Raw genomic sequence first — 57671 nt, forward strand, 5'->3', positions numbered from 1 at the left:
CGCCGATGGTACTGCAGGGGGGACCCTGTGGGAGAGTAGGACGCCGCCGAACAATTATTGTGGGAATGCCTCGCACCTTCTGGTGCGGGGCATTTCTGCGTTCACTTCCCTGTTCTTTTCCGTGTTCCCTCCGTACCCCTCGGATGGTGCTGAGCACGTCTGATCATCGTGTATGCTTTATCTCGTTGCTGCGCCCCAATAGCTCAGTCGGTAGAGCGTCTCCATGGTAAGGAGAAGGTCTACGGTTCGATTCCGTATTGGGGCTCAAGTAAAAGGAAAGGCCCCCGCCACTCGGCGGGGGCCTTTCTCGTATGTGTTGTCAGCCGACGCGTTGTCAGCCGACGTGGGGCTCCGGGACGCGCATCGCCAGGATGGCCATGTCGTCGGAGGCCGGCTCGGCGGCGAAGCGTTCCACCGCGCGCAGTACGCGGGAGGCGACCGCGCCGGCCGTCAGGCCCGTACAGGTCGTCAGGACGTCGGCCAGGCCGTCGTCGCCCAGCATGCGTGTGCCCTCCCTGCGCTCCGTGACGCCGTCGGTGACGCACAGGAGGACGTCTCCGGGGTCCAGGGTGACCATCTGCTCGTACAGCTCCAGGTCCTCCATGACGCCGAGCAGCGGCTGCGGTTCGGCGGCCGGTTCGACCGTGCCGTCCTGGCGCAGGCGCAGAGGGAGCGGATGGCCGGCGCACACCACCTTGAGGACCGCGCTGCCGTCCTCCTGGGGCCACAACTCGCCGTACAGCAGCGTGAGGAAGCGGCTGCGGGCGCCCTCGTCGAGGATCGCCGCGTTCAGCCGTTCAAGGACCGCGGGGCCGCCGAAGCCCTCGCGGGCCAGCAGACGCAGGGCGTGCCGGGCCAGGCCGGTGACGGCCGCGGCTTCCGGGCCCGTACCGCAGACGTCTCCGATGGCGAAGCCATAGGCGCCGTCCCGGATCGGGAACAGGTCGTAGAAGTCGCCGCCCACCTCGTTGCCTTCGCCCGCCGCGCGGTAGATGACCTCGACCTCGACCCCGGGGACCTGAGGCAGTCCCGGCGGCAGCAGGCTGCGCTGGAGGGCCTGGCTGATGGCCGTACGTTCCGAGTAGAGGCGGGCGTTGTCGAGGGCGAGTGCCGCTCGGCGCGACAGGTCTTCGGCGAGTTCCAGGATCTCCTGGCGGAAATGGTCGTCCGAGGGCTTGCCGAGGGTCAGCATGCCGATGACGCGGTTACGGGCGACCAGCGGCAGCACGACGGTCTCGCCGCCGACCGCCGCCGCTGTCGCCAGCGTGGTGCCGATGCCGGAGGAAACCGGGCTCGAACTTCTTCCCAACTCCCGCATGGAGGTGCGCAGAGCGGCCTGATGGGCGGCGTCCGCCGGGGCGGTCCAGATGCGGGCACCCGGTGTGGGGACCGGGTCCGGTGGGTCGATCTTGGAGAGAAGGGCCTTGAGCCCGTCGATGCGGTCCTCGTCCTCGTGCAGCACATAGGAGAGGTACGGGTCCGACGACTGGTCGGCGATCGTATAGACGGCGCACCAGGTGGCCAGGGTGGGGACGGTCATCTGTGCCATCAGGGCCAGTGTCTGATCGCGGTCCAGTGTGCCGGCGAGCAGATCGGAGGCCTCCACGAGGAAGGAGAGTGAGCCGCGGCGCAGGCGTTCGAGTTCGCCGAGACGGGCCGATTCGACGGCCAGGGCGATACGGTCCGCGGCGAACTGGAGGCGCAGCGCCTCCTCGTTGGAGTAGCGGGCCGCTCCTTCGGCGGCGACACCCAGGGAGCCGGTGAGTCTGCCCTCGACCTTGAGCGGGACGGTCACGACGGAGCGCATGCCGGTGTCGTTGAGCAGCGGGACGGCCCCGGGGACCGCCGTGAGGTCATCGTGGACGGCGGGCATCCTGGCGGAGCCGTAGCGGCCCGTACCGGCCTCCACGGGGACGCGGGCGAAGCGCTGGCGGGCGGAGGGGAGGCCGGTGGAGGCCCGTACCTCCAACTCCGTCTCGTCGTCCGTGGCGAGGAGGAGGAACGCGGAGTCGCCGTCGAGCATGTCGCGGGCGCGCTCCACCGTGCGCTGGAGGAGTCCGTCGAGATCGTCGGGGGCGGGGGAGCCGATGAAGACCTCGAAGGGGTCCGCGCTGCGGCTCTCGGAGCCCGTGTCGGTCACGGGGGCGCGCAACGGGGTCTGGATGACGGCGCGTTCGTCGTCGCGTACGAGGAGGCAGACCGTGGACGGCTCGCCGTGCGTGTCGCGCACCCGCAAATGGGAGGCGTAGACGGGGATGACCCGGCCGTCGGCGCCGCGGATGCCGTAACTGCCCTCCCAGCGGGAGAGTTGGAGTGCCTCGATGATGCCGGTGCCGATACCGGGGGTGTGCGGCCAGGCGGCGATGTCGGTGAGGGGCTTGCCGGTGACCTGCTCGGCGGCGTACCCGAACAGGTGCTCCGCGTCCTCGTTCCAGTTGACGACCGTGCCGCCGCGGTCGATCTGGACGACGGCCACCCGTACGCGTTCGTCGGCGACGGGGAGCAGGCTCGTGGGGAGGACGGGTCCGGCCGAGCGGGTGCCCACCTGGCGCTGGGGCAGGTCGAGCTGGAACCAGACCTGTTTGAACGTCGGGGTGTACTCGACGCCCCAGCGTGAGGCCAGGGCGGCGCAGAGCAGCAGGCCCCGGCCGTTCTCGCGGTCCGGGCTGCCGAACGACTGGCCGGTGCCCTGTATGGGGACCTCGCGCTCGGGGTAGCGGTCGGCCACTTCGACCCGGACGCCGTCCTCTGTACGGAGGCAGAGCACATCGGCGGAGGTGCCGGCGTGGATCACGGCGTTGGTGACGAGTTCACTGGTGAGGACGACGGCGTCATCGACGACATCGGAGTAACCCCACCCCTGGAGCGTGTCACGGACAAAGGCGCGGGCAGTCGCGACGGACCGCCCGACAGGGTCGAAGCTGGCAGCCGCCCGCGCGGTGATCACAGAACTCCTCGTACGCGTATCGACGCCCGGCTCCGCCATGATCGGCCCCGCCCCTCCAAGTGCCCGGTGGTAGTACCTTCGCCACACCGCCCCCGCCGGGCGGACCGGGACGGTTGGACAGCCGGATGCCAGGTTACTTACCTTCGCTGTCCGAGCGGATGCCGGTCACCGCTGTTTCCACCCTGCGGGGGCGGGGACGCTATGCGAAGCTGCCGAACTGTTATGGCCTGGTTCGGCCATGGTGAAACACTGGGCAGGCTTTCGGAGACAGCTCGGGCAGTACGGTCAACCCCTGCGGGAGGGACACGGTGGAGTCTGGCACGGCGGCGCGTGGCAATGGCACGCGCGCGAAAGGCGGACGGTCCCGAAGCAACGGGACCATCGAGGTGGACGCGGCGGAGCTGAACAGACTGCTGACGGCCTTGGTGGCGATGCGGGACGGCAACTTCCGTAAGCGCCTGACCGTCTCCGGTGACGATGTGATGGCGGAGATCGCCGCCGTCTTCAATGAGGTCGCCGACCGTAATCTCCATCTCACGGGTGAGCTGGCCCGCGTACGGCGCATGGTCGGACGTGAGGGGAAGCTCACGGAGCGGCTGGAGACCGGGGCGTGTGAGGGCTCCTGGGCTGCCGCGATCGACGCGTCGAACGCGCTGGTGGACGATCTGGCGCGGCCCGTCTCCGAGGTGGGCCGGGTGCTCTCCGCGGTCGCCGAGGGCGATCTGGAACAGCGTATGGAGATGCGCTCGCACTCCTCCGACGGCGCGGAGCGGCCGTTGCGCGGCGAGTTCCTGAAGGTGGCCCGTACGGTCAACAATCTGGTCGACCAGCTCTCGGCGTTCACCGATGAGGTGACGCGGGTGGCGCTGGAGGTCGGTACCGAGGGCAAGCTCGGCGGCCAGGCCAAAGTGCGAGGTATGTCCGGATCGTGGAAGGACCTCACGGATTCGGTCAACACGATGGCGTATCGATTGACCGCTCAGGTACGTGACATTGCTCTCGTCACGACGGCGGTCGCCAAGGGCGATCTGTCGCGCAAGGTCACCGTTCATGTGGCCGGCGAGATGCTCCAGCTGAAGAACACCGTCAACACCATGGTGGACCAGCTGTCGTCCTTCTCCTCCGAGGTCACGCGCGTGGCCAGGGAAGTGGGTACGGAGGGCGAGCTGGGCGGTCAGGCGACCGTGCCCGGGGTGGCCGGCGTGTGGAAGGACCTCACCGATTCGGTGAACACGATGGCCGGCAACCTGACCAACCAGGTGCGGGGCATCGCGGAGGTCACCACGGCCGTCGCCAATGGCGATCTGTCGCAGAAGGTCACGGTGAGCGCGCGCGGCGAGGTGGCCCAGCTCGCCGAGACGATCAACCAGATGACGGAGACGCTGCGTACCTTCGCGGACGAAGTGACCCGTGTGGCGAGCGAGGTCGGCGCCGAGGGGCTGCTCGGCGGCCAGGCGCAGGTCCCCGGCGCGGCCGGGACCTGGAAGGACCTGACGGACTCGGTCAACAGCGTCTTCCGCAATCTGACCTCTCAGGTGCGGGACATCGCGCAGGTGACGACGGCGGTCGCGAACGGCGATCTGTCGCAGAAGGTCACCGTCGATGTCGCGGGCGAGATGCTGGAGCTCAAGAACACCGTCAACACGATGGTGGGGCAGCTGAAGTCGTTCGGTTCCGAGGTCACGCGAGTCGCGCGGGAGGTCGGCGTCGAGGGCCGGCTCGGCGGCCAGGCCGAGGTGCCGGGCGCGGCCGGGACGTGGAAGGACCTCACCGATTCGGTGAACACGGCCTTCCGTAACCTGACCGGCCAGGTGCGGGACATCGCACAGGTGACCACCGCGGTCGCCAATGGTGATCTGACCCAGAAGGTCACGGTCGATGTGGCCGGCGAGATGCTGGAGCTGAAGAACACCGTCAACACGATGGTGGCGCAGCTGTCCTCGTTCGCGGACCAGGTCACGGTGATGGCGCGGGATGTGGGTACGGAGGGCCGGCTCGGCGGCCAGGCGCGGGTGGACGGCGTCAGCGGTACATGGAAGGAACTCACCGACTCCGTCAACTTCATGGCCGGGAATCTCACCGATCAGGTGCGCCAGATCGCGCAGGTGACCACGGCCGTGGCGCGCGGTGATCTGTCGCAGAAGATCGATGTGGACGCCCGGGGCGAGATCCTGGAGCTGAAGAACACGATCAACACCATGGTCGACCAGCTCTCGGCCTTCGCGGACCAGGTGACCAGGGTCGCGCGTGAGGTCGGTACGGACGGCCGGCTGGGCGGTCAGGCGCAGGTGCCCGGCGTCGCCGGTGTCTGGCGGGATCTGACCGACTCCGTGAACGGCATGGCCGGGAACCTCACGGCGCAGGTCAGGAATATCGCGGGCGTCGCCACGGCGGTGGCGCGCGGTGATCTGTCGCAGAAGATCGACGTGGACGCGCGCGGCGAGATCCTGGAGCTGAAGAACACCCTGAACACGATGGTGGACCAGCTCTCCAACTTCGCCGAGCAGGTCACCAGGGTGGCCCGTGAGGTGGGCACCGAGGGCATTCTCGGCGGCCAGGCCGAGGTCCAGGGCGTCTCCGGCACCTGGAAGGACCTCACCCAGTCCGTCAACTTCATGGCGAACAACCTGACGTCGCAGGTCCGCAATATCGCCGAGGTCACCACGGCGGTCGCCAAGGGCGATCTGTCGAAGAAGATCACCGTCGATGCCAGGGGTGAGATCCTCGATCTGGTCACGACCGTCAACACGATGGTCGACCAGCTGCTGAACTTCGCCGACGAGGTGACGCGCGTCGCCCGTGAGGTGGGTACGGAAGGCATCCTCGGCGGTCAGGCCAGGGTCCGGGGAGTCACCGGAATCTGGAAGGACCTCAGCGACAACGTCAACACCATGGCCAACAACCTCACCAGTCAGGTGCGCAATATCTCGCGGGTCTCCTCCGCGGTCGCCAATGGTGATCTGACGAAGAAGGTGACGGTCGAGGCGCGCGGCGAGGTCGCCGAACTCGCCGACACCGTCAACACGATGGTGACGACGCTGTCCTCCTTCGCGGACGAGGTGACGCGTGTCGCCCGCGAGGTGGGCACCGAGGGTGAACTGGGCGGCCAGGCCAGGGTTCCGGGCGTGTCCGGTACGTGGAAGGACCTCACCGAGTCCGTGAACTCGATGGCGTCCAATCTGACCGGCCAGGTGCGCCAGATCGCGACGGTCACCACCGCCATCGCCAAGGGCGATCTCACCAAGAAGATCGACATCGATGCCCGCGGTGAGATCCTGAAGTTGAAGAACACCATCAATACGATGGTCGACCAGCTCTCCTCGTTCGCCGACCAGGTGACCCGGGTGGCCCGCGAGGTGGGTACGGACGGGCAGTTGGGCGGCCAGGCCCGGGTGCGGGATGTCGACGGCACCTGGCGCGACCTCACCGAATCGGTGAACGAGATGGCCGGCAACCTGACCCGTCAGGTGCGGGCGATCGCTGCCGTCGCCACCGCGGTGACCCGCGGCGATCTCAACCTCAAGATCGATGTCGACGCGGCGGGCGAGATCCAGGTCCTCCAGGACAACATCAATACGATGATCGCCAATCTGCGGGACACCACCCTCGCCAATGAGGAACAGGACTGGCTCAAGGGCAACCTCGCCCGTATCTCCGGTCTGATGCAGGGCCGCCGCGATCTCGACGACGTGGCCTCGCTGATCATGAGCGAGCTGACCCCGGTGGTCTCGGCGCAGCACGGCGCGTTCTTCCTGGCGATGCAGACCGGCGCGGTGCCGCAGGTCGGTACGGACACCGGCAGGGATGCCTCGTACGAGCTGTGCATGCGCGGCAGTTACGGCTACTCGGCGGGGTCGATGCCGACGTCCTTCCGGCCGGGCGAGACGCTCATCGGGACGGCCGCCGAGGAGAAGCGCACCATCCAGGTCAATGTGCCGCCGGGCTATCTGAAGATCTCGTCCGGGCTCGGGGAGGCGGCGCCCGCGCATGTGATCGTGCTGCCGGTGCTCTTCGAGGGGAAGGTCCTCGGTGTGATCGAGCTGGCGTCGTTCCAGCCGTTCACCCATATCCAGCGGGACTTCCTCAACCAGATCGCCGAGATGATCGCGACGAGCGTCAACACCATCAGCGTCAACTCCAAGACGGAGGTGCTGCTGAAGCAGTCGCAGGAGCTGACCGAGCAGCTGCGGGAGCGCTCCGCCGAACTGGAGAACCGGCAGAAGGCCCTCCAGGAGTCCAACGCGGAGCTGGAGGAGAAGGCCGAACTGCTGGCGCAGCAGAACCGCGACATCGAGGTGAAGAACACCGAGATCGAAGAGGCCAGGCAGGTGCTGGAGGAGCGGGCCGAGCAGCTCGCCGTCTCGATGCGCTACAAGTCGGAGTTCCTGGCGAACATGTCGCACGAGCTGCGCACGCCGCTCAACTCGCTGCTCATCCTCGCCAAACTGCTCGCGGACAACGCGGAGTCGAACCTCTCGCCGAAGCAGGTGGAGTTCGCGGAGACGATCCATGGCGCGGGTTCGGATCTGCTCCAGCTGATCAACGACATCCTCGATCTGTCGAAGGTCGAGGCGGGCAAGATGGATGTCAGCCCGACCCGTATCGCGCTGGTCCAGCTCGTCGACTATGTGGAGGCGACCTTCCGGCCGCTCACGGCGGAGAAGGGGCTCGACTTCTCCGTACGGGTCTCGCCGGAGCTGCCCGCGACGCTGCACACGGACGAACAGCGGCTGCTCCAGGTGCTGCGCAATCTGCTGTCCAACGCGGTGAAGTTCACCGACAGCGGGGCGGTGGAGCTGGTGATCCGGCCGGCCGGTACGGATGTGCCGGACGCCATCAGGGAGCAGCTCCTTGAGGCGGGTTCGCTGCGCGACGCGGACGGCGATCTCATCGCGTTCTCGGTCACCGACACCGGGATCGGGATCGCGGCGAGCAAGATGCGTGTCATCTTCGAGGCGTTCAAGCAGGCGGACGGTACGACCAGTAGGAAGTACGGCGGTACGGGTCTCGGACTGTCCATCAGCCGGGAGATCGCCCGGCTGCTCGGCGGTGAGATCCACGCGGCGAGCGAGCCGGGCCGTGGTTCCACCTTCACGCTCTATCTGCCGCTCCACCCCAGCGAGCTGCCACCGCAGGGTTATCCGCAGCTGACGCCCGCGGGGATGCAGCAGCTGACCTCCGCGAGTCTCCCTCCGCACGGACGTCAGGCGGACGACAGCGCGGCCGAGGCGACGGGGCAGACGCGGGGTCGGCTGGAGGCGTCGTCGCCGCCCGCGGAACTGCCCGGTCCTGCCGCGCTGTTCAGGCGCCGCCGCAAGAGCGCGGGCGCCGGACAGCAGGGCGCGCAGCCGCAGGGCGGGGCCCCGGGGGCCTCGGACGGTCCGGCGGCCGGGTCGCGCGGGCTGGAGTCCTGGGGCTCGGGTGTGGCCGGCGCGGGGCGTCAGGAGGCGCCGCGGGAGAGCCGTACCTTCTCGTTCGACAACGAGAAGGTGCTGATCGTCGATGACGACATCCGCAATGTCTTCGCCCTCACCAGCGTGCTGGAGCAGCACGGACTGTCGGTGCTGTACGCGGAGAACGGCCGCGAGGGCATCGAAGTCCTGGAGCAGCACGACGATGTGACAGTCGTTCTGATGGACATCATGATGCCGGAGATGGACGGTTACGCCACGACAACGGCGATCCGCAGGATGCCGCAGTTCGCCGGGCTGCCGATCATCGCGCTCACGGCGAAGGCGATGAAGGGCGACCGGGAGAAGGCCATTGACTCCGGTGCGTCCGACTATGTCACCAAGCCGGTCGACCCTGATCACCTGTTGTCGGTAATGGAGCAGTGGATGCGCGACAAGTGATCGGTGGGTGCACGAATCGGTGTGATGTGCTGACGGACTATGCCCGGTGGCGTGTGAGGCGCCGTGATTCGGGGAACCTTCTGGACTCGCGCCGCGTTTCCGCTTCGAGCACAGTGACATAACGGTGACAGGGTGTGGCGACAGGCGGGGTGCGGCTACCATGACCGGCACAAGGACGGACGGCGTAAAGGAGTCGTCCCCTGGGGCGGCGCCCGGTGTTTCGCCGAGCTCCGCGAGCAGGGGGCGCCCCATGCCGGGGCGAGGAGGGCGGGCGGCCATGGTGCAGAAGGCCAAGATCCTCCTGGTCGATGACCGGCCGGAGAATCTGCTGGCGCTGGAGGCGATCCTCTCCGCGCTCGATCAGACGCTGGTGCGGGCATCGTCAGGGGAGGAAGCGCTCAAAGCGCTGCTGACGGACGACTTCGCGGTCATTCTGCTGGATGTCCAGATGCCGGGGATGGATGGTTTCGAGACCGCCGCGCACATCAAGCGGCGGGAGCGTACGCGCGATATCCCGATCATCTTCCTGACGGCCATCAACCATGGCCCGCATCACACCTTCCGCGGGTACGCGGCGGGTGCGGTGGACTACATCTCGAAGCCGTTCGACCCCTGGGTGCTGCGCGCCAAGGTCTCGGTCTTCGTCGAGCTGTATATGAAGAACTGTCAGCTCAAGGAGCAGGCCGAGCTGCTCAGACTCCAGCTTGCCGGGGCGGGCGAGGTCAGGGAGCCGGCCGGGCTGCTAGCCGAACTGTCCGCGCGGCTCGCGGCAGTTGAGGAGCAGGCCGAAGCGCTCTCCAAACAGCTGGACGACGATTCGGCGGACGCCTCGGCCGTGGCCACCGCCGCCCATCTGGAGCGCAAACTCACCGGTCTGCGGCGGGCGCTCGACGCGCTGGAGCCGGGGACGGGCAGCGGTTCGCCGCCGCTTCCCTCGCCGAACTGACCGAGCGGCCACGTCAGTTTCCCGCCGAGGTGCGGGCGACACGAACGGGTGAAGCGGTGGGCACACGTGTCCCCGGCCGTTCACACCGGTAACCTCACCATCATGGCCTCCAGTACGTCCGGCAAGGGTTCCCAGGGCACGGCGGGCACCGCAAAGCCGCGGGCCGGCCGTACGACCGGTGCCGCGAAGGCGGCGCCCGCCAAGAAGACCGCGGCGAAGAAGTCCGCGCCCGCCAAGAAGGCACCGGTCAAGAAGGCGCCCGCGAAGAAGGCCGCCGCCAAGGCGGCACCCAAACCCGCGCCGAGTCCCACCGGCGGTGTGTACCGGCTCGTCCGCGCCGTCTGGCTCGGAGCGGCGCACGGCGTCGGCGCGATGTTCCGCGGCATAGGGCGCGGCGCGAAGGGGCTCGACCCGGCCCATCGCAAGGACGGGCTGGCCCTGTTGCTGCTCGGCCTCGCCCTCATCGTCGCCGCCGGCACCTGGTCGAATCTGCGCGGTCCCGTGGGCGACCTGGTCGAGATGCTCATCACCGGAGCCTTCGGCCGGCTCGATCTGCTGGTGCCGATACTGCTGGGCGCCATCGCCGTACGGCTGATCCTCTATCCCGAGAAGCCCGAGGCCAACGGACGGATCGTCATCGGACTGTCGGCGCTCGTGATCGGGGTGCTCGGGCTGGTCCATGTCGCCTGCGGCGCCCCGGGGCGCGGCGCGGGCACGGAAGCGATACAGGACGCCGGCGGGCTGATCGGCTGGGCCGCCTCCACACCGCTGATCTTCACCACGGGCGAGGTCCTCGCCGTACCGCTGCTTCTGCTGCTCACCATCTTCGGTCTGCTCGTCGTCACCGCCACCCCCGTCAACGCGATCCCGCAGCGGCTGCGGCTGCTCGGCACCAAGCTCGGGATCATCCAGCCCGACCGTGACCCGGAGCGATTCGACGACTTCGACGACGACGAACGGTATGACGACGACGAGCGGTACGACGAGCAGTGGCGCGAGGCGCTGCCCTCCGGTGGACGCCGTCCTGGCACGCGCCGGCGCGGGAGCCCCGCGGAGTACGACCCCGACCGGGCCGAGGTCGAGGCGCTCTCCAAGCGGCGCCGGCCACGCCGGGCCTCCGTACAGCCGTCCATGGACCGCCCCATGGACGCCGTGGATGTGGCCGCGGCCGCCGCGGCGGCACTGGACGGTGCTGTGCTGAACGGGATGCCGCCCTCGCCGATCGTCGCGGATCTCACCCAGAGCGTGTCCGTGGAGCGTGGGCGGAAGCCGGGGCAGCCGCCCGGAGAGCGGCAGGAGCCGCTGGAAGAGCCGGCCGAGGACGCGGCGGAGCGCTCCGTACCCGGCTCCGTACCGCTGCCGACCGCGCGCGAGGCCGAGCGGCCGCGCGCGGGCACCGCCGGCGTCGCGGATCTGACCAAGCCGCCGCCCGAGCGGGACAAGCCGCTGCCGCCGCGCGCCGAACAGCTCCAGCTCCGCGGGGACATCACCTACTCACTGCCCTCGCTCGACCTGCTGGAGCGCGGCGGCCCCGGCAAGACGCGCAGCGCCGCCAATGACGCGGTCGTCGCCTCGCTCAGCAATGTCTTCATGGAGTTCAAGGTCGACGCGGCCGTCACCGGCTTCACCCGGGGCCCGACGGTCACGCGGTACGAGGTGGAGTTGGGCCCGGCCGTGAAGGTCGAGCGGATCACCGCGCTCACCAAGAACATCGCGTACGCCGTGGCCAGTCCCGACGTACGGATCATCTCCCCGATCCCGGGCAAGTCCGCGGTCGGCATCGAGATCCCGAACACCGACCGCGAGATGGTCAACCTCGGTGACGTCCTGCGGCTCGCGGACGCGGCCGAGGACGACCATCCGATGCTCGTCGCGCTCGGCAAGGACGTCGAGGGCGGCTATGTGATGGCCAACCTCGCGAAGATGCCGCACGTACTGGTCGCGGGCGCGACCGGTTCCGGAAAGTCGTCCTGCATCAACTGCCTGATCACGTCGGTGATGGTCCGGGCGACCCCGGAGGACGTCCGGATGGTCCTTGTCGACCCCAAGCGGGTCGAGCTGACCGCGTACGAGGGCATTCCGCATCTGATCACGCCGATCATCACCAACCCCAAGCGGGCGGCCGAGGCGCTCCAGTGGGTCGTACGGGAGATGGATCTGCGCTACGACGACCTCGCGGCGTACGGCTACCGGCATATCGATGACTTCAACAAGGCCGTGCGCGACGGCAAGGCCCGGGCGCCGGAGGGCAGCGAGCGTGAGCTGTCGCCGTATCCGTATCTGCTGGTGATCGTGGACGAGCTGGCGGACCTGATGATGGTCGCGCCGCGTGACGTCGAGGACTCGATCGTCCGGATCACCCAGTTGGCCCGTGCCGCCGGAATCCATCTCGTGCTCGCCACCCAGCGTCCCTCGGTCGATGTCGTCACCGGCCTGATCAAGGCGAACGTGCCCTCACGGCTCGCGTTCGCCACGTCCTCCCTGGCGGACAGCCGGGTCATCCTCGATCAGCCGGGCGCGGAGAAGCTGATCGGCAAGGGCGACGGCCTCTTCCTGCCGATGGGGGCGAACAAGCCGACCCGTATGCAGGGCGCCTTCGTCACCGAGGATGAGGTCGCGGCGATCGTCCAGCACTGCAAGGATCAGATGGCACCAGTCTTCCGGGACGATGTCGTGGTCGGGACGGCGAAGAAGAAAGAGATCGACGAGGACATCGGCGACGATCTCGACCTTCTCTGCCAGGCCGCCGAACTGGTGGTCTCCACACAATTCGGTTCGACCTCGATGCTCCAGCGGAAGCTGCGGGTCGGCTTCGCCAAGGCCGGCCGGCTGATGGACCTGATGGAATCGAGGAACATCGTCGGCCCGAGCGAGGGCTCCAAGGCCCGCGATGTCCTGGTCAAGGCCGACGAACTCGATGGAGTGCTCGCCGTGATCTGCGGGGAGTCTCCCTCGTAGGGAAACGGGATCCCGCGACAAATCGAGGGCAACCGTTTCCCGTGCGCATACGTCAAGTTGGAGAGAGGAAGAGCGTCATGTTCCTCCACTACGCCGTCCGGCCATTCTGATGGCGTACAAAGTGCATCCGCCCGGTTGCCCCACCCTTTCGTACCACCCATAGACTGAACGTCCAGCAGGTGGCTACACGCTCGAAAGGCGCCCCCGTGTCCATCGGCAAATCCCCCGACGGCAAGTCCCCAGATTCCCCAGACGGCAACGTTCCCGACGATCACGTCGACCGCCAGGTCGAGGACCAGATCCCCGACGGCGCCGATTCCGACACCAACTCCCCTGCGGTGGAACGGCCTTCGATCGGCCAGGTGCTGCTGCGGGCCCGTATCGCCGCGGATCTGACGGTCGACGAGGTCAGCGGCGCCACGCGGGTGCGCATCCCCATCGTGCACGCGATCGAGGAGGACGACTTCTCGCGCTGCGGCGGCGATGTCTACGCCCGCGGGCACATCCGTATGATCGCTCGCGCGGTCGGGCTCGATCCGGCGCCGCTGATCGAGCAGTTCGACTCCGAGCACGGCGGGCGGCCGGTGCCCACGCCCGCGGCGCCGCTGTTCGAGGCCGAGCGGATCCGGCCGGAGCGCCCCCGTCCCAACTGGACCGCGGCCATGGTCGCTGCGATCGTGGCGGTGGTCGGCTTCGTCGGCTTCACGGCGTTCGACGGCGGGGACGACAGCGCGAAGGCCAAGCAGGTCGCCGAGGGGGCGAAGCCCTCGAAGAGCGCCAAGCCGAGCCCCACGAAGTCGGCCGACCCCAAGCCCGAGCCGTCGGACAGCGCCATCGCCGCCGCCCCGCTCGACAAGGTCACGGTGAAGCTGTCGGCCATAGACGACAAGAGCTGGATCTCCGCCAAATCGTCCAACGGCAAGCTGCTGTTCGACGGAACGTTGAAGAAGGGCGATTCCAAGACCTTCCAGGACGACGAGCAGATCGATCTGATCCTCGGAAACGCGGGCGCGATCGAGCTCTACGTGAACGGAAAGAAGGTCGAGGACGAGTTCGAGCCGGGCCAAGTTGAGCGACTCTCGTACACCCAGGGCGACCCCGAGGCCGGCTGAGCAACCCTGCACGGCGGGGGCGGGGCCAGGACAAAGTAGTCTTGAGCCCATGCCCGAACGCCGTACCGTCGCCCTTGTCACTCTTGGCTGCGCCCGTAACGAGGTGGACTCGGAGGAGCTTGCAGGCCGCTTGGCAGCGGACGGCTGGGAGCTCGTCGAGGACGCCTCGGGGGCGGATGTCGCCGTCGTCAACACCTGCGGATTCGTCGAGGCCGCGAAGAAGGATTCCGTCGACGCCCTGCTGGAAGCCAACGATCTCAAGGATCAGGGCAGAACCCAGGCCGTCGTCGCCGTCGGCTGCATGGCCGAGCGGTACGGCAAGGAGCTGGCGGAAGCCCTCCCCGAGGCCGACGGCGTGCTCGGATTCGACGACTACGCCGATATCTCCGACCGGCTCCAGACCATCCTCAACGGCGGGATCCACGCCTCGCACACGCCCCGTGACCGGCGCAAGCTGCTGCCGCTCAGCCCGGTCGAGCGCCAGGGCGCCGAGGTGGCGCTGCCCGGCCACGCGCAGTCCCCGGCCGAGGTGGCGCCGGCCCCCGAAGACCTGCCGGAAGGGGTCGCTCCGGCCTCCGGGCCGCGCGCGCCCTTGCGGCGGCGGCTGGACCGGAGCCCCGTCGCCTCCGTGAAGCTCGCCTCCGGCTGCGACCGGCGCTGCTCCTTCTGCGCCATTCCCTCGTTCCGCGGCTCCTTCATCTCCCGGCGCCCCTCCGATGTGCTGGGCGAGACGCGCTGGCTGGCCGAGCAGGGTGTCAAGGAGGTCATGCTCGTCTCCGAGAACAACACCTCGTACGGCAAGGACCTCGGCGACATCCGGCTGCTGGAGACGCTGCTGCCGGAGCTGGCGGCCGTCGACGGGATCGAACGGGTACGGGTCAGCTACCTCCAGCCCGCCGAGATGCGGCCGGGGCTGATCGACGTGCTGACCTCGACGCCCAAGGTCGCGCCGTACTTCGATCTGTCCTTCCAGCACTCCGCGCCGGGTGTGCTGCGCGCGATGCGGCGCTTCGGGGACACCGACCGCTTCCTGGAACTGCTGGAGACCATCCGGGGCAAGGCGCCGCAGGCCGGTGTGCGCTCCAACTTCATCGTCGGTTTCCCCGGCGAGAGCGAGGCTGACTTCGCCGAGCTGGAGCGCTTCCTGACCGGGGCGCGACTCGACGCCATCGGCGTCTTCGGTTACTCCGACGAGGACGGTACGGAGGCCGCAACGTACGACGACAAGCTGGACGGCGACGTGATCGCCGAGCGGCTGGCGCACCTCTCCCGGCTGGCGGAGGAGCTGACCTCCCAGCGGGCCGAGGAGCGGCTCGGCGAGAGCCTCGAAGTGCTCGTCGAGTCGATCGACCCGGAGGGCGGGAACGGGGAGGCGGCGGTGGGCCGCGCGGCGCACCAGGCTCCGGAGACGGACGGCCAGGTGATCTTCACTTCAAGCGAGGGCCTGCGCCCCGGTCTTATGGTCGAGGCCAAGGTGGTCGGTACCGAGGGCGTGGATCTGGTGGCCGAGTATCACGACCTTCCGGGGGACGGCTCCCGGACCCCGGGCGAGGAGGCTGCCAGATGACCGGAGTCCCGGCGTCCGCGGCGGGCGGCGGCGCGACACCGGTGTCCGGTGGCAACGGCTCGAAGCAGGCACCCGGCGGCAAGCTGGGGGCCGCGGCGGTCAATCAGGCCAGTCTGTGGAACATCGCCAATATCCTCACGATGGTGCGGCTGGTGCTAGTGCCCGGCTTCGTACTGCTGCTGCTCCAGGACGGCGGTTTCGACCCCGTCTGGCGGGCCTGGGCCTGGGCCGCCTTCGCCGTCGCCATGATCACGGATGTCTTCGACGGCCATCTGGCGCGGACGTACAACCTGGTCACCGACTTCGGGAAGATCGCCGATCCGATAGCGGACAAGGCGATCATGGGAGCGGCGCTGATCTGTCTCTCGGCGCTGGGCGATCTGCCGTGGTGGGTGACGGGGGTCATCCTTTTCCGTGAACTCGGGATCACGCTGATGCGGTTCTGGGTGATCAGGCACGGGGTCATTCCCGCCAGCCGCGGCGGCAAGATGAAGACGCTGGCGCAGGGCGTGGCCGTGGGGATGTACGTACTCGCGCTGACCGGGCCGCTGGCCACGCTGCGGTTCTGGGTGATGGCCGTGGCCGTCGCGCTGACCGTGATCACGGGACTGGACTACGTACGGCAGGCGGTCGTCCTGCGGCGCCAGGGGCTGGCCGCGGAGCATGCGGCGGCGGAGTCCGCGCGGTGAGTGCCGAGGGGGCCGCGGCGGCGGGAGCCGGGGCTGTGTCGGGTGGTGGCGCGGAGGTGCGCTCGGCTGCAGACCGGGCGGCCCGGGTGCTGGAGATCCTGGCCGAGCGCGGCGGGACGCTGGCCGTCGCGGAATCCCTCACCGGCGGTCTGGTGGCCGCGGAGCTGACGGCGGTCCCCGGTGCCTCCCGGACCTTCCGCGGGTCCGTCACGGCCTACGCGACGGACCTCAAACGGGATGTTCTGGGCGTCGACGGGACCCTTCTGGAGGAGCGGGGCGCCGTGGACCCCGAGGTGGCGCTCCAGATGGCGGCCGGAGTGCGCCGCGCGCTCGGGGCCGGCTGGGGTGCGGCGACCACCGGGGTCGCGGGTCCCGATCCGCAGGACGGCTGGCCTGTCGGCACCGTGTACGTGGCGGTGGTGGGACCGGAAGGTGTGCGGAAAGTGGCCGCGCCGCGGTTGAACGGCGGCCGGGCGGACATCCGTAAAGAGAGTGTACGGAGCGTGCTCGGTCTGCTCCTCAGCGAACTTTCCGGGAACGGGCGGGCACAGGATACGGAACAGAACGGGGGGAATTGATGTTTGCAGCCCTGAGTGAACACGACATCGCTCCCCGCACGGCCGCGGCACTAGGCGGTACGGTGGGGCGTGAAGGATGCGGCTACGCGGTCCGAGGAGGGAGCCACCGATGATTCTGCTCCGTCGCCTGCTTGGTGACGTGCTGCGTCGGCAGCGCCAGCGCCAGGGCCGTACTCTGCGCGAAGTCTCCTCGTCCGCCCGGGTCTCGCTCGGTTATCTCTCCGAGGTGGAACGGGGGCAGAAGGAGGCTTCCTCCGAGCTGCTCTCGGCGATCTGCGACGCGCTTGACGTACGGATGTCAGAGCTCATGCGTGAAGTGAGCGACGAGCTGTCGTTGGCCGAGCTGGCCGCGTCGGCGGCGGCGAACGAGCCGGTGCCCGCGGCAGTACGTCCAATGCTCAATTCCGTCTCTGTGACGTCGGTGGCCGGAGTGCCGACGGAGCGGGTGACGATCAAGGCGCCTGCGGAGGCGGTGGACGTCGTCGCCGCCTGACAAAGCTTTGAAGCTTTGACCTGAGCCCTGGCCGGCAGTAATGCCGACCAGGGCTTTCGTCTTTCCCAAATGCCCGTTTTATTGCAGTTGTGCCATGGTGGAAGGTGCGTGCGCACCGAACTGTGAACGAAGAACTGTGAGCGGAATGGGAGGACATGCATGTCTGTCGTGAAGAGTGCCTTGCCCGAGGAGGATCTGAAGCTGGTCGGTGAGGCGCTGCAAGGCGCCCTCGTGGACCTGGTGGATCTTTCGCTGGTTGCCAAGCAGGTCCACTGGAACATCGTCGGGCCGCGCTTCCGCTCCGTACATCTGCAGCTCGACGAGGTCGTCTCCACGGCCAGGAAGCACTCGGACACCGTTGCCGAGCGGGCCTCCGCGGTCGGGGTGACACCGGACGGGCGGGCCGCGACGGTGGCCGCCACGAGCGCGATCCGAACGGTGCCCAACGGCTGGATCACGGACGTGGATGCCATCCGGACCCTGGTGGACGCGCTCGGCGCGGTGATCGAGCGGATGCGTGAACGCGTCGAGGTGACGGACAAACCGGACCCGGTGACGCAGGACGTACTGATCCAGGTGACCGCCGACCTGGAGAAGCACGCCTGGATGTTCCAGGCGGAGAGCGCCTGACCGGGCCGGAACGCCTGACCGGGCCGGAGCCCCGGTCGAAGGGCGAGGGGCCGGCCGCGCCCCTGCCGCATTGTCGCTGCGGCAGGGGCGCGACCGGGGGTAGGCGCGCACGCCGGGGAGTGCATCCGATGCGCTCTCGCGGCGGGTGATCGTGGCTGACTAGGGTCTTTTGGTTGGATCAGGCCGGCTCAGGGAGCGCCCGCCGCGGGAGCGGCTGATGTCAGCGTTGGTGCCGTGGATCGCAAGGCGGAGGAGGGAGCCATGGCGAGGCGATGGATCCTGCTGCCGGCGCTCGCTCTGGGCGGGGTGTGGTGGTGGGCCGTACTGCGCATCGTGCTGGTGCCCGAGAACACCGGAGTGGTGGAAGGGGTGGTGGCGGCAGGTGGCTGGGGGCTGAGCCTGCTGCCGGTGCACGTCGCGTCGGCGCGGCAGCGTCGTCCCCGGCTGTGACGTGTTGTCAGCTGACGCGCCAACGTGTCCGCGGGTCTCGACTGGTCCGTCAACTCGTGCGTCAACTGGTGGCGTTCGGCTGGCAGAGCGGGCACCAGTAGGTGGGCCGGCCGTCCTGTTCGGCCGTACGGACCGAGGTGCCGCAGCGGGGGCAGGGGCGGCCCGGGCGGCCGTAGACATACAAACGCCGGGAGCCGCCCGGACGGTTCCGGTTCGCTTCGAGCAGCTTCTTCGCCGCGGTCACCAGACGCTCGGGCGCGGGGAGTTCGCCGACGGGGAGCCAGGGGTTCGCGCGAACGAGGAAGCAGGTCTCGGACTTGAAGATATTGCCGACTCCGGCGAGGTTGCGCTGATCGAGCAGCGCCTCCCCGATCGGCCGCGCGGGGTCGGACAGCAGGTTGCGCAGGGCCGTGGCCGCGTCCCAGTCGGGGCCGAGCAGATCGGGGCCGAGATGCCCCACCACGCGCTCCTCGTCGCTGGTACGCAGCAGTTCGAGGACGGGCAGGCGATAGCCCACGGCGGTGCGCTCGGCGGTGCCGAGGATGGCCCGGATCTGGTGCGCCGCACCGCCGCTCCAGCGCTCACCGGGGGCGTAGACCTTCCAGGAGCCGTCCATGCGCAGATGCGAGTGGAGGGTGAGGCCACCCTCGATACGGGTGAGCAGATGTTTGCCGCGCGGTATGACATCGAGGACGGTCCGGCCGGTGAGATCGGCGGTCGCGAACCGGGGCACCCGCAGGTCCGAGCGGATCAGCCGGTGCCCCGCGAGCGCGGTGTGCAGGCGCTGGGCGGTCTGCCAGACGGTGTCTCCCTCGGGCATGGTTTCAGACTCGCACGTTCAGGCCCGCAGGCGCAGGCCCCGGGGGGTGGCGTGGAAGCCCGCGGACTCCAGCGCGCGCCCGAGGGGGGACGTCAGGGCCGGGGTGCCGTTCGTACGCTCCACCGTGACCGTACCGAGCGCCCCCGCGCGGGCCGCGCTCGCCAGCGCTTCCGCGGCGGCCCGGAGCGAGGGGTCCTCCGGGTCGGTGGGCCAGGACAGCAGCGTCTTGCCGCCCCGTTCCATGTAGAGGGTCAGCTCGCCGTCGACGAGAACGACGAGGGAGCCGGCCTTGCGGCCCGGTTTGTGGCCGGCGCCGTCCGGGGGATCCGGCCAGGGAAGCGCGGCCCCATAGGCGTTGGCGGGGTCGGCGGCGGCCAGCACCACGGCGCGCGGCGAGGGGTGCGCGTCGGCGCGGTCACGGGCCGTCGCCGCGGCGCGCAGCCGGTCGACGGCGCCGTCCATCGCGAACTGGGCCGCGCCCAGGCCCTCCACGACATAGCCGCGACGGGCCTGGCCGCTGTCCTCGAAGGCGGACAGGACGCGGTACACCGCCGAGAAGCCGCCCGCGACCCCTTCGGCCGCGACCGCGCCCCGGGTCACCACGCCATGGCGGTCGAGGAGGGTACGGGCCAGCGCGTGGGCGCGGTGCGTGGGCTCCGGCTCCTGGGCGGGCAGCAGCGACCAGCGGCCACTGACGGTGGGTGGGCCCGTACGGGAGGCGGGGCGGGCCGCGGCCGTGAGCGTGCCGTACCGTCCCCGCGGCACCGGGCGCCGCGCGCGGTGCGCCGTGGAGCCCGCCGTACGCCCCGAGCCGAGCAGCGAGCGCATCGGCGCCAGGGTGTCGTTCGTGAGCCGGCCCGACCAGGCCAGATCCCATACCGCGTCGGCCAGTTGAGGGTCCGTCACATCCGGGTGGGTGGTGGCCCGGACCTGGTCGGTGATCTGCCGGAAGAACAGGCCGTAGCCGCCCGAGAGCGTGGTCAGGACGGAATCGTGGAGGGCGGTCAGCTCCAGGGGGTGCGGGGGCGGGAGCAACAGGGGTGCGGCGTCGGCGAGATAGAGCGAGACCCAGCCGTCCTTGCCGGGCAAGGCGCCGGCTCCGGCCCACAGGACCTCGCCCGTGGTGGTCAGTTCGTCCAGGAGCGCGGGGGTGTAGCCGGAGACCCGGGACGGCAGGATCAGCTTCTCCAGCGCCGACGCGGGAACGGGAGCACCCTGCAACTGCTCCACGGCACGGGCGAGTCCGTCGATTCCGCGCAGGCTGTTGCCGTTCAGATGCTGCCACTGCGGGAGGAAGGCGGCGAGCGCGGCCGGCGCCACCGGCTCCAGCTCCTGGCGCAGCGCCGCAAGGGAGCGGCGGCGCAGCCGACGCAGGACCGTGGCGTCGCACCACTCCTGGCCGATGCCGGAAGGATGGAACTCGCCCTGTACGACCCGGGAGTTCGCGGCGAGCCGCTGGAGTGCGCCGTCCGTGACCGCCGGGCCGAGGCCGAAGCGCTCTGCCGCCGCGTTCGAGGTGAACGGGCCGTGCGTACGGGCGTAGCGGGCGAGGAGATCGCCGAGAGGGTCCTTCACCGGCTCCGTGAACGCCTCGGGGACACCGACCGGCAGTGCGGTGCCCAGGGCGTCCCGCAGCCGGCCCGCGTCCTCGATCGCCGCCCAGTGGTCGGCTCCGCCGATCCTGACCCTGATGGCGCGGCGGGCGGCGGCGAGATCCTCCGCCCAGGATGTCCGCGCGCCGCGCTCGGCCAACTCCGCGTCCGTGAGCGGGCCGAGGACGCGCAGCAGATCGGCGACGCCTTCCAGGTCCTTGACGCGGCGGTCCTCGGTGAGCCATTGGAGTTCCCGTTCCAGCTCGGTGAGGACCTCCGGGTCGAGCAGCTCACGCAGCTCGGCCTGACCCAGCAGCTCGGCCAGCAGCCGGGAGTCCAGGGAGAGCGCGGCGGCCCTCCGCTCCGCGAGGGGGGAGTCGCCCTCGTACAGGAACTGCGCCACATAGCCGAAGAGCAGCGACCGGGCGAAGGGGGAGGGCTCGGGGGTGGTGACCTCGATCAACCGGACCCGACGGGACTCGATGTCGCCCATGAGTTCCGAGAGGCCCGGGACATCGAAGACATCCTGGAGGCACTCCCGGACCGCCTCCAGCACGATCGGGAACGAGCCGAACTCGCTCGCCACCTGGAGGAGTTGGGAGGCGCGCTGGCGTTGCTGCCACAGCGGGGTGCGTTTGCCCGGGCTCCGGCGGGGGAGCAGCAGCGCCCGGGCGGCGCACTCCCGGAACCGGGAGGCGAACAGCGCGGAGCCGCCCACCTGGTCGGTGACGATCCCGCGGATCTCGCCGCCGTCGAAGGCGACATCCGCGGCGCCGATGGGCGCCTGTTCGCTGTCGAAAGCCGTGCTGAGACGGTCCGGCTCGTCATCCAGGAGGTCCAGGCCCATCAGATCGGCGTCGGGGAGCCGCAGCACGATGCCGTCGTCGGCGTGCATGACCTGCGCGTCCATGCCGTACCGCTCGGCGAGCCGGGCACCGAGGGCCAGCGCCCACGGCGCGTGCACCTGCGCGCCGAACGGGGAGTGGATCACCACGCGCCAGTCGCCCAGCTCGTCGCGGAAGCGCTCGACAAGGATCGTCCGGTCGTCGGGGACATGACCGCAGGCGCGGCGCTGCTCGTCCAGATACGACAGCACATTGCCGGCGGCCCAGGCATCGAGGCCCGCGGTCAGCAGCCGCAGCCGGGCGTCCTCCTCGGAGAGGGCGCCCACCTCACGCAGAAACGCGCCCACCGCGCGGCCCAGCTCCAGCGGTCGGCCCAGTTGGTCGCCCTTCCAGAACGGCAGCCGCCCCGGGGTGCCGGGGGCCGGGGTGACCAGGACCCGGTCACGGGTGATGTCCTCGATCCGCCAGGAGGTCGTGCCCAGGGTGAAGACATCGCCCACCCGGGACTCGTACACCATCTCCTCGTCCAGCTCCCCGACCCGGCCGCCGCCCTTCTTCGGGTCGGCTCCGGCGAGGAAGACACCGAAGAGCCCCCGGTCGGGGATCGTGCCCCCGGAGGTGACGGCGAGCCGCTGCGCGCCCGGACGGCCCGTGACCGTACCGGCCACGCGGTCCCACACCACGCGTGGACGCAGCTCCGCGAAGGCGTCGGAGGGATAGCGCCCGGCGAGCATGTCCAGCACGGCCGTGAACGCCGACTCGGGCAGCGACGCGAACGGCGCGGCGCGGCGGGTCAGGGCGAGCAGATCGTCGGCCTGTCTGGTGTCCAGCGCGACCATGGCGACCAGCTGCTGGGCCAGCACGTCGAGGGGATTCGCGGGGATGCGCAGGGCCTCGATGGCGCCGGTGCGCATCCGCTCGGTGACCACGGCGGCCTGGACGAGATCGCCGCGGTACTTGGGAAAGACGACGCCCGTGGACACCGCGCCCACCTGGTGTCCCGCGCGGCCGACCCGCTGGAGGCCCGAGGCGACCGAGGGCGGCGACTCGACCTGGATCACCAGATCCACCGCGCCCATGTCGATGCCCAGCTCCAGACTGGACGTGGCCACGACGGCGGGCAGCCGGCCCGCCTTCAGGTCCTCCTCCACCTGGGCCCGCTGCTCCTTGGAGACCGAGCCGTGATGCGCGCGGGCCAGCAGGGCGGGCGCGCCCCTGGCCGCGCCCGACTGCCCCATCAGCTCGGCCGGGGAGTGGTCCTCGGGCATCGCCCCGTCGGGGCCGGGCGCGTCCGGAACCGAGCCCGTGGCCCGTTCGTACGCGATCTCGTTCAGCCGGTTGCACAACCGCTCCGCCAGCCGGCGGGAGTTGGCGAAGACGATCGTGGAGCGGTGCGCCTGGACGAGATCGGCGATCCGCTCTTCCACATGCGGCCAGATCGACGGCTTGTCCGCGCTGTCCGTCTCCGAGGCGGGGGAGCCGCCCAGCTCGCCCAGATCCTCGACCGGCACGACCACGGAGAGATCGAACTCCTTGCCGGAGCGCGGCTGGACGATCTCCACCCTGCGCTGCGGCGACAGATAGCGCGCCACCTCCTCCACCGGACGCACCGTCGCCGACAGACCGATCCGGCGGGCGGGGCGTGGCAGCAGCTCGTCGAGCCGCTCCAGGGACAGGGCGAGATGGGCGCCCCGCTTCGTCCCCGCGACGGCGTGCACCTCGTCCAGGATCACCGTCTCGATCCCGGCGAGCGCGTCCCGGGCCGAGGACGTGAGCATCAGGAACAGCGACTCGGGGGTGGTGATCAGGATGTCCGGCGGCTTCGTGGCGATCGACCGGCGCTCGGCGGCCGGGGTGTCACCGGAGCGGATGCCGACCCGGACCTCCGGCTCCGGCAGCCCGCGCCGCACGGATTCCTGCCGGATTCCCGTGAGCGGACTGCGCAGATTGCGCTCCACATCGACGGCGAGCGCCTTGAGCGGCGATACGTACAGCACTCGGCAGCGCTTCCTCGCCTCGGCGGGCGGCGGCTGCGAAGCCAGCTGGTCCAGGGCGGCGAGAAAGGCGGCCAGCGTCTTGCCCGAGCCGGTCGGGGCCACGACCAGCACGTCCGAGCCCTCCTGGATGGCACGCCAGGCCCCCTCCTGCGCCGCGGTGGGCGCGGAGAAAGCCCCCGTGAACCAGCCGCGGGTCGCGGGGGAGAAGGAGTCGAGCGCGGAGCGTGCCATGCCCCCCATCGTGCACCCCGCCACTGACAATCGCCCGGACCTGGGCAAACGCCCCGGGGACCGGCGGCGCAGAATGGACACATGGCACCGCGGGAGCAGGCACGGCACTGGCGCTATTCCGAGCTGCCGGGCGTCGATCTGCTGCGTGCGCGCTACATAGACAAGACGTTTCTGCGGCATACCCACGAGACCTTCGTCATCGCCGCGATCACGGACGGCGTCGAGGTCTTCCACCACGGCGACGGCGATCAGTACGCCGGTCCCGGCTCGCTCGCGCTGATCAACCCCGAGACCCCGCACACCGGCCACGCCCAGGGGCCCGAGGGCTGGCAGTACGGGGCCGTCTACCCGGCCGTTGACGTCATCGCGTCCATCGCCGCGGAGACCACCATGATCCGCGGTACCCCCGGCTTCGTCGCGCCCGTGGTGGACGATCCGTACACCACGCACCTCGTTCACCAGGTGCTGCGGGCCGCCGACGAGGGCAACGCGCTCGCCGCCGACACGCTGCTGAGGGTCGCGGTGACCCGGCTGCTGCGGCTGAACGGCGGGCCGCTCCGGGAGCGCCAGGTGCGGGGTGCCGGGGCCCGGATCGCGGCACGTGCGCGTGCCGTGCTGGAGGAGCGAATGGCCGACCCGCCGTCCCTGGAGCGGCTCGCGGCGGACCTCGGCAGCAGCCCCTTCGCGCTGCTGCGGGCCTTCAGGAACACCTACGGGCTGCCGCCGCACACCTGGCTCACGGACGCGCGGGTGCGCCGGGCCCGGCGGCTGCTGGACGGCGGTACGACTCCGGCCGAGGCGGCCGTGGCCGTCGGGTTCACCGACCAGCCCCATCTGAATCGCCAGTTCACCCGGATCGTCGGGGTGCCGCCCGGTGCGTACCGGAGGGAGCGGACAGCCGACTCCGGGGGGTGAGCCCGCTTTTGGGCGCGGCGCGGGCTTTCGGCGAGGCATGAGGCGCGGGGCGGGAGCTGGGGAGCGCGGGGCGCAAGAACGTACAAGACCTGTCCCGCCCACCCCGGGTAGCGTCCCTGACGTGGCAGAACAGACAGCGTCCGCGTCCGCGGACATACCGGCGCACGGTTCCGCCCGGCGCGCCCCGGAGCCCGGCTCCGCCCCCGAGCCCAAGTCCGACTCGGCCGTCGTGCGCGACGCCCTGGGCGTCGGCATCGCCGTCGGGCTCTCCGGCTTCGCCTTCGGCGTCACCTCGGCCGGCGCGGGCCTCACCGTCCTTCAGACCTGCGCGCTCAGCCTGCTGGTCTTCACCGGCGCCTCGCAGTTCGCGCTGGTCGGCGCACTGGCGGCGGGCGGCAATCCGCTCACCGCCGCGGCGGGCGCGTTCTTCCTCGGCGTACGCAACGCCTTCTACGGGCTCAGGCTGTCCCAGCTGCTGCGGCTGCCGGGGCCCGTACGCCCGTTCGCCGCCCAGTGGGTGATCGACGAGACCACCGCCGTCGCGCTCGCCCAGCCCACCCGGCGCGGCGCCCGCATCGGCTTCACCGTCACCGGCGTCACGCTCTACGTCCTGTGGAACCTCACCACCCTGGGCGGGGCGCTGGGCGCCGAAGCCCTTGGCGACACCAGCGCCTGGGGACTCGACGCGGCGGGACCTGCCGTCTTCCTCGCCCTGCTCGCACCGATGCTCCGTACGGCCACCGAGCGGGCGGTCGCGGGCATCGCCGTCGTCCTGGGGCTCGGTTTCCTGCCCGTGCTGCCCGCCGGTGTCCCGGTGCTCGTGGCGGCGCTGGCCGCACCCGCTGTCGTCTGGCTCGAAGGCCGCAGGCTCGGCGCTCGTCGGAAGGGAACGGACCGTTGAACATCTGGATCGCGATCGGCGCGACCGCCGTCGGCTGCTACCTCGTCAAACTTCTGGGCCTGCTCGTGCCCGCGGGCGCGCTGGAGCGCCCCCTCGTCCAGCGGCTGGCGGCCCTGCTGCCCGTGGCCCTGCTCGCCGCGCTGACCGCTCAGCAGACCTTCAGCGCGAACGGCGCACTCGTGCTGGACGCCCGGGGCGCGGGGCTCGCAGCGGCGGCTCTGGCGCTGGTGCTGCGGGCCCCGTTCCTGGTGGTCGTGGCGGCGGCGGTGGTCGTCACGGCGGGGGTGCGTGCACTCGGCGGCTGAAGGGCAGACGGGGCGGCTGAAGCCCGGCAGGTCCTGACGGGCTCGTCAGGACCTGAGGCCGTCAGCTGATGGCACGGCCGTGGGCGCGCAGTGTCCGCAGCGCCTCGATGGTCACGATCGGCCGGCACTCCAGCGCCGTACCTGGTGCCCATTCTGGCCAGCTGATCGGCCAGCCACCGTCCTCCCGCTGAAGGCCGGCCAGATGGTCGAGCGACCGTTCCATCTCCTGGTCCGTGAACCACGCACGGGCCAGTGACTCGGGCACGCGCGCGTAGTCGTGCGGGAAGTGATGCTCGCCCGGCGCGTACCCCGGTGGTACGGGGTACTCCGCGCGGCGCGCCGGATCCAGCACCGCCAGCCCGCGCGCCCGTACGAGCCGGCCGAGGCGGTCCGCCGCCGCCTCGGCCCGAGCCCGGTCGGGGACGCCGTCCAGGAAGGCCACCGCCGCCTCGATCTCGTACGGATGTGACTCCTCCAGCCCCTCGATAGCCGCCCAGCAGAAGTCGGTGGCGCGGAAGAGCCAGGGGTGCCAGACCTCGTTGCGGTGCAGCAGCCCGACCACCGGGCCGGTCGGCAGCAAGTCGCCCGGCGGATCGTCGACGACCGGGAGGAAGGGCGCGTACGGATAGCCGCGCAGGGAGGGGTGGACCGCGGGCAGCGCTCCCTCGGCGGTGGACACCGCCGTGAGATAGCGGCAGATCCGCTCGACCCGCAGTCCGTCACAGCGGCCGATGGAGTCGAGTACGCGCAGGGCGTGCGACGTATGCAGTGGCTGGCTCACGGGGCCGCGCAGATCGGGTTCGAGGCCGTGACCGTACCCGCCGTCCTCCTCGCGGTACGCGGTGAGGGCCGCCTCGACGGCCTCGGCGCCGTGGCTCCGACCGGTCACTCCGTCCAGGAAGTGATAGGCGAACCGTCGTTGTTCGAGCACCCGGGCCGTGAGCCAGATGAAGTGCTCGGCCCGGGAGAGGGGCGACGAGGGAGACGCGGAGGACTCGGAGGATGCTGCGGTGCCGGCCATGTTCCGACCGTAGGGCGGAAACGGGTCTGAGCATGGGGGACCGGCCGGGCCCCACTCTCAGGGGCGCGATACTGGTGGCATGCGGTTGACGATTTTCTGGGAGCGCATGGCGGACCACTTCGGGGCGGCCTACGCCGACTCCTTCGCCCGTGACCATGTGATGGCGGAGCTGGGCGGTCGTACGGTGCACGAGGCGCTGGAGGCCGGCTGGGAGGCGAAGGACGTCTGGCGCGGGGTCTGCGTCGCCATGGGGATTCCGCCCGAGAAGCGTTGACGCGCGGGCCGGAGGCCGCCTCAGGGGCCCGGGGCGGCGCGGAGCCCTCGGGGGCGATGTGATTTCGTCCGGCCATGGGGTCGGTTGTCGTAGCGGTAGGCGACACTTGCCCAGTGGCACCGACCGACAACTCCGCACCGGACCTCCAACCGCCGATCCCTCCGCCGGATCCCGCACCGGACACGCCCCCCGAGGCGTCTTCGACGGCTCCTTCGGCGGTCCCTCCGCTGACGGCTCCCGCGGGCTCTTCCACGAGCTCCCCGGGCGCGCCGGTGTCCCCTGCGGGCAGTGACGACGAGCGGCGCCAGATGCCCCGCTGGCTGCCGCGCGCCATGGTCCTCGCACTGGCGCTCATAGCCTGCTTCCAGCTCGGCAGCTGGGCGTTCCACCAGCTCATCGGCCTGCTGATCAACATGCTGATCGCGTTCTTCCTGGCGCTGGCTGTGGAGCCCGCCGTGAGCCGGATGGCGGACCGCGGAATGCGGCGTGGACTCGCCACTTTCCTGGTCTTCTTCGCGGTCCTGATCGTCAGTGCCGGCTTTGTGGTGATGCTCGGCTCCATGCTGGCGAGCCAGATCATCGAAATGGTCGATTCCTTCCCCCAGTACCTCGACTCGGTGATCAACTGGATCAACGACACCTTCCGCACGGAGCTGTCCCGGGTCGCCGTCCAGGACAGCCTGCTGCACTCCGACTGGCTCCAGCGCTATGTGCAGAACAGCGCGACGGGCGTCCTGGACATCTCCACCACCGTGCTGGGCGGGCTGTTCCGGCTGCTGACGATCTTCCTGTTCTCGTTCTACTTCGCGGCCGACGGGCCCCGGCTGCGGCGCGCGCTCTGCTCCGTACTCCCGCCGGCCCGGCAGTCCGAAGTGCTGCGCGCCTGGGAGATCGCCGTCGTCAAGACCGGTGGCTATCTCTACTCACGCGGGCTGATGGCCCTCATCTCCGGTGCCGCGCATTACGTCCTGCTGGAGATCCTGCGGGTGCCGTACGCTCCGGCGCTGGCGATCTGGGTGGGGCTCGTCTCCCAGTTCATCCCGACGATCGGCACCTATCTGGCGGGCGCCCTGCCGATGCTGATCGCCTTCACCGTGGACCCCTGGTACGCGGTCTGGGTGCTCGGATTCGTCGTGTTCTACCAGCAGTTCGAGAACTACATGCTCCAGCCCAAGCTGACCGCCAAGACCGTCGACATCCACCCGGCGGTGGCCTTCGGGTCGGTCATCGCGGGTACGGCGCTGCTGGGCGCGGTCGGCGCGCTGATAGCGATCCCGGCGGTCGCCACGCTCCAGGCGTTCCTCGGGGCGTATGTGAAGCGGTACGACGTGATGGACGATCCGCGCGTGCACGGCCGCAGAACGCGTGACAGCGTGCCACTGCTGCGCCAGATACGCCGCGTACTGGGCACGGACACACGCACGGACCCACACACAGAGACGCGGACAGACACGAGCACGCGCACAGACACGGACACGCGCACGGACGACGACCAGCCGCCGCAGCCGTAGGAGGACAGCGGACGACCGCCGCGTCCAGCAAGGTCAGAGATAGGACGGTCCGGTCACCCGGTGCCGGAAAGTGCGCCATAGCCATGCCTGTACGGCGACCAGCAGCGGGGTGATCACCAGCACCACGGGCACGAGCAGCGCGAGGGTCGCCCCGTCCGCGGCCGACTCGTACAGCGGTAGCAGGCGCCCGGCGAGCAGGGGCAGCGCCGCCATCAGTACGGCGGTCAGCGCGAGCGACTGCGCGGGACGCGTACGCCCCATCAGCTGCCGGGCCCGTTCGTAGGGCGCCCCGGTCAGTCGTACGGCGGCGAAGCCCAGCCCGTGTACGGCGAAACACGCGGCCACCGCGAGGGCCGTGAGCACGGCCGCCGGGCCCGGCGCCGGTGTCCCGGGACTTCCGGAGAACAGCGCCGTGAGCAGCCGTCCCCAGGACAGCGCGACCGCCCAGCTCCCGCACACCACCGCGCCGTCGCACAGCGCGCGCCATACGGACGAGCCGCCGGGCGCGCGCCCGCGCAGCCACAGGCCCGAGTCCCGTACGACCCACCCGATGAGCAGCGGTACGACCACCACGAACTGGCCGCTCAGCAACTCCCCCTCCAACTCGGGGAAGCAGCCGATGAGCACTCCTGCGGTGGCCACCAGCCAAACCTCGTTGCCGAGGAAGAAGGGGGCGAAGGACGCGATGACGATCCGTCGTTCGGCCTCGTCGCGGCCGAGATACGGCAGCATCATGCCGGTCCCGATGTCCGCGCCGCCGAGGACGAAGTAGCCGGCGACGAAGAAGCCGAGCAGGACGATGGCAAGGGTCTCCACAGCGGCTCCTCAGTAGCGCGTGGCGGGCAGGGGGTCGGCCGGGCCGGGCTCGTCCCCGTCCGTACGGTCGTCACGTGCGGCGCGTTCGTCATGGCCGAGCCCGGACTCCACGGGACCGCGCCGGGCATGGCGCCAGAGCAGCCGCGCGTTGACGACAGCCAGCAGAACGAAGAGCGTGGTGAAGGCGATCAGCGAGGTACGCATCGCCGTGGGGGACACCTCCGAGACCGCGTCCCGCGTCCGCAGCACCCCGTACACCACCCAGGGCTGCCGGCCCGCCTCCCGGAAGACCCAGCCGCTGATCATCGCGAGATAGGGCAGCGGTACGGACGCCATCAGCACCACATGCCAGAGCCGGAAGCGGAAGACCACTTTCCGGAAGCAGCCGAGCACCGTACCTGCCACGCAGAGGTACATCATCAGCGCGAAGGCGATCAGCATCACCAGCGCGCCGCCGCGCGTCCACGCCTCCGAGGGCACATAGTTCCCGGGCCCGAACCGGGCGGCCAAGTCCGTCTGCAGCTGGGCGATTTCGGCCGTCTTCTGCTGGAACACGGCCGATTTCATGGGTTGCAGATCGGCGAGCGACGCCAGCTGAACACCGCCGAACCCCGCGGTCACCACCAGCGCCGGAAGGGAGACGAACACCCCGATCCGCAGACTGCGCCCGAAGAACTCCCACTCCGGCGTGCGCCGGAAGAGGTGGTACGCGCTGACGCCCGCCATGAAGAAACCGGCGGTCAGCAACGACCCGGCCAGGATGTGCCCGAAGGCGAGCAGTGCGCTCGGGTTGGTCAGCAGGGCGCCCACATCGTCGAGGACCGCCCGACCGTCCTCCATCCGGTGCCCCACCGGATGGTTGAGGAAGCCGTTGGCGACCAGGATCCAGTACGCCGACAGATAGGCCGTCAGCGTGACCACCCAGATCAGCGCCAGATGGACCCACTTACCGAACCGGTTCCAACCGAAGATCCACAGCCCTAGGAAGGTGGACTCGACGAAGAAGGCGACGATCGTCTCGACGGCGAGCGAGGCGCCGAGGACATTGCCCACGTCGTGGGTGAGCCCGCTCCAGCTCAGTCCGAACTGGAACTCCATCACGATGCCGGTGACGATCCCGACGGCGTAATTGATGACGTACAGCTGACCCCAGAAGCGCACCATCCGCGCCTGCAGCGGACGTCCGCTGATCGTGGCCCGTGTCTGGACGCACGCGACGATCGTCGCCAGGCCCAGCGTCAGGGTGACGAACAGGAAGTGCCCGCCCGCGGTGAGGGCGAACTGGAGCCGTGCGAGATCGAGGGTTTCGGCTGATACGGAACCGCTCGCGCCGGTGAGGAGATCTGCCACGCCCGACAGCTTGGGCGTACGGCTCGCGGCGCCGCGTCAGCCCCCGGGGGACACCCGGCGTACCCCAGGAGTCGCGGGTGAACCGGGCGGCATACGCCGAAAGTCGCGGGCCCGGCTATCCGCTTATCCGGCTACTCGTCCGCGGGCCGTCACAGTGGTTACGCCAGCCAGCCCGGGGTGATCATGCCCGACTCGTACGCGAGGATCACCAACTGCGCCCTGTCCCGCACCGACAGCTTGGTCATGATCCGGCTGACATGGGTCTTCGCGGTGGCCGGCGAGAGCACCAGCCGCTGCGCGATCTCCTGATTGGACAGCCCCGCCCCGACCAGGCCCATCACCTCGATCTCCCGCTCGGTCAGGGCGTTCAGCCGGGGGCTCGGGTCGGGCCGCTTGCCTCGGCCCGCGAACTCGGCGATCAGCCGGCGCGTGACGGCCGGGGCGATCAGCGCGTCGCCGCGCGCCACCACCCGTACGCCGTGCAGCAGTTCCATCGGCTCGGTGTCCTTGACGAGGAAGCCGGAGGCGCCGGCGCGCAGCGCCCCGTAGACGTAGTCGTCGATGTCGAAGGTGGTGAGGATGACGACCCGTACGCCGTCCAGGCGCGGGTCGCCGAGGATACGGCGGGTGGCCTCCAGACCGTCGAGTCCCGGCATCCGGATGTCCATCAGCACCACATCGGGGCGCAACTCCCGTGCGAGGGCGATCGCCTGCTCGCCGTCGGACGCCTCGCCCACCACCTCCATGTCGTCCTCGGAGTCGAGGATGGAGCGGAAGCCGGCCCGTACGAGCGTCTGGTCGTCGGCGAGCACCACGCGGATCATTCAGTCCCCTTCACTTCAGTGACAGCTTCAGCTCAGTGACGGCTTCAGCGGCAGCCGGGCCTCCACCCGGAAGCCGTCGGCCGTGTTCCCGGCGGTCAGTTCGCCGCCGAACGCCTTCGCGCGCTCGGCCATGCCGCGGATGCCGCTGCCCGAGAGGCCCGGCCTGGAGCACGCTCCCGTCAGCGCGTGCGGGCGCAGTGCGGCCCCCTCGTCCGCGCCCTGACCGTCGTCGTCGATCCGCAACCGTATGTCCGTGTCGCCGTACGCGATGGTCACCAGCGCGCTGCGGGCGCGGGCGTGCCGGGTCACGTTCGTGAGCGATTCCTGAACGATCCGGTACGCGGCCAGGTCGACCGGCGGCGGCAGCGGGCGGGAGCCGCCCTCCGTACGGACGCGGACGTCTATGCCCGTCGAGCGGGCCCGCTCGACCAGTTCGGTCAGCCGGTCGAGGCCGGACGTCGGTGCGGTCGGCGCCGCCTCGTCGGCCTGACGCAGCACACCGAGCGTGCCGCGCAGTTCGCGCAGGGCCTCCTTGCTGGTGGCCTTGACCGCCTTGAGCGCCTCCTCCGCGGCGGCGAGCGCGACCGGATACTCCGGCTTCTTGCTCAGCCGGTGCAGCGTCGCGCTCGACTGGACATTGATCAGCGAAATGCTGTGGCCCAGGATGTCGTGGAGCTCGCGGGCGATCCGCAGCCGTTCCTCGGTGGCGCTCTGTCGCGCCCGCGCCTCCTGCTCGCGTTCGGCGGCCAGCGCCCGCTGTTCGGCCTCGTGGAGATAGGCGAGCCGGGTGCGCTGTGCGCGGCCGATCGCGACGAGACTGATCAGCCAGCCGGCGAGCATGGCGACGGAGACATCGTCGATCCGGCGGTGCCCGGAGTTCATGACGACCTCGCCGAAGCCCACGGTGAGCAGGGTGACGGCCGCCAGGGCGACCGAGACGGTGAAGTGTCCTTCGGCGGCCAGCGTGTAGAGCGCGAGCGCGAAGGCGGCCAGCGCCGGGCCGTCCGTCACGCTCACCGGATAGTAGATTCCGCAGGCCAGCAGCGTGATCACGGCCACGGCCACCGGCCTGCGCCGCCGGAAGTACAGGGCTCCGCAGCCGATGCCGATCAGCGCCCAGCTGATCGCCGCGCGGACGGGCGGCTCGCGCCCCGACGCCATCTGGACCAGCGTCGAAACGACCACGACGGCGGTGACGAGATGCGTCATGGCGACATCGGCGGCGCGCGAGGACAGCCGGCCGCCGCGGACGCACGAGGGGAGCACCATGCGAGGAAGGATAGGCGCGGCCGGGCGCCCCAGCCGGTGTGGTGCACCGGCCGAGGCGCCCGGACTTACTCGTCCAGCTCCCGGAGGGGCCCGAGGCTCAGAGCAGGTCGGCGTACTGGTTCCAGCCGCCGCTGCCGATCTTCACCCGGGCCTTCAGAGGCGCGGACGCCTTGCCGGTGCCCGCGTAGAAGTACAGCTCGCCCGCCGAGTTCGAGGCGAGCAGGTCGGCGACGCCGTCGCCGTTGAGGTCACCGGGGGCCGCGATGTTCTTGTACTGGCTCCAGCCCGCGCCGCCGATCTGCGCCTTCGCACCGAACGGTGAACTCGCCTTGCCCGTACCGGCGTACAGGTACAGGCCGCTGGAGCTGCGCGCGAGCAGATCGGCGCGGCCGTCGCCGGTGAGGTCACCCGCGCCGACGATCTTGTTGAACTGCGACCAGCCGCTGCCGCCGATCTGGACGCGGCCCTTCACCGACATGCCCGTACCGTTGCCCGCGTAGAAGTAGAGGGCGGTGGAGCTGCGGGCCAGCAGATCGCTCTTGCCGTCGCCGTTGAGATCCCCGGGGCCGATGACCAGGTTGTACGACTTGGATCCGCCCGCGATCTCGGGGTCGGACGAGGCATAGGCACCGGCGTTGTACAGGTGGCCGTCGTACGTGCTGTGCTCGATCAGGTCCGAGCTGCCGTTCGCGCGCAGCGACACCGCGTGGGTCAGCCGGACCAGCGAACGGTCCCAGCCGTCGCCGATCAGGTACTTCGAGGTGAGCCGGCCGGTGCCGGTGGTGCCGTAGTAGTAGAGCGTCCCGCCGGAGGTACGGGCGAAGACGCCGGCCTTGCCGAAGTGCGGCCGGTTGCCCGCGCCCGCGAACTGGGTCACCAGTCCCCAGCCCGTGCCGGCCTGCTCCCGGGCGGCGAACGTGCCGTTGCCGTTGCCCTCGTAGAAGTAGAGGGTTCCGTCGTACGCGCGGGCCACCAGGTCCGGGGTGCCGTTCCCGCTGTAGTCCGTGCCGCCGACCAGTTGGTTGTACTGGCTCCAGCCGGCGCCGCCGATCTGGATCCGGTCCTTGAACGGATAGCCGGTGCTGCTGCCGTTGCCGGGGTAGACGTACAGCCCGGTGGCGTTGCGTGCGACGAGATCGGCCAGACCGTCGCCGTTGATATCGTCCACGCCGACCAGCTGGTCGAACTGGCTCCAGCCGGCGCCACCCACCTGGATCCCGGCCTTGAACCCCTTGCCGGTGCCGGGGAAGAGGAACAGCCCCGAGGAGCTGCGGGCCAGCAGGTCCGGCGTGCCGTCACCGGTCAGATCGCCGGGGACGACCAGCTTGTCGTACGCCTGCCAGCCGGTGCTGAGCGTGGTGTACGAGGTCATGCCGCCGTAGAGGGTGGAGTTCGCCCCACTGTGCAGCCGCAGGGAGCCGGTGGGCGTCACGGTGAGCAGGTCGGCCTTGCCGTCGCCGGTGAGATCGCCGGGCAGCAGCAGGTCCTTGACCTGGGAGTCGTCCGCGGAGATCACGGCCGCGCCGTCGGAGCCCCAGTCGGCCCAGACCTCGCCGTAGTCGGTGCGGTACACCAGATCGCCGTAGCCGTCGCCGTCCATGTCGCCGCGCTGCGCGGGGGTGCCCGCCGCGGCCCGGCCCGCGGCGAGACGGCGGTCCTGGCCCTTGGCGGCGTCCGCGCCGTCGCGGCCCGGGAGGCTGAAGGTGGGCCGGGTGGACGGCGGAACAGGAAGGGTGACGGCGCCGTGCGGTCCGCTGTCCGGCGTATCGGCCGCCGAGGCCGTGGTGACCATCAGCGAACCGCTCACCAGCAGCCCGGCGCAGCCGAGCACGGCCGAGCGGGCGATCCTGCGGGGCCACTCGGCCCCGGGTCTTGCGTGGACGGACATCCTGCCTCCAGTGAGGTGTGAAGGAGCCCGGGGATCAGCGGCGGCACACGCCGAGCACGGCGGTGCGCGGGTCGCGGGGTGTCAGGTGATGTGGCACCGCTGGAATCGTCGTTGGACTGCCGTCGGCCCATGGCACGACGGGAACTGCCCCCACGGTGATGGAACTGCCCCCCACAGCGATGACGCCCTCCCCAGGTCGTGAGGTAGGTGTATCCGGCCGTGGGTTCTGTCGGCAAGTCAGTTGTGAAGTCCCGATGGATATTTTGTTAACGAAGGTGGGGAAATAGGTGAATTGCCATGCGGGATCGGGTCCGTGGGCGGCGGTCCTGTCGGGCCCGGTCGCGCGCTTGACGGGTGTGCCGCGTGGTGCGCTTGACAGTAAAATCGAACATCCATTCTCATGGATGACTGCCGGTGGTTCCCGGGACCGGTCGGCGGTGTGATGCGGTGGGCTGTCCGGAGAGGTGGGCCGGTGCGGTGGGCCGGCGGAGTTTTCCACAGGCCGGGAGGGCGTCGGGACGCGTTGTCAGTGGCAGGGGATAGCGTCTTTGACGTGAAGCGATCGACTCAAGCAAATCGGGTGGAACCCATGGCAGGAACCGACCGCGAGAAGGCGCTCGACGCCGCTCTCGCACAAATTGAACGGCAATTCGGGAAGGGCGCGGTGATGCGCCTCGGCGAGCGGCCGAACGAACCCATCGAGGTCATCCCCACCGGGTCGACCGCGCTCGACGTCGCGCTCGGCGTCGGCGGCCTGCCGCGCGGCCGTGTGGTGGAGGTGTACGGCCCCGAGTCCTCCGGTAAGACGACCCTGACGCTGCACGCGGTGGCGAACGCGCAGAAGGCCGGCGGCGCGGTGGCCTTCGTGGACGCCGAGCACGCCCTCGATCCCGAGTACGCGAAGAAGCTCGGCGTCGACATCGACAATCTGATCCTGTCCCAGCCGGACAACGGCGAGCAGGCGCTCGAAATCGTGGACATGCTGGTCCGCTCCGGCGCGCTCGACCTCATCGTCATCGACTCCGTCGCCGCCCTGGTGCCGCGCGCGGAGATCGAGGGCGAGATGGGCGACTCGCACGTCGGTCTGCAGGCGCGGCTGATGAGCCAGGCCCTCCGGAAGATCACCAGCGCGCTCAACCAGTCCAAGACCACCGCGATCTTCATCAACCAGCTCCGCGAGAAGATCGGCGTGATGTTCGGCTCGCCGGAGACCACGACGGGTGGCCGTGCGCTCAAGTTCTACGCCTCGGTGCGTCTCGACATCCGTCGTATCGAGACCCTGAAGGACGGCACGGACGCCGTCGGCAACCGCACCCGCGTCAAGGTCGTCAAGAACAAGGTCGCGCCGCCCTTCAAACAGGCGGAGTTCGACATCCTCTATGGCCAGGGCATCAGCCGCGAGGGCGGCCTGATCGACATGGGCGTGGAGCACGGCTTCGTACGGAAGGCCGGCGCCTGGTACACGTACGAGGGCGACCAGCTCGGCCAGGGCAAGGAGAACGCGCGCAACTTCCTCAAGGACAACCCCGATCTCGCCAATGAGATCGAGAAGAAGATCCTGGAGAAGCTGGGCGTCGGCGTGCGGCCGGACGCGACGGCCGAGCCCGCGGCGGACGCGGCGGGTGCTCCGGCCCCCGCGGAGGACCAGGCCAAGTCCGTGCCCGCTCCTGCCTCCAAGGCCAAGTCGGCCAAGGCGGCCACGGCCAAGAGTTAGCTCGTCCCGTGCCTTACGCGAAGAGGCGGCGGACGGAAAGGCCGGGCGACAGCTCCGACCCGTCGAGGGCCGGGCAGGAGCTGTCGCCCCAGGATCCGGCGGAGCGGGCGCGGGCGATCTGCCTGCGCCTGCTCACCGGAACCCCCCGTACCCGCAAACAGCTGGCGGACGCGCTGGCCAAGCGGGAGATCCCCGAGGACGTGGCGCAGGAGGTGCTCTCCCGCTTCGAGGATGTGGGACTGATCGACGATGCGGCGTTCGCGGACGCCTGGGTGGAGTCCCGGCATCACGGCCGGGGCCTGGCCCGGCGTGCGCTCGCCCGTGAGCTGCGTACGAAAGGGGTGGACGCCACGCTGATCGACGAGGCGGTCGGGCAGCTGGACTCCGACCAGGAGGAGGCGACCGCCCGCGAGCTGGTCGCCCGCAAACTCCGCGCCACCCGCGGTATGGAACGCGACCGAAGGCTGCGCAGGCTCGCGGGCATGCTGGCCCGCAAGGGCTATCCGGAAGGCATGGCGCTCAGGGTGGTCCGACAAGCGCTGGAGGAGGAGGGGGAGGACACCGAGGGGCTGGACGAGAACCTCTACTAGATGGCGGGCCGTACGGCGAGGGTCCGGGCCGGGCGGCGCTCCGGATCCGACCGGTCGACGCGACAGCGGCCAGGCGATGATCAGGCCCGGAGCCCAGACCCGGGGTCCAGGCCCGCCCGCTTTACGCCGTGTCCCCGGCCTCCGCGCCGTCCCCGGCCGCGACAACCGGCAGGCCCTCCGCCTTCCACGCCTGGAATCCCCCGACGAGGTCGGTCGCGCGGTGCAGTCCCAACTGCCGCAGGGACACCGCCGCGAGGCTCGACGCGTACCCCTCGTTGCAGATCACCACCACCCGCAGATCGTGGCTCGTGGCCTCCCGCGCGCGATGGCTGCCCTGGGGGTCGAGCCGCCACTCCAGCTCATTGCGCTCGACGACCAGCGCCCCCGGGATCAGCCCGTCGCGCTCGCGCAGCGCCGCGTACCGGATGTCCACGAGCAGCGCACCGTCCGCTGCAGCCTCGGCCGCTTCCCTCGGCCCTATTCGGTCCAGGTCCGCACGGACCCGTTCCAGCAGCTCATCGATCCCCACGCGACCGATGGCCACGTGCTCGGATATGGCCTGGTCCGTCACTGCCACTCCTCGGGGCGCTCGACCTGCTCAAGGCGGAGCACGGCGCCCGTGCGGCTGTAGCGCCGCATCAGCGGCAGCGGCGGATAGTAGGCGTGTACGGAGACGGCGTGCTCGGCCCCGGACTCATTGCGCACCTCGTGCACATGGTGTCTGCCGAACGCCCGGCCCTCCCCGGCCGTCAACTGCCGCTCACGGTCGACGCCTTCGGCCAGTTCCAGGGTCTTCCACCCCTCGGTGGGCAGCCGGGCCGCGAGCGAGTCCTCCTTGAGGGTGCCCGACGCCGTGGCGAAGGCGCCGTGCGAGCCGCCGTGGTCGTGCCAGCCGGTTCCCGTGCCGGGCGGCCAGCCGATCAGCCATGCCTCGCTGCCCGCGGGACCGTTGAGCCGGATCCACGTACGGCCCTCCGGATCCAGCGGGAGCGAGGAGACCAGATCGGCGTCGGCCGCGCTCCTGCGGACGAAGTCGAGCAGCTCGGCGGGGGTCGGCCCGGCGGCCGAGGGCGTTGCGGCACCACGACCGGCGTCGGCATCGGTGCCGGATGCGGAGGTACGTACAGGTAGAGACATGGTGACCGTCCTGAGATGTTCGCGAAGAGGTGCCGTCGCGGCGCCGCGCGACGAGCGTGTGAAGACAGAGGGGCGAATCAGCAGGACGGGCGACACACGCAGCCCGCATAGCGGAGCAAGTCCATATGGACTCTCCGCCACAGGCGCACATCGGTGTCGGTCACGTTCCGGAGTACACCATGCGAGCCCGCGGCGGTCAATCGATGTTCGCAGTGTGGTCAGGGGGCGTCCGCGCGAACCTCCGACGGGGCGGAGGGACTGCCTCCGCGCGCCGCGTCCGCCGCCGCGTAGAGATCGGCGGGGCGCACCCCACCGAAGGCCGCCACCAGATGCCCGTCCGGCCGCACCAGCAGCACACTGTGCGCGGAGGCTCCCGGGTACGCCTCCGTGACCAGCAGCTCGGCCCGTACCGGCAGGGCGGTCACCGCCGCCGCCAGCCGTGGCATCACCCCAGCCGTCAGCCAGTGCCGCCGGTCCCACACCCCGGTGCCGGGCGCGACCAGCACCACCAGGTGCAGGCCACGGCCGAGCCGGTCCCCGAGCCGTACGGTCGTACCGTCGGGCGCGGTCACCCGTACGTCCTCCACCGGGGCGCCGGGGGGCGTACCCACAGCCGTCTGCGCCTCGGCGCGCGGAGGCGCGAGGGGGGAGTGCGGATAGGCGGGCGGTGCCCCCAATGGTCCGTGCCCCAGATGCCCGTCGGCGAGCAGGGTGTCGTGCCCGCGCGTGGCGCCCGGCATGTACGTACGCAGCCCGCCGCCGCCCCGCAGTATCGGCAGCGACTGGTCGGCCGCGCGCAGCCGGGCGGCGACGGCCGTGCGCCGCTCCGCCTGATAGCTGTCCAGCAGGGTCTCCGACGCCCCGTGGTGCCAGTCCTCGGCGATCTTCCAGGCGAGGTTGCCGACGTCCCGCAGCCCTTCGTCGAGGCCCTGCGTGCCCACCGCGCCCAGAAGATGGGCGGCGTCCCCGGCGAGGAAGGCCCGTCCGGCGCGCCAGCGCCTGGCCAGCCGGTGGTGCAGGGTGTAGACGCCCGTGTCGAGCAGTTCGTACGGCGGTGTCTCGCCGCACCAGCCGGCCAGGGTGTCCCGTAACCGCGTCACCAGCGCGTCGGGCGTGACCAGCTCGCCACGGGAGGGCAGCAGCCAGTCGAGCCGCCACACACCGTCGGCCAGCGGCCTGGCGGACACCTCCTCGCCGCCGCCGGACCAGGGCGGCTGCCGGTGCAGCAGGGCCTCGCCCGGCCAGGGCAGCTCGGCGCGGAGTGCGGCGACGGCATGCCGCTCCACCGCCGTACGCCCGGGGAAACGGATGCCGAGCAGCTTGCGGACCGTGGACCTCGCGCCGTCGCACCCCACCAGATGGCTGCCGCGCCACCAGGTCGCCCCGGGACCGCGGGTGTGCACGGTGACTCCGCGGGCGTCCTGCTCCAGCGAGTCGAGCCGGTTGCCGGTGACCACGCGCACCAGCTCCTGGCCGGCGATGGCGCTCCGCAGCCCGCGCGAAAGGGCGTGCTGAGGGATGTGCAGGGGGGCGGGGGCGTCCTCACCGAGAGGCAGTTCCCGCATGAGCTGCTTGCGCCGCATCAGACGCCAGCCGATCCAGTGCGCGCCCTCGTCACCGAGGGTGGTGCAGCCCAGCCGTGCCATCAGGGCGGCGGTGTCGGGCCGCAGTATGGCGGTACGGGCCGGACGCGGATCGTCCGTACCGGTCCCCTCGTCCAGGACGACGGAGGGGACACCCTGCGCGGCGAGGGCCAGAGAGAGCGCGAGACCGACGGGGCCCGCGCCGGCGACGATCACCGGGTCCACGGCGCGACCCCTCCGGCCCGTGCGGTCATACGGTCAAGGGCGGTAGGAGCCCGGTGCGTGATCACAGAACGTATGCAACCTACTGGGGGTCCTTGCGTCAAGCGACGGTCCGGGCGGCGCGTACGCCGCCCGGACCCGCCAGTCCCGTCTGTCTCAGATGCCGCTGCCGTCCCCGACGTAGGTCCCGGCGTTGACATCGGGGAGCACCGCGCCCGTGCTCTTCTTGCCCCGGCGCAGCCGCTGCTCCAGCCAGCTCGCGAAGGTGGTGAGGATGAAGTTCAGCACGATGTAGATCAGCGCGATGACGACGAGCGTGGCGATGGTGTTGGCGCCGTAGTTCGCGGTGATCGTGCGGTTCTGCGAGAGCAGCTCGGACAGACCGAGGATCGCGCCGCCCAGCGCGGTGTCCTTGACGATGACGACGAGCTGGCTGACCAGGGCCGGCAGCATCGCGGTCACGGCCTGCGGCAGCAGTACGTACGCCATGGTCTGGCCCTTGCGCATACCGATCGCCTTCGCGGCGTCGGTCTGGCCGTTGGGCAGCGTGAGAATGCCGGCCCGGACGATCTCGGCGATGACCGAGGCGTTGTAGAGCACCAGGCCCGTCACCACGGCGTACAGCGGCCGCATGTCGGACGAGACATTGGTGAACTGCGCGTACGCCTGGGCGGCGAACACCATCATCAGCAGGACCGGGATGGAGCGGAAGAACTCGACGACGGCGCCGACCGGTACCCGTACCCAGGAGTGGTCCGAGAGCCGGCCGATACCGAGCAGCGCGCCGAACGGCAGCGCTATCACGATGGACAGCGCCGCCGCCTTGAGGGTCTCACCGAGCCCCGGCAGCAGGTAGGTCGTCCACACCTCGGAGTCCGTGACGAACGGGCTCCACTTCTCGGACGCCAGCTGGTTCTTGTCGGCCATCTGAACGAGCACCCACCAGGCGGCGAGCGCGAAGACGACCAGGAACACGATCGTGTAGAGGATGTTGCGCCGCTTGGCGCGCGCACCGGGAGCGTCGTACAGAACGGACGTGGCACTCATCGCTTCACCGCCACTCGCTTGCTGACCCAGCCCAGAAGCAGACCGGTCGGGAGGGTGAGAACGACGAATCCGAAGGCGAACACCGCGAACACCGCGAAGAGCGCGCTGCTTTCGTTCTCGATCATTGTCTTCATCAGCGCCGACGCCTCCGCGACGCCTATCGCCGCGGCGACCGTGGTGTTCTTGGTCAGCGCGATCAGTACGTTGGCCAGCGGTGCCACGACCGAGCGGAACGCCTGGGGGAGCACGATCAGCCTCAGCACCTGGAAGAAGCTCAGACCCAGGGCGCGGGCGGCTTCGGCCTGCCCCACGGGCACGGTGTTGATACCGGAGCGCAGGGCCTCGCAGACGAAGGTGCTCGTGTAGGCGATCAGCCCCAGTACGGCCAGCCGGAAACCGATGGACTCGAAGTCCCCGCCGCCGAGCGTGATCTGGAGGGTCTGGCCGAGCCCCAGCGAACAGGCGACGAGGACCACGGTCAGCGGGGTGTTACGGACCAGATTGACGTAGGCGGTACCGAAGGCACGCATCAGCGGCACGGGACTGACACGCATCCCGGCCAGCAGCGTTCCCCATAGGAGAGAACCAACTGCGGAGTAGAGGGTGAGCTGCACCGTCACCCAGAAGGCGCCGAGCAGGTCGTACTGCCCGGAATCAAGAAATTCGAACACGATGCCCCGCGCTCTCCCCTGGTTGGCTGGTCGGTACGCGCCGCCGGACCGGCCGGCGGCGCGTCACTGCTGTCTCAGCTGCCTTCGTTGATCTTCGGGGCAGGCTCGTTCTTGTAGTTGGCCGGACCGAAGTTGGCCGTCACGGCCTTCTCCCAGGAGCCGTCCGACTCCATCTTGGTCAGCGCGGCGTTGATCTTCTTCTGAAGGTCGGTGTCGCCCTTCTTGAGGCCGATGCCGTAGGGCTCGTCGCTGAGCTTGAGGCCCGCGAGCTTGAACTTGCCCTGGTGCTCCTGCTGCGAGGCGTAGCCCGCGAGGATGGAGTCGTCCGTGGTCAGGGCGTCGACGGCCTTGTTCTCCAGGCCGGTCAGGCACTCGGAGTAGCCGCCGACGTTCTGGAGGTCGGCCTTCGGCGCGAAATCGTTCTTGACGTTCTGCGCGGAGGTGGAGCCGGTCACCGAACAGAGCTTCTTGGAGTTCAGGTCGGCGGCCTTGGTGATGGAGCTGTCGTCCGTGCGGACCAGCAGGTCCTGGTGGGCGAGGAAGTACGGTCCTGCGAAGTCGACCTTCTTCTTGCGCTCGTCGTTGATCGTGTAGCTGGCGGCGACGAACTTCACGTCTCCGTTGGAGATCAGGTTCTCGCGCTCGGCGCTGGGCGCCTCTTTCCAGACGATGTTCTTGGCGTCGTAGCCCAGTTCCTTGGCGACGTAGGTCGCGACATCGACGTCGAAGCCCGCGAACGTACCGTCGGGCTTCTTCAGACCGAGGCCCGGCTGGTCGAACTTGATACCGATGGTGATCTTGTCGCCGCCACCGTTGCCGCTGTCAGCGCTGTCGCCGCCACAGGCGGTGGCGGTCAGGGAGAGGACGACAACGGCGGCTGCCGCCGCGCTTGCCTTGCGAAGCTTCATGCGTGAACTTCCCTCGGGTGAGACGTGAACGAACCGGTTCTGCCGTACTCGGCAAAGCCGTAAGAAGAGCCGTGATGAGCCGTGTGAACGATCCGGACAAAAGGATCCGGGCGAACGAACCCGGGTGAGAGATCCGTGTCCAGAGCGGTGATCAGTGATGCAGGATCTTCGACAGGAAGTCCTTGGCGCGGTCGCTGCGTGGGTTGCTGAAGAACTCGTCGGGCGTGGCCTGTTCGACGATCCGGCCGTCCGCCATGAAGACGACCCGGTTCGCCGCGGAGCGCGCGAAACCCATCTCATGGGTGACGACGACCATCGTCATTCCGTCGCGCGCCAACTGCTGCATGACCTCAAGTACTTCGTTGATCATCTCGGGGTCCAGCGCGGAGGTCGGCTCGTCGAAGAGCATGACCTTCGGGCCCATGGCCAGCGCCCGCGCGATGGCGACACGCTGCTGCTGGCCGCCCGAGAGCTGAGCCGGGTACTTGTCGGCCTGCGAGCCGACGCCCACGCGGTCCAGCAGCGCGCGCGCCTTCTCCTCGGCGTTCGCCTTGTCCGTCTTGCGGACCTTGATCTGGCCCAGCGTGACGTTCTCCAGCACCGTCTTGTGTGCGAAGAGGTTGAACGACTGGAAGACCATGCCGACATCGGCGCGCAGCCGGGCGAGTTCCCTGCCCTCCTCCGGCAGCGGCTTGCCGTCGATGGTGATCGCGCCCGAATCGATCGACTCCAGGCGGTTGATGGTGCGGCACAGTGTGGACTTGCCGGACCCGGAGGGCCCGATGACGACCACGACCTCGCCACGGGCGATGGTCAGGTCGATGTCCTGGAGCACATGCAGCGCGCCGAAGTGCTTGTTCACGTTGCTCAGTACGACCAGGTCGCCCGTCGCAGGCACGGCGTCCTCGGCGCCCTTGGTCACTGACACTCCGCTCATCGGCTTTTTGCTCCGTCCTCCTCGGTTGGGAGGACCTTAGTCACGCACTGCGATCAGCGTCATTACATCTGAGCGGAAATTGAGCATAACGATCCGGCCGCAACCGGACACTCCGCGTGAAGAGGGCGGTGGCGGGAGTACCGGGTGGGTAACGGAAACCTTGGCGTAACGGGAAGACCCTTGACTGACCGTGCGCGATCGGCGTGGATGCCTGGTACGTACTAACAGCGCATGAACATGAAACGGCGCGACGTATCAGCGCGATCGACGTCGCGACCCGAACCGCGACCGTGAAGGGGGCCCGTGAGACTGCTGCTCGTGGAGGACGACGACCATGTGGCCGCCGCCCTGTCGGCCGTGCTCGCCAAGCATGGATTCCAGGTTGTACATGCCCGCAGCGGTGAGGAGGCGCTCCAGGCGGTGCTGCCCGCGGCCAATGTGGGCAAGGTGCCGTTCTCGGTCGTCCTGCTCGACCTCGGACTGCCCGACCAGGACGGCTACCAGGTCTGCGGCAAGATCCGGCGGATCACCTCGACGCCGGTGATCATGGTGACCGCGCGGGCCGATGTCCGCTCCCGGATCCATGGCCTCAACCTCGGCGCCGACGACTACGTGGTCAAGCCGTATGACACCGGCGAGCTGCTCGCCCGTATCCATGCCGTCAGCCGGCGCACCACGAGCGGCGACGAGCCTGCCCCGGCCCCCGAGGGTGCCCAGCGGCTCGGGCGTCTCAGCCTCGAACTGCCCACCCGTCGGGTGAGCGTGGACGGTACGGCCGTCCAGCTGACCCGCAAGGAGTTCGATCTGCTGGCCCTGCTCGCCCAGCGCCCCGGTGTGGTGTTCGGCCGCGAACAGATCATCAGCGAGGTCTGGCGCACCAGCTGGGAAGGTACGGGGCGCACGCTGGAGGTCCATGTGGCCTCCCTGCGCGGCAAGCTCGGCATGCCGGCGCTGATCGAGACCGTACGGGGTGTCGGCTACCGCCTGGTCGTCCCCGGCGCACACCAGGGTCCGTAACGCCCCGTGCGCACCCGACTACTGCCGCTGCTCATCATCCTCATGGCGGGCGTGCTCCTCGCCCTGGGCTTCCCGCTCGCCGTGAGTCTCGCCGCCGCCGAGCAGCAGCGCGTCGTCGTCGATCGGATCGATGACACCGCGCGGGTCGCGGCCCTCGCCCAGTTCGTCTCCGAGAGCCGCTCGGGCGCCCAGGAACGGCGCACGATGCTGGAGGCCGAACTGACCAGGTACTACGAGGTGTACGGGGTCAGGGCCGGCGTCTTCTACCGCGACAACGGCGTCATGGCCCGCGCCCCGGAGGGCTGGAGCGTCCCCGAGGAGGGCCCGGCCAGGCAGTCCTTCGAGGAGGCGCTGCTCGGCCGGCGCAGCGGCGACCCCGAGCAGGTCTGGCCCTGGCAGAACGGCCGGCTGATCGTCGACTCGCCGGTCGTACGGGACGGGGACGTCGTCGCCGTGGTGGTGACCGACTCACCGACCGGCCAGATGCGTTCGCGCATCCTCCACGGCTGGCTGATCATCGCCGCTGGCGAGGTGGCGGCCATGCTGCTCGCCGTCGGGGCCGCGATCCGGCTGACCGGCTGGGTGCTCCGTCCGGTACGGGTACTGGACGCGGCCACCCACGACATCGCCACCGGCCGGATGAACTCCCGGGTCGCGGCGGCCGGCGGACCGCCCGAACTGCGCCGGCTGGCCAGCTCCTTCAACGAGATGGCCGACAACGTCGAGGACGTGCTGGAACAGCAGCGCGCCTTCGTCGCGGACGCCTCGCACCAGTTGCGCAATCCGCTCGCCGCCCTGCTGCTCCGTATCGAGCTCCTCGGCCTCGAACTGCCCGAGGGGAACGAGGAGATCGCCTCCGTACGGACGGAGGGCAAGCGCCTCGCACAGGTCCTCGACGATCTGCTGGACCTGGCGCTGGCCGAGCACGCCGCCGCCGATCTGCGGCTCACCGACATCGGTGAGGTGGCGGCCGAGCGGGTCGCCGCCTGGCGGGCCCTCGCCGAGGAGAAGGGCGTCAGGCTCACCGAGCACCGCGCTGCTGTGACCGCCTGGGCCGACCCCATCGCGCTCTCCAGCGCCCTGGACGCCGTGATCGACAACGCCCTCAAGTTCACCCCGGCCGGCGAAGAGGTCACGGTCACGGTGGCCCGCAACGGCACGACCTCGAAGATCGTCATCAACGACGGCGGTCCCGGTCTCACGGATGACGAGCTCGCCAGGATCGGGGACCGCTTCTGGCGCAGCAACCGCCACCAGAACATCAAGGGATCGGGGCTCGGTCTGTCGATCACGCGGGCCCTGCTCGCGGCCGGCGGCGGCTCGATCGCCTATGAGCACGGCGAACCGCGCGGACTCCGGGTCACGCTCAGCGTCCCGAGATCATCCCCGACGGCCTGAGCGGACGGCCTGACCGGATGAGCCGAGCAACCCGGGCAGAACCTACGGCTTCTCCGACCGGTAGTACCGCTTGGCACCCTCATGGAGCGGCAGCGGGTCCGTATAGATCGCGGTCCGCAGATCCACCAGCTGCGCGGGATGCACCTCGTCGCCGATCCGGTCCCGGCTGTCGATCACCGTGCGGGTGAAGCCCTCCGTCAGCCCGGCGCTCATCCGGTCGGTGGTCACCAGCAGATTCGCCACCGCGACCGTCGGTACGGCCGTGCCGTTCTGCGCCGTGCCGTAGGCGTCGGCGGGTATCACCGCGGAGCGGTAGTAGCGGGACGCGGCCTCGCCCGAGGCGTGCAGCCGGTCGACCAGCGTGGACTCCAGCGGAACCAGCCGTATCTCGAAGCGCTCCGACAGGTCCTGCACCGCGCCGGTGGGCAGCCCGCCCGACCAGAAGAAGGCGTCCAGCTCGCGCCGTTCGAGAAGGCCCGGCATCGTGTCGATCCCGACCGAGAACGGGACGATGTCCTTCCGTGGGTCGAGATCCGCGGCGGCCAGCAGCCGGTCGGCTATCAGCCGGACCCCCGAGCCCTCCTGCCCCACCCCCACCTTCTTGCCGCGCAGATCAGCGGTGGAGCGGATGTCCGAGTCCTTCGCGACGACCAGCTGCACATAGTCGTCGTACAGCCGCGCGCAGCCACGCAGCCGGTCCGCGCCCGGCTTGCCGTCCTTCTGGTACTTGGCGACGGCGTCGGCGGTGGCGATGGTGAAATCGGCCTCGCCCGTCGCCACCCGCGCGATGTTCTGCTGCGAGCCCTCGCTCGTCCGGAGCTGTATCGACACATCCGGCAGATCGCGGGCGAGATCCTGCTTCAGGAGCGTTCCGTACCGCTGGTAGACCCCGCTCGTCACGCCCGTGCTGAACGTGACCGAGCCGCTCGGCGAGGACGTCCCGATCGGGAGCAGCCACCACAGCAGCAGCCCGAGCAGCACCAGCACCGCGGCGGCGCCCTGGAAGGCGCGACCGCGGCTGATACGGGACGTAAGGCCGAACATGCCACCGATCCTGTCAGCTCACTCCCCGTAATGGCCAGGCCTTGTCTTCTGCTCGCCACGGGCTTCGCGGGGGAATCCCCGGGCAGCTGTCCCGGCTGACCCCTTACTCTGGTGGGCGAGATGAGCGCGAAGACTTACGAGGTACGCACCTACGGGTGCCAGATGAATGTCCACGACTCCGAGCGGCTGTCGGGCCTGCTGGAGGGAGCCGGATACGTCCGCGCGCCCGAAGGCTCCGACGGGGACGCGGACGTCGTCGTCTTCAACACCTGCGCGGTGCGGGAGAACGCCGACAACAAGCTGTACGGCAACCTCGGCCGGCTCGCGCCGATGAAGACCAAGCGGCCGGGCATGCAGATCGCCGTCGGCGGCTGTCTGGCGCAGAAGGACCGCGACACCATCGTGACGCGCGCCCCCTGGGTCGATGTCGTGTTCGGCACGCACAACATCGGCAAGCTGCCGGTGCTCCTGGAGCGCGCGCGGGTCCAGGAAGAGGCCCAGGTCGAGATCGCCGAGTCGCTGGAGGCCTTCCCCTCCACGCTGCCGACCCGCCGCGAGTCCGCCTACGCCGCGTGGGTCTCCATCTCCGTCGGCTGCAACAACACCTGCACCTTCTGCATCGTCCCCGCGCTGCGCGGCAAGGAGAAGGACCGCCGCCCCGGCGACATCCTGGCCGAGATCGAGGCGCTGGTCGCCGAGGGCGTCTCCGAGATCACGCTGCTGGGCCAGAACGTCAACGCGTACGGATCCGACATCGGTGACCGCGAGGCGTTCTCCAAGCTGCTGCGGGCCTGTGGCGCGATCGAGGGCCTGGAGCGGGTCCGCTTCACCTCACCGCACCCGCGCGACTTCACGGACGATGTGATCGCGGCGATGGCCGAGACGCCGAATGTGATGCCGCAGCTCCATATGCCGCTCCAGTCCGGCTCGGACGTCATCCTCAAGGCGATGCGCCGCTCGTACCGGCAGGACCGGTATCTCGGCATCATCGACAAGGTGCGCGCCGCCATCCCGCACGCCGCCATCTCCACCGACATCATCGTGGGCTTCCCGGGCGAGACCGAGGAGGACTTCGAGCAGACCATGCGGGTCGTGCGCGAGGCGCGCTTCGCGCAGGCGTTCACCTTCCAGTACTCCAAGCGCCCCGGGACCCCGGCCGCCGAGATGGAGGGGCAGATCTCCAAGGCGGTCGTCCAGGAGCGCTACATGCGGCTGTCCGCCCTCCAGGAGGAGATCTCCTGGGAGGAGAACAAGACGCAGGTAGGCAGGACGCTGGAGGTCATGGTCGCCGAGGGCGAGGGACGCAAGGACGGCGCCACCCACCGGCTCTCCGGACGCGCCCCCGACAACCGCCTCGTGCACTTCACCAAGCCGGACGAGGAGGTGCGTCCCGGCGATGTGGTCACCGTCGAGATCACCTACGCCGCGCCGCACCACCTGCTCGCCGAGGGACCGACGCGGAAGGTACGTCGTACCCGCGCCGGGGACGCCTGGGACCGTCGGAACGCGACCGAGGCGGCGAAGCCGGCGGGCGTGCTGCTGGGGCTGCCCTCGGTCGGGGTACCGGCCCCGCTGCCGGCGGTGACGGGCGGCTGCTCCGTCGAGTGACGGGGCACTGCCCTGCGGGCAGACGGGTCTCAGTACGTAGCAGACGGGTCTCAGTACGTACTCGTCTAGGCTGCGGATCATGCTCGTAGCCGCCGCCGTGTGTCCCAGTCCGCCCCTGCTCGTACCCGCCGTGGCCGCCGGAGCCGCCCCCGAGCTCGATGCCGTACGCGCCGCGTGTGGCGATGCCCTCGGGGTGCTGGCGGCCGCGAGGCCGGAGCGGCTGATCGTCGTCGGACCCGCCGAGCGGGACCGCCGGGGGGAGCATCCTTCAGGGACGGTCGGGTCCTTCCGCGGCTTCGGCGTTGACCTCGATGTCGTCCTGGGCACGTCCGCGGCGCGGGCCGGGGCTGGTGAAAGCCCAGGGCAGCGGGAACTGCCCGCGTCCCTGGCGGTCGCCGCCTGGCTGCTCGGGCATGCCCACTGGACCGCCGCCCCTGCCAGCGGACTGGGCGTGGGGGAACCTCTCGACACCGAGCGGTGCCTGCGGACAGGACGGGAGATCGCGGCGCGGGCCGGCCGGGTGGCGCTGCTGGTGATGGGCGACGCCAGCGCGTGCCGCTCCCTGAAGGCGCCGGGATATCTGGACGAACGGGCGGCCGGATTCGACGAGGAGGTGGCTCGTGCCCTGCGCACGGCGGACGTGGCGGCGCTGAAGGCGCTGGACGCGGAGCTGGCGTACGCACTCAAGGCGGCGGGCCGGGCGCCCTGGCAGGTGCTCGCGGGCGCCGCCGAGGGGGCCGGCCTGAGCGGCGAGCTGCTGTACGAGGACGCGCCCTACGGCGTGGGGTATCTCGTCGCGGCCTGGTCCTGACACCGCCTGGTCCCGGCGTCGACCCGTCCCAGGGTGCGAAAGCCGACCCGTCTCAGGGCGCAAAAAGCGACGGCCGCGAAGCGCTGCGAAGCGCCTCACGGCCGTCCAGGCCGGTGTGCCCGGCCACTCTGTGCCGAGGATCAGGACAGAGCAGGAGAAGATCAGGAAGCGGCCGGTGGCGGCGGGGTAGTGCCGTCATCCTTGTGAGCGAGCTTGCCCAGGGCGTCCTTGGCTTTGCCCGTCCCGCTGTCGATCTTGTCGCTGTACTTGCCCTTGGTCTTCTGATCGACCGTGCGAGCGGCCTTCTCCAGCCCGTGCTCGATCTTGCCCCCGTGCTGCTGCGCGAGGTCAGCGACCTTGTTCTTGGCCGGGCCGATCTTGGCCTTCAGTGAATCCAGGAAGCTCATGGGCCACCTTCCCTCGGAGAGACAACAGCCTACTTGCAGCCTACTTGCGGGTGCTCTTCCCGGCCTCATTGTCCGCCGCGGCCTCCGCCGACTGCTGCTTCGGGATCTCCACGCCCTCGGCCGCCGCCGTCTCGGACCCGGCGCTCTCGGCAGGCTCGGCCGTCGCCGTTCCGGTCTCACCGAATCCGGCCTCCGCTGCCACGACAGCGCTGTCCGCAGCGGGATCGGCCGTCGGAGTGGTGGCCGGTGCCGCTGCGGTTGACGCCTCGGACGCGGCTACCGACTTCCGGCGAAACCGTGAAAAAACACCCATAACTTCTCCATACATTACTCGTGGGGGCGAAATTCCGCGCCGCCCGGAGCGTCCCATTGCGCCGCCCAGGGGCACCGGCCAGAAAACCGGCGGCCGGAACCTCGCAACAGGCAACGAAGCCAACCGTGTGCCGTCACGTAACTCATTCGGGTAGCGGCCTGTGTGTTTGCGAGACTGGGGCAGTGAGAAGCGCAGCTACCGCACCGCGGGTCATCGCCGTCGTCGGTCCCACCGCGGCCGGCAAGTCCGATCTGGGCGTTCATCTCGCCCGGCAACTCGACGGTGAGGTCGTCAATGCCGACTCCATGCAGCTCTACCGGGGGATGGATATCGGGACCGCCAAGCTGACGACCGAGGAACGTGCTGGCATCCCGCATCACCTCCTGGACATCTGGGAGGTCACCGAGGCCGCCAGCGTCGCCGAGTACCAGCGGCTCGCCAGGGCGGAGATCGACCGGCTGCTCGCCGCGGGCCGTACCCCCGTCCTGGTGGGCGGCTCGGGACTGTACGTACGCGGTGCCATCGACGCCCTCGAATTCCCCGGCACCGACCCCGAGGTGCGCTCCCGGCTGGAGGGCGAGCTCACCCTGCGCGGGTCAGGTGCCCTCCACGCCCGGCTGTCCGCCGCCGACCCCCGGGCCGGCCGCGCGATCCTGCCCAGCAACGGCCGCCGGATCGTCCGGGCGCTGGAAGTGATCGAGATCACCGGCAAGCCCTTCACCGCCAATCTGCCGGGCCACGACTCGGTCTACGACACCGTGCAGATCGGCGTCGACGTTGCACGTCCCGAGTTGGACGAGCGGATCACCCGGCGGGTGGACCGGATGTGGGACGCGGGGCTGGTGGACGAGGTGCGGCGCCTGGAGGCCCGGGGCCTGCGCGAGGGACGTACCGCCTCGCGCGCCCTCGGCTACCAGCAGGTGCTCGCGGCGCTCGCGGGGGAGTGCACGGACGACGAGGCGCGCGCCGAGACCGTACGCGCCACCAAACGCTTCGCGCGCCGCCAGGACTCCTGGTTCCGCCGCGACGCGCGCGTTCACTGGCTGGGCGGCGGATCGGAGCACCGGGAGGAACTGCCGCACCGGGCGCTGGCGTTGGTCGAACGAGCGGTCACAGCCTGATCACGTGATGGCATCGGGACGCTCCGTGCGCCCTTGCGGTACCTCCGGGCGTGCCATCATCGAGCATCGATCGACCATCGGGCATCGATCGACCAGTGAAGTCCGATTGGGGAGGGCGCGTGGCGATGGAGGCCGGCCCTCGCGACAGAGAACCCACGGCACCGGACATCCCGGAAGCCTCCCCGGGGCTGAGCCCTGACGGGCCCGAAGACGAGACCACGACCCCCGAGGTCGAGGTCGAGCTGCGCCCCCAGCGCCGGATGCGGATCTGGCAGCTCGCCCCGATCGTGGGGCTCGCCGCGATCGGCTCGCTGATGTTCGCCTTCCCCCTCGCCTTCGGCACCGGGGACGGCGGCGCGGTCGTCGCCATGCTGGGGCTGCTGATCAGCTGCTGCGCGGCCGGCTGGGGAATGATGGCCGCCCGCCGGGTCGGCCACACCTGGCCGGGGCTGCCGACCCGTACCTCCGGCGAACGCCCCGACTGGCGGGTCATCGCCCTGTACGTCTCCGTGGCCGCGGCCCTGGTCGCTCTCGCCGTCTGGCGGGTCGCCCGGCTGCGCTGACCGCGCGGTCGTGATGTCGGACCCTGCTCGTACGATGGATCCCGTGAGCACCTCCCCGACCGCGCCGGTCGCCTTCCTCAAGGGACACGGGACCGAGAACGATTTCGTGATCGTCCCCGACCCGGACAACGCCATCGACCTGCCCGCCCGCGCCGCCGCCGCCCTGTGCGACCGCAGGGCCGGTATCGGCGGCGACGGGCTGCTGCATGTCGTACGGTCCGCCGCGCATCCCGAGGCGCGCGCCATGGCCGGCGAGGCGGAGTGGTTCATGGACTACCGAAACGCCGACGGATCCATCGCCGAGATGTGCGGCAACGGCGTGCGGGTCTTCGCCCGCTACCTCCAGCGCGCCGGCCATGTGACGGCGGGCGATCTGGCGGTGGCCACACGCGGCGGGGTGAAGCGGGTGCATCTCGCCAAGAGCGCGGACCACGCGGTGACCGGATCCGAGGACGGCGACATCACCGTCCGTATGGGGCGTGCCGTGCTGCCCGACGACGGGGTGACCGTGGCCGTCGGCGGCCGGGAGTGGCCCGCACGGAACGTCAACATGGGCAATCCGCACGCGGTCGCGTTCGTGGACGATCTGGCGCACGCCGGGGATCTGTTCTCCGGCCCGCCGGTCAGCCCCGCGTCCGTCTACCCGGACGGAGTGAACGTCGAATTCGTCGTCGACCGCGGTCCTCGCCATGTCGCCATGCGCGTCCATGAGCGCGGCTCGGGCGAGACCCGCTCGTGCGGTACGGGCGCCTGCGCCGTGGCCGTCGCCGCGGCGCGCAGGGACGGCACCGACCCCGCCGTGACCGGAGCCCCCGTCACCTACACCGTGGATCTGCCCGGCGGACGGCTCGTCATCACGGAACACCCGGACGGCGAGATCGACATGACCGGACCCGCCGTCATTGTCGCGGAGGGGTACCTCGACCCGGCCTGGTTCGAAACGGCCTTCGCAACACGCCCTGAAGCTCGCTCGAATGGGTGATCCGTTTCACGCCGGGCGAGAGCGGGACTGCTCCACGTGGTGGGCTCGGTAGCATCAAGCACCGGCCCGGAGGGCGCCCTTGCTCTTCACCGCCGGTCGAAGCTGCCGGAGGTGCCCATGAGTGCAGAGGCCACCAACCCTGGTGCCCAGATCAGTCGCAGACGCGGCCTTCCCCGGATCGACCTTCGCAGAATCGGCCGGGCCGCGTTACTCGGTCCCACCTCCAGGGGCAGGCTGCCCGACGCCATGGGCCATGTCGCGGACGCCCACCGCGCGCACCATCCGGACGCGGACCTCGGCGTGCTGCACAAGGCGTATGTCCTCGCCGAGGCCTCGCACCGCGGGCAGTTCCGCAAGAGCGGCGAGCCGTACATCACCCATCCGCTGGCCGTGACCCTGATCCTCGCCGAACTGGGCGCCGAGACCACGACCCTGACGGCCTCTCTCCTCCATGACACCGTGGAGGACACCGAAGTGACGCTCGATCAGGTGCGCGCGGAGTTCGGTGACGAGGTCTGCTATCTGGTCGACGGGGTCACCAAACTGGAGAAGGTCGACTACGGCGCCGCCGCCGAGCCCGAGACCTTCCGCAAGATGCTCGTGGCCACTGGCAACGATGTCCGGGTGATGTCGATCAAGCTCGCGGACCGGCTGCACAACATGCGGACCCTTGGGGTGATGCGCCCCGAGAAGCAGGCCCGGATCGCCAAGGTCACCCGGGACGTCCTCATTCCGCTCGCCGAACGCCTCGGCGTGCAGGCGCTCAAGACCGAGCTGGAGGACCTGGTCTTCGCGATCCTCCACCCCGAGGAGTACGCGCACACCCGTGCCCTGATCGCCGACAACGCCACCGCGGGGGACGCCCTCGCGGCGATCTCCGAGGACGTCAGGAGGGTGCTGCGCGAGGCGGGCATCGCCGCCGAAGTCCTCGTACGGCCGCGGCACTTCGTCTCCGTACACCGGTCCGGGCTGAAACGCGGCGAGCTGCGCGGCACGGACTTCGGCCGGCTGCTGGTGCTTGTCGGTGAGGACGCCGACTGTTACGCGGTCCTGGGCGAGCTGCACACCTGTTTCACCCCGGTCATCTCCGAGTTCAAGGACTTCATCGCCGCGCCCAAGTTCAACCTGTACCAGTCGCTGCACACCGCGGTCGCCGGTCCCGACGGGGCGGTCGCCGAAGTCCTCATCCGTACGCACCAGATGCACAAGGTCGCCGAGGCCGGGGTCGTCGCCCTCGGCAATCCGTACGCCTCCGTCGAGAGCGCGGGAGCGCAGGACGGTACAGCGCAGGAGTCCGCCGGGGAGCCGCAGGACGGTGAGCGCGCCGACCCGACCAGGCCCGGCTGGCTCTCCCGGCTCCTGGAGTGGCAGCAGGCGGCGCCCGACCCGGACACCTTCTGGACGACGCTACGCGCGGACCTCGCGCAGGACCGGGAGATCACCGTCTTCCGCGCCGAGGGCGGCATGCTCGGGCTGCCGGCCGGGGCGACCTGCGTGGACGCCGCGTACGCGCAGTACGGCGAGGCCGCGCACGGCTGCATCGGGGCGCGCGTCAACGGCCGGCTGGCGACGCTCAGCACGGTCCTGAGCGACGGCGACACGGTTCAGCTGCTGCTGGACAGGGACGCGGTCTCGGGACCCTCTCCGGAGTGGCTGAGCCACGCCCGTACGGCCGCCGCCCGGATCGCGATCACGGGATGGCTCGCGGCGCACCCGGAAACGGTCGGGCTCCCCGCCGCCGCGCCCCGCGCGGCCGTCGCCGTCAGCGCGGGCCGGCGGGACGTCGCCAACGCCGTGGTGGATCTGCCGGGCGCGACGGTCCGGCTGGCGGGCTGCTGTACGCCCGTACCGCCGGACGCGGTCACCGGCTTCGCGGTCCGCGGCGGCGTGGTCACCGTCCACCGGCGGGAATGCCGGGCGGTGGAGCGGATGCGGGCCCTCGACCGCACCCCCGTCGCGGTGAGCTGGGGAGACGCCCCCGAGTGCCGGGTCACGCTCTACGCCGAGTCCTTCGGGCGTCCGCGGCTGCTCGCCGATCTCACGGAAGCCATCGCCACGGCGGGCGCCGCGATCGTCGCGGCCACCGTGGAGCCGCCCAGCGAGCAGCGCGTACGGCACACGTACACGCTGGAGCTGCCGGACGCGGCGGGTCTGCCCGGTCTGATGCGGGCGATGCGCGACGTACCGGGGGTGTACGACGTCAGCCGCGCCCAGCATCCGGCGACGGCCTGACCGCTCCGCCGGGTGTGTTCGTCAACCGCGCGTCGGTGTTCGTCAACCGCGTGCCGCTCGGCATCCGGCCCGTGTCCGCGCTCTGACCTGCCCCTTTCGGGTGGGTACGGAGCGCGCCGTCGCGGTGCGCCGGGGAGGCGCTGATAGCCGTGGATCATGCTCCTCACCAACCGCCGACTGCGCGCCGCCCTGCTGGCCGCCGCCTCGGCCACCCTCGTCGCCGCGACCCTGCCCGCCCCCGAGCCGCTCGGCATCGGCGATCCGCTCTTCCCGCGGCTCGGCAACCCCGGCTACGACGTGCTCACCTACGACCTCGACTTCACCTACGGCGGCGACAACCGCAAACCGCTGGACGCCATCACCAAGATCGACGCGCTGGCGACCCAGCGGCTGCAACGGATCAACCTTGACTTCACCCACGGCAAGGTCCGCTCGGTCGAGGTGAACGGCGCGGCGGCGCGCTTCGCGACGGCCGGCGAGGATCTGGTGATCACACCGGCCGCGGCGGTCGAGGACGGCTCGCGTATGCGGATCACCGTCAGCCACACCAGCGACCCGACGGGCAACCGCGGCGGCTGGGTACGGACCAGCGACGGCCTGGCGATGACCAACCAGGCCGACGCCGCGCACCGCGTCTTCCCGGGCAACGACCACCCCGCCGACAAGGCCTACTTCACCATCCGGATCACCGCGCCCCAGCGGCTGACCGCCGTGGCCAACGGCGTACAGGAAGGCAAGGCACGCCGGGGCGCGACCACCACCTGGACCTACCGCACCCACCACCCCATGGCCACCGAACTCGCCCAGGTCTCCATCGGCGACTCGGCCGTGGTGCGCCGCCAGGGTCCCGGCGGACTGCCCGTACGGGACGTGGTGCCGGCCGCGGACCGCCAGAAGCTGGAGCCCTGGCTCAAGAAGACACCGGGCCAGATCGGCTGGATGGAGCGGCAGGTCGGCCCGTACCCCTTCGAGACCTACGGCGTGCTGATCGCGGGCGCCGACACCGGCTTCGAACTGGAGACACAGACCCTCTCGCTCTTCGAGCGAGCCCTGTTCACCGAGCCCGGATACCCGGAGTGGTACGTCGACTCGGTCATGGTCCATGAGCTGGCCCACCAGTGGTTCGGCGACAGCGTCTCCCCGCGCAGGTGGGCCGACCTCTGGCTGAACGAGGGGCACGCCACCTGGTACGAGATGCGCTACGCGCAGGAGTACGCCGGCAAGTCGATGGAGACCCGGATGCGGGAGGCGTACCAGCAGTCCGACGGCTGGCGGGCGGCGGGCGGCCCTCCGGCGAGCCCGAAGCCGCCGGCCGAGGGGCAGCCGATCAGCCTGTTCCGGCCGGTGATGTACGACGGCAGCGCGCTGGTGCTCTACGCGCTGAGGCACGAGATCGGCGAGGAAGCCTTCGCGCGCCTGGAGCGGGACTGGGTACGGATCCACCGGGACGGGACGGCGACCACGACCGACTTCATCGAGCTGGCGTCGTCCGTCGCGGGGCGTGATCTCTCCTCGTTCTTCACGGCGTGGCTGTACCGGCAGAAGACCCCGCCGATGCCCGGCCACCCCGACTGGCGGTCCGAAGCACCGGCCAACAACCAGAACGCCCCGCGGAACCGGTACGCCGCACCGCACCGGATGCCCCACGGCACCGGGCACACCGCACCGGAACAGAGCGTGAAACCCGAGTGACGGCCGGAGCGAACCGTGCCACCATCGACGGTGTCGGCAACGTGGCCGGGAATCATTTCCCGTCGTCACGCGTTGTGACTGACGTAACGGACTTCTCTTCGACGTAAGGATCCAATGACCTCCTCTTCCTCCCCTTCCCAGGACGCGCAGCGCTTCGCGGACCCCCGCACGGAAAGCCTTCGGGCCGATGCCCTGATGGAAGAGGACGTCGCCTGGAGCCAAGAGATCGACGGAGACCGGGACGGCGAGCAGTTCGACCGCTCCGAGCGCGCCGCGCTGCGGCGTGTGGTGGGCCTCTCCACCGAGCTGGAAGACGTCACCGAGGTCGAGTACCGACAGCTGCGCCTGGAGCGCGTGGTGCTGGTCGGCGTATGGACCTCGGGGACCGTGCAGGACGCCGAGAACTCGCTCGCGGAGCTGGCGGCGCTCGCCGAGACGGCGGGCGCGCTGGTGCTCGACGGCGTGATCCAGCGCCGTGACAAGCCCGATCCGGCCACATACATCGGCTCCGGCAAGGCCCAGGAGCTGCGGGACATCGTGCTGGAGAGCGGCGCCGACACCGTCGTCTGCGACGGTGAGCTGAGCCCCGGCCAGCTGATCCATCTCGAAGATGTCGTCAAGGTCAAGGTCGTCGACCGTACGGCCCTGATCCTGGACATCTTCGCCCAGCACGCCAAGTCCCGTGAGGGCAAGGCGCAGGTCGCGCTGGCGCAGATGCAGTACATGCTGCCGCGGCTGCGCGGCTGGGGTCAGTCGCTGTCCCGTCAGATGGGTGGCGGCGGCGGTGGCGGCATGGCCACCCGCGGTCCCGGTGAGACCAAGATCGAGACGGACCGGCGGCGTATCCGCGAGAAGATGGCGAAGATGCGCCGGGAGATCGCGGCCATGAAGAC

General features: G+C 70.2%; 46 protein-coding genes, 1 tRNA gene and 1 pseudogene (1 of these 48 running past the window's edge). 28 read left to right on the forward strand and 20 right to left on the reverse strand.

The features are described 5' to 3' along the window. Positions 1-192 precede the first annotated feature (192 nt). Positions 193-265, forward strand: a tRNA-Thr gene (locus IF11_RS0104455). 69 nt (positions 266-334) lie between these two features. On the opposite strand, the gene IF11_RS0104460 is transcribed toward IF11_RS0104455, so the two are convergent. Then, positions 335-2986, reverse strand: coding sequence for a SpoIIE family protein phosphatase (locus IF11_RS0104460; protein WP_037727046.1), 2652 nt, complete (start codon positions 2984-2986; stop codon positions 335-337). Positions 2987-3255: 269 nt separating this feature from the next. On the opposite strand from IF11_RS0104460, the gene IF11_RS0104465 reads away from it, so the two are divergent. The 10 genes from IF11_RS0104465 (at position 3256) to IF11_RS36360 (ending at position 18222) form a co-directional block, all read left to right on the forward strand. Continuing rightward, the gene (locus IF11_RS0104465) at positions 3256-8799 is read left to right on the forward strand and encodes a HAMP domain-containing protein (RefSeq protein ID WP_240627988.1); all 5544 of its coding nucleotides are present in this window, start codon (positions 3256-3258) and stop codon (positions 8797-8799) included. Positions 8800-9076: 277 nt separating this feature from the next. Further along, complete coding sequence (locus IF11_RS0104470; RefSeq protein WP_030350075.1) at positions 9077-9745, forward strand: response regulator; 669 nt, start codon at positions 9077-9079, stop codon at positions 9743-9745. 102 nt (positions 9746-9847) lie between these two features. Then, positions 9848-12703 carry a DNA translocase FtsK gene (locus IF11_RS0104475; RefSeq protein ID WP_051745528.1) on the forward strand — a complete coding sequence of 952 codons (2856 nt, stop codon included), beginning with the start codon at positions 9848-9850 and terminating at the stop codon, positions 12701-12703. A gap of 299 nt (positions 12704-13002) precedes the next feature. Then, positions 13003-13815, forward strand: coding sequence for a helix-turn-helix domain-containing protein (locus tag IF11_RS0104480; RefSeq protein ID WP_030350077.1), 813 nt, complete (start codon positions 13003-13005; stop codon positions 13813-13815). 49 nt (positions 13816-13864) lie between these two features. Then, positions 13865-15382 carry a 30S ribosomal protein S12 methylthiotransferase RimO gene (gene rimO / locus IF11_RS0104485; RefSeq protein WP_030350078.1) on the forward strand — a complete coding sequence of 506 codons (1518 nt, stop codon included), beginning with the start codon at positions 13865-13867 and terminating at the stop codon, positions 15380-15382. Then, positions 15379-16071, forward strand: a complete 693-nt coding sequence (gene pgsA, locus IF11_RS0104490; RefSeq protein ID WP_030350079.1) for a CDP-diacylglycerol--glycerol-3-phosphate 3-phosphatidyltransferase — start codon at positions 15379-15381, stop codon at positions 16069-16071. Before rimO ends, pgsA begins: the two co-directional genes overlap by 4 nt. Before the next feature lie 56 nt (positions 16072-16127). Further along, complete coding sequence (locus tag IF11_RS0104495; protein ID WP_037727067.1) at positions 16128-16649, forward strand: CinA family protein; 522 nt, start codon at positions 16128-16130, stop codon at positions 16647-16649. A gap of 109 nt (positions 16650-16758) precedes the next feature. Then, on the forward strand, positions 16759-17142 hold the full coding sequence (locus tag IF11_RS0104500; protein WP_030350081.1) for a helix-turn-helix domain-containing protein: 384 nt from the start codon (positions 16759-16761) through the stop codon (positions 17140-17142). Positions 17143-17301: 159 nt separating this feature from the next. Then, the gene (locus tag IF11_RS0104505) at positions 17302-17772 is read left to right on the forward strand and encodes a Dps family protein (RefSeq protein WP_030350082.1); all 471 of its coding nucleotides are present in this window, start codon (positions 17302-17304) and stop codon (positions 17770-17772) included. A gap of 261 nt (positions 17773-18033) precedes the next feature. Continuing rightward, entirely contained in the window at positions 18034-18222 is a 189-nt protein-coding gene (locus IF11_RS36360; RefSeq protein ID WP_037727048.1) for a hypothetical protein, read from the forward strand. Positions 18223-18283: 61 nt separating this feature from the next. Here the strand turns inward: IF11_RS36360 and IF11_RS0104515 are convergent, their stop codons facing one another. After that, complete coding sequence (locus IF11_RS0104515) at positions 18284-19042, reverse strand: Fpg/Nei family DNA glycosylase (RefSeq protein ID WP_030350083.1); 759 nt, start codon at positions 19040-19042, stop codon at positions 18284-18286. An 18-nt stretch (positions 19043-19060) separates the two neighbouring features. Beyond that, on the reverse strand, positions 19061-23707 hold the full coding sequence (locus IF11_RS0104520; RefSeq protein ID WP_030350084.1) for an ATP-dependent helicase: 4647 nt from the start codon (positions 23705-23707) through the stop codon (positions 19061-19063). A gap of 81 nt (positions 23708-23788) precedes the next feature. Between IF11_RS0104520 and IF11_RS0104525 the strand changes: the two genes are divergently transcribed. The 3 genes from IF11_RS0104525 (at position 23789) to IF11_RS0104535 (ending at position 25828) form a co-directional block, all read left to right on the forward strand. Beyond that, positions 23789-24622 (forward strand): AraC family transcriptional regulator, encoded by an 834-nt coding sequence (locus tag IF11_RS0104525; protein ID WP_030350085.1) that lies wholly within the window; start codon positions 23789-23791, stop codon positions 24620-24622. Between the two features lie 121 nt (positions 24623-24743). Further along, positions 24744-25523, forward strand: coding sequence for an AzlC family ABC transporter permease (locus IF11_RS0104530; RefSeq protein WP_420894638.1), 780 nt, complete (start codon positions 24744-24746; stop codon positions 25521-25523). Further along, entirely contained in the window at positions 25520-25828 is a 309-nt protein-coding gene (locus IF11_RS0104535) for an AzlD domain-containing protein (protein ID WP_030350087.1), read from the forward strand. Before IF11_RS0104530 ends, IF11_RS0104535 begins: the two co-directional genes overlap by 4 nt. Before the next feature lie 61 nt (positions 25829-25889). Here the strand turns inward: IF11_RS0104535 and IF11_RS0104540 are convergent, their stop codons facing one another. Next, entirely contained in the window at positions 25890-26849 is a 960-nt protein-coding gene (locus IF11_RS0104540; RefSeq protein ID WP_030350088.1) for a hypothetical protein, read from the reverse strand. A 79-nt stretch (positions 26850-26928) separates the two neighbouring features. On the opposite strand from IF11_RS0104540, the gene IF11_RS0104545 reads away from it, so the two are divergent. Together IF11_RS0104545 and IF11_RS0104550 are read left to right on the forward strand one after the other, a co-directional pair. Continuing rightward, positions 26929-27123, forward strand: a complete 195-nt coding sequence (locus IF11_RS0104545; protein ID WP_030350089.1) for a DUF3046 domain-containing protein — start codon at positions 26929-26931, stop codon at positions 27121-27123. A gap of 308 nt (positions 27124-27431) precedes the next feature. Then, complete coding sequence (locus IF11_RS0104550) at positions 27432-28634, forward strand: AI-2E family transporter (protein ID WP_078490461.1); 1203 nt, start codon at positions 27432-27434, stop codon at positions 28632-28634. 33 nt (positions 28635-28667) lie between these two features. Here the strand turns inward: IF11_RS0104550 and IF11_RS0104555 are convergent, their stop codons facing one another. From IF11_RS0104555 to IF11_RS0104575, 5 genes are all read right to left on the reverse strand, one after another. Next, the gene (locus IF11_RS0104555) at positions 28668-29450 is read right to left on the reverse strand and encodes a cytochrome d ubiquinol oxidase subunit II (RefSeq protein WP_030350091.1); all 783 of its coding nucleotides are present in this window, start codon (positions 29448-29450) and stop codon (positions 28668-28670) included. A 9-nt stretch (positions 29451-29459) separates the two neighbouring features. Continuing rightward, entirely contained in the window at positions 29460-30800 is a 1341-nt protein-coding gene (locus IF11_RS0104560; RefSeq protein WP_030350092.1) for a cytochrome ubiquinol oxidase subunit I, read from the reverse strand. Between the two features lie 158 nt (positions 30801-30958). Next, positions 30959-31624, reverse strand: coding sequence for a response regulator (locus tag IF11_RS0104565; protein ID WP_030350093.1), 666 nt, complete (start codon positions 31622-31624; stop codon positions 30959-30961). A gap of 27 nt (positions 31625-31651) precedes the next feature. Further along, the gene (locus IF11_RS0104570; RefSeq protein ID WP_030350094.1) at positions 31652-32893 is read right to left on the reverse strand and encodes a sensor histidine kinase; all 1242 of its coding nucleotides are present in this window, start codon (positions 32891-32893) and stop codon (positions 31652-31654) included. A gap of 97 nt (positions 32894-32990) precedes the next feature. Continuing rightward, positions 32991-34781, reverse strand: coding sequence for an FG-GAP repeat domain-containing protein (locus IF11_RS0104575; RefSeq protein ID WP_051745501.1), 1791 nt, complete (start codon positions 34779-34781; stop codon positions 32991-32993). Positions 34782-35370: 589 nt separating this feature from the next. Here IF11_RS0104575 and recA point away from each other — a divergent pair. Continuing rightward, on the forward strand, positions 35371-36495 hold the full coding sequence (recA, locus tag IF11_RS0104580) for a recombinase RecA (protein ID WP_030350096.1): 1125 nt from the start codon (positions 35371-35373) through the stop codon (positions 36493-36495). After that, positions 36414-37085 (forward strand): annotated as a pseudogene (gene recX / locus IF11_RS0104585) (recombination regulator RecX); the annotation flags it as partial. The gene recA and the pseudogene recX, both read left to right, overlap by 82 nt. 121 nt (positions 37086-37206) lie before the next feature. Here recX and IF11_RS0104590 read toward each other — a convergent pair. The 8 genes from IF11_RS0104590 to IF11_RS0104620 all read right to left on the reverse strand — a co-directional run bounded on the left by IF11_RS0104590 (position 37207) and on the right by IF11_RS0104620 (position 43590). After that, positions 37207-37656: a rhodanese-like domain-containing protein gene (locus tag IF11_RS0104590; RefSeq protein WP_240627989.1), complete on the reverse strand. Its 450-nt coding sequence runs from the start codon at positions 37654-37656 to the stop codon at positions 37207-37209. Beyond that, positions 37653-38222: a cupin domain-containing protein gene (locus IF11_RS0104595; protein ID WP_030350099.1), complete on the reverse strand. Its 570-nt coding sequence runs from the start codon at positions 38220-38222 to the stop codon at positions 37653-37655. Before IF11_RS0104595 ends, IF11_RS0104590 begins: the two co-directional genes overlap by 4 nt. A gap of 77 nt (positions 38223-38299) precedes the next feature. Then, positions 38300-38386: a putative leader peptide gene (locus tag IF11_RS43120; protein ID WP_311307652.1), complete on the reverse strand. Its 87-nt coding sequence runs from the start codon at positions 38384-38386 to the stop codon at positions 38300-38302. Positions 38387-38440: 54 nt separating this feature from the next. After that, positions 38441-40030 carry an FAD-dependent monooxygenase gene (locus IF11_RS0104600; protein ID WP_051745502.1) on the reverse strand — a complete coding sequence of 530 codons (1590 nt, stop codon included), beginning with the start codon at positions 40028-40030 and terminating at the stop codon, positions 38441-38443. Between the two features lie 153 nt (positions 40031-40183). Beyond that, entirely contained in the window at positions 40184-41074 is an 891-nt protein-coding gene (locus tag IF11_RS0104605) for an amino acid ABC transporter permease (RefSeq protein WP_030350101.1), read from the reverse strand. Further along, positions 41071-41745: an amino acid ABC transporter permease gene (locus tag IF11_RS0104610; protein ID WP_030350102.1), complete on the reverse strand. Its 675-nt coding sequence runs from the start codon at positions 41743-41745 to the stop codon at positions 41071-41073. Before IF11_RS0104610 ends, IF11_RS0104605 begins: the two co-directional genes overlap by 4 nt. A 74-nt stretch (positions 41746-41819) precedes the next feature. Next, positions 41820-42653, reverse strand: a complete 834-nt coding sequence (locus tag IF11_RS0104615) for a glutamate ABC transporter substrate-binding protein (protein WP_030350103.1) — start codon at positions 42651-42653, stop codon at positions 41820-41822. Between the two features lie 151 nt (positions 42654-42804). Next, positions 42805-43590 (reverse strand): amino acid ABC transporter ATP-binding protein, encoded by a 786-nt coding sequence (locus IF11_RS0104620; RefSeq protein ID WP_030350104.1) that lies wholly within the window; start codon positions 43588-43590, stop codon positions 42805-42807. 303 nt (positions 43591-43893) lie between these two features. On the opposite strand from IF11_RS0104620, the gene IF11_RS0104625 reads away from it, so the two are divergent. Further along, positions 43894-44607 carry a response regulator transcription factor gene (locus IF11_RS0104625; RefSeq protein ID WP_030350105.1) on the forward strand — a complete coding sequence of 238 codons (714 nt, stop codon included), beginning with the start codon at positions 43894-43896 and terminating at the stop codon, positions 44605-44607. A 6-nt stretch (positions 44608-44613) separates the two neighbouring features. Continuing rightward, positions 44614-46005, forward strand: a complete 1392-nt coding sequence (locus IF11_RS0104630; RefSeq protein WP_030350106.1) for a sensor histidine kinase — start codon at positions 44614-44616, stop codon at positions 46003-46005. Between the two features lie 42 nt (positions 46006-46047). Here the strand turns inward: IF11_RS0104630 and IF11_RS0104635 are convergent, their stop codons facing one another. Next, the gene (locus IF11_RS0104635; protein ID WP_030350107.1) at positions 46048-47049 is read right to left on the reverse strand and encodes a TAXI family TRAP transporter solute-binding subunit; all 1002 of its coding nucleotides are present in this window, start codon (positions 47047-47049) and stop codon (positions 46048-46050) included. 120 nt (positions 47050-47169) lie between these two features. Between IF11_RS0104635 and miaB the strand changes: the two genes are divergently transcribed. Next, positions 47170-48657 carry a tRNA (N6-isopentenyl adenosine(37)-C2)-methylthiotransferase MiaB gene (miaB, locus tag IF11_RS0104640; protein WP_030350108.1) on the forward strand — a complete coding sequence of 496 codons (1488 nt, stop codon included), beginning with the start codon at positions 47170-47172 and terminating at the stop codon, positions 48655-48657. Positions 48658-48736: 79 nt separating this feature from the next. After that, positions 48737-49468, forward strand: coding sequence for a class III extradiol dioxygenase subunit B-like domain-containing protein (locus IF11_RS0104645; RefSeq protein ID WP_030350109.1), 732 nt, complete (start codon positions 48737-48739; stop codon positions 49466-49468). Between the two features lie 161 nt (positions 49469-49629). On the opposite strand, the gene IF11_RS0104650 is transcribed toward IF11_RS0104645, so the two are convergent. Continuing rightward, a complete protein-coding gene (locus tag IF11_RS0104650; protein WP_030350110.1) occupies positions 49630-49875 on the reverse strand; it encodes an antitoxin in 246 nt (81 codons plus the stop codon). A gap of 40 nt (positions 49876-49915) precedes the next feature. After that, complete coding sequence (locus IF11_RS41885) at positions 49916-50077, reverse strand: gliding motility protein (protein WP_240627991.1); 162 nt, start codon at positions 50075-50077, stop codon at positions 49916-49918. Between the two features lie 293 nt (positions 50078-50370). On the opposite strand from IF11_RS41885, the gene miaA reads away from it, so the two are divergent. The 6 genes from miaA to hflX all read left to right on the forward strand — a co-directional run. Then, positions 50371-51309, forward strand: a complete 939-nt coding sequence (gene miaA, locus IF11_RS0104660; protein ID WP_030350112.1) for a tRNA (adenosine(37)-N6)-dimethylallyltransferase MiaA — start codon at positions 50371-50373, stop codon at positions 51307-51309. A 125-nt stretch (positions 51310-51434) separates the two neighbouring features. Next, on the forward strand, positions 51435-51872 hold the full coding sequence (locus IF11_RS0104665) for a hypothetical protein (protein WP_030350113.1): 438 nt from the start codon (positions 51435-51437) through the stop codon (positions 51870-51872). Between the two features lie 34 nt (positions 51873-51906). Continuing rightward, positions 51907-52854 (forward strand): diaminopimelate epimerase, encoded by a 948-nt coding sequence (gene dapF / locus IF11_RS0104670; RefSeq protein WP_051745507.1) that lies wholly within the window; start codon positions 51907-51909, stop codon positions 52852-52854. Positions 52855-52971: 117 nt separating this feature from the next. Then, on the forward strand, positions 52972-55086 hold the full coding sequence (locus IF11_RS0104675; protein ID WP_030350115.1) for a RelA/SpoT family protein: 2115 nt from the start codon (positions 52972-52974) through the stop codon (positions 55084-55086). A 156-nt stretch (positions 55087-55242) separates the two neighbouring features. Beyond that, the gene (locus tag IF11_RS0104680; RefSeq protein WP_078490462.1) at positions 55243-56778 is read left to right on the forward strand and encodes a M1 family metallopeptidase; all 1536 of its coding nucleotides are present in this window, start codon (positions 55243-55245) and stop codon (positions 56776-56778) included. A 114-nt stretch (positions 56779-56892) separates the two neighbouring features. After that, a protein-coding gene (hflX, locus tag IF11_RS0104685; RefSeq protein WP_030350117.1) for a GTPase HflX crosses the window boundary here: on the forward strand, positions 56893-57671 show its 5' portion. The gene runs 712 nt beyond the window's last position; only the first 779 of its 1491 coding nucleotides appear in the window; it begins with the start codon at positions 56893-56895; its stop codon lies beyond the right edge, outside the window.

The sequence above is a fragment of the Streptomyces scopuliridis RB72 genome (genome assembly GCF_000718095.1).
GTDB classification, from domain to species: domain Bacteria; phylum Actinomycetota; class Actinomycetes; order Streptomycetales; family Streptomycetaceae; genus Streptomyces; species Streptomyces scopuliridis.

Bases quoted from the DNA above. Each gene is read 5' to 3' on its own strand.
- IF11_RS0104460 (WP_037727046.1), bottom strand. From the start codon at position 2,986: ATGGCGGAGCCGGGCGTCGATACGCGTACGAGGAGTTCTGTGATCACC.
- IF11_RS0104470 (WP_030350075.1), top strand. From the start codon at position 9,077: ATGGTGCAGAAGGCCAAGATCCTCCTGGTCGATGACCGGCCGGAGAAT.
- IF11_RS0104475 (WP_051745528.1), top strand. From the start codon at position 9,848: ATGGCCTCCAGTACGTCCGGCAAGGGTTCCCAGGGCACGGCGGGCACC.
- rimO (WP_030350078.1), top strand. From the start codon at position 13,865: ATGCCCGAACGCCGTACCGTCGCCCTTGTCACTCTTGGCTGCGCCCGT.
- pgsA (WP_030350079.1), top strand. From the start codon at position 15,379: ATGACCGGAGTCCCGGCGTCCGCGGCGGGCGGCGGCGCGACACCGGTG.
- IF11_RS0104500 (WP_030350081.1), top strand. From the start codon at position 16,759: ATGATTCTGCTCCGTCGCCTGCTTGGTGACGTGCTGCGTCGGCAGCGC.
- IF11_RS0104505 (WP_030350082.1), top strand. From the start codon at position 17,302: ATGTCTGTCGTGAAGAGTGCCTTGCCCGAGGAGGATCTGAAGCTGGTC.
- IF11_RS36360 (WP_037727048.1), top strand. From the start codon at position 18,034: ATGGCGAGGCGATGGATCCTGCTGCCGGCGCTCGCTCTGGGCGGGGTG.
- IF11_RS0104515 (WP_030350083.1), bottom strand. From the start codon at position 19,042: ATGCCCGAGGGAGACACCGTCTGGCAGACCGCCCAGCGCCTGCACACC.
- IF11_RS0104520 (WP_030350084.1), bottom strand. From the start codon at position 23,707: ATGGCACGCTCCGCGCTCGACTCCTTCTCCCCCGCGACCCGCGGCTGG.
- IF11_RS0104525 (WP_030350085.1), top strand. From the start codon at position 23,789: ATGGCACCGCGGGAGCAGGCACGGCACTGGCGCTATTCCGAGCTGCCG.
- IF11_RS0104540 (WP_030350088.1), bottom strand. From the start codon at position 26,849: ATGGCCGGCACCGCAGCATCCTCCGAGTCCTCCGCGTCTCCCTCGTCG.
- IF11_RS0104545 (WP_030350089.1), top strand. From the start codon at position 26,929: ATGCGGTTGACGATTTTCTGGGAGCGCATGGCGGACCACTTCGGGGCG.
- IF11_RS0104550 (WP_078490461.1), top strand. From the start codon at position 27,432: ATGCCCCGCTGGCTGCCGCGCGCCATGGTCCTCGCACTGGCGCTCATA.
- IF11_RS0104565 (WP_030350093.1), bottom strand. From the start codon at position 31,624: ATGATCCGCGTGGTGCTCGCCGACGACCAGACGCTCGTACGGGCCGGC.
- IF11_RS0104570 (WP_030350094.1), bottom strand. From the start codon at position 32,893: ATGGTGCTCCCCTCGTGCGTCCGCGGCGGCCGGCTGTCCTCGCGCGCC.
- IF11_RS0104575 (WP_051745501.1), bottom strand. From the start codon at position 34,781: ATGTCCGTCCACGCAAGACCCGGGGCCGAGTGGCCCCGCAGGATCGCC.
- recA (WP_030350096.1), top strand. From the start codon at position 35,371: ATGGCAGGAACCGACCGCGAGAAGGCGCTCGACGCCGCTCTCGCACAA.
- IF11_RS0104595 (WP_030350099.1), bottom strand. From the start codon at position 38,222: ATGTCTCTACCTGTACGTACCTCCGCATCCGGCACCGATGCCGACGCC.
- IF11_RS0104605 (WP_030350101.1), bottom strand. From the start codon at position 41,074: ATGAGTGCCACGTCCGTTCTGTACGACGCTCCCGGTGCGCGCGCCAAG.
- IF11_RS0104615 (WP_030350103.1), bottom strand. From the start codon at position 42,653: ATGAAGCTTCGCAAGGCAAGCGCGGCGGCAGCCGCCGTTGTCGTCCTC.
- IF11_RS0104620 (WP_030350104.1), bottom strand. From the start codon at position 43,590: ATGAGCGGAGTGTCAGTGACCAAGGGCGCCGAGGACGCCGTGCCTGCG.
- IF11_RS0104635 (WP_030350107.1), bottom strand. From the start codon at position 47,049: ATGTTCGGCCTTACGTCCCGTATCAGCCGCGGTCGCGCCTTCCAGGGC.
- miaB (WP_030350108.1), top strand. From the start codon at position 47,170: ATGAGCGCGAAGACTTACGAGGTACGCACCTACGGGTGCCAGATGAAT.
- IF11_RS0104645 (WP_030350109.1), top strand. From the start codon at position 48,737: ATGCTCGTAGCCGCCGCCGTGTGTCCCAGTCCGCCCCTGCTCGTACCC.
- IF11_RS0104650 (WP_030350110.1), bottom strand. From the start codon at position 49,875: ATGAGCTTCCTGGATTCACTGAAGGCCAAGATCGGCCCGGCCAAGAAC.
- IF11_RS0104665 (WP_030350113.1), top strand. From the start codon at position 51,435: ATGGAGGCCGGCCCTCGCGACAGAGAACCCACGGCACCGGACATCCCG.
- dapF (WP_051745507.1), top strand. From the start codon at position 51,907: ATGGATCCCGTGAGCACCTCCCCGACCGCGCCGGTCGCCTTCCTCAAG.
- IF11_RS0104675 (WP_030350115.1), top strand. From the start codon at position 52,972: ATGAGTGCAGAGGCCACCAACCCTGGTGCCCAGATCAGTCGCAGACGC.
- IF11_RS0104680 (WP_078490462.1), top strand. From the start codon at position 55,243: ATGCTCCTCACCAACCGCCGACTGCGCGCCGCCCTGCTGGCCGCCGCC.